The 57,671-nt window shown below is 44.7% G+C and carries 48 protein-coding genes (2 of these 48 cut by a window edge); 15 read left to right on the top strand and 33 right to left on the bottom strand.

Annotated elements, in window-relative coordinates:
* On the top strand, positions 1–571 hold the 3' end of the coding sequence (locus QME20_RS07335) for a hypothetical protein (RefSeq protein WP_110289365.1). It extends 2,870 nt beyond the left edge of the window; 571 of the gene's 3,441 nt are visible here — the last part of the coding sequence; its start codon lies off the left edge, out of view; it ends in the stop codon at positions 569–571.
* Between the two features lie 53 nt (positions 572–624).
* On the opposite strand, the gene QME20_RS07340 is transcribed toward QME20_RS07335, so the two are convergent.
* The 5 genes from QME20_RS07340 to QME20_RS07360 all read right to left on the bottom strand — a co-directional run bounded on the left by QME20_RS07340 (position 625) and on the right by QME20_RS07360 (position 5,828).
* The gene (locus tag QME20_RS07340; protein WP_281715704.1) at positions 625–1,632 is read right to left on the bottom strand and encodes a hypothetical protein; all 1,008 of its coding nucleotides are present in this window, start codon (positions 1,630–1,632) and stop codon (positions 625–627) included.
* A 110-nt stretch (positions 1,633–1,742) separates the two neighbouring features.
* Positions 1,743–1,949: a hypothetical protein gene (locus QME20_RS07345; protein ID WP_014977570.1), complete on the bottom strand. Its 207-nt coding sequence runs from the start codon at positions 1,947–1,949 to the stop codon at positions 1,743–1,745.
* 47 nt (positions 1,950–1,996) lie between these two features.
* A complete protein-coding gene (locus tag QME20_RS07350) occupies positions 1,997–2,308 on the bottom strand; it encodes a helix-turn-helix transcriptional regulator (RefSeq protein WP_014950963.1) in 312 nt (103 codons plus the stop codon).
* On the bottom strand, positions 2,305–4,572 hold the full coding sequence (locus QME20_RS07355) for a peptidase domain-containing ABC transporter (RefSeq protein WP_014977569.1): 2,268 nt from the start codon (positions 4,570–4,572) through the stop codon (positions 2,305–2,307). Before QME20_RS07355 ends, QME20_RS07350 begins: the two co-directional genes overlap by 4 nt.
* 2 nt (positions 4,573–4,574) lie before the next feature.
* Positions 4,575–5,828, bottom strand: coding sequence for an HlyD family efflux transporter periplasmic adaptor subunit (locus QME20_RS07360; protein ID WP_075177843.1), 1,254 nt, complete (start codon positions 5,826–5,828; stop codon positions 4,575–4,577).
* 418 nt (positions 5,829–6,246) lie between these two features.
* On the opposite strand from QME20_RS07360, the gene QME20_RS07365 reads away from it, so the two are divergent.
* Complete coding sequence (locus tag QME20_RS07365) at positions 6,247–7,791, top strand: hydroxymethylglutaryl-CoA reductase (RefSeq protein ID WP_014977567.1); 1,545 nt, start codon at positions 6,247–6,249, stop codon at positions 7,789–7,791.
* 38 nt (positions 7,792–7,829) lie between these two features.
* On the opposite strand, the gene QME20_RS07370 is transcribed toward QME20_RS07365, so the two are convergent.
* The 8 genes from QME20_RS07370 to QME20_RS07405 all read right to left on the bottom strand — a co-directional run bounded on the left by QME20_RS07370 (position 7,830) and on the right by QME20_RS07405 (position 19,667).
* Entirely contained in the window at positions 7,830–8,780 is a 951-nt protein-coding gene (locus QME20_RS07370; protein ID WP_014977566.1) for a VWA domain-containing protein, read from the bottom strand.
* Positions 8,780–9,838 carry a vWA domain-containing protein gene (locus tag QME20_RS07375; protein ID WP_014977565.1) on the bottom strand — a complete coding sequence of 353 codons (1,059 nt, stop codon included), beginning with the start codon at positions 9,836–9,838 and terminating at the stop codon, positions 8,780–8,782. Before QME20_RS07375 ends, QME20_RS07370 begins: the two co-directional genes overlap by 1 nt.
* Positions 9,839–9,853: 15 nt before the next feature.
* Positions 9,854–10,624, bottom strand: coding sequence for a MotA/TolQ/ExbB proton channel family protein (locus tag QME20_RS07380; RefSeq protein ID WP_014977564.1), 771 nt, complete (start codon positions 10,622–10,624; stop codon positions 9,854–9,856).
* 125 nt (positions 10,625–10,749) lie between these two features.
* On the bottom strand, positions 10,750–12,732 hold the full coding sequence (locus QME20_RS07385) for an SUMF1/EgtB/PvdO family nonheme iron enzyme (RefSeq protein WP_281715705.1): 1,983 nt from the start codon (positions 12,730–12,732) through the stop codon (positions 10,750–10,752).
* A gap of 11 nt (positions 12,733–12,743) precedes the next feature.
* Complete coding sequence (locus QME20_RS07390) at positions 12,744–14,192, bottom strand: hypothetical protein (RefSeq protein ID WP_281715706.1); 1,449 nt, start codon at positions 14,190–14,192, stop codon at positions 12,744–12,746.
* Positions 14,193–14,269: 77 nt separating this feature from the next.
* A complete protein-coding gene (locus QME20_RS07395; protein ID WP_014950954.1) occupies positions 14,270–15,526 on the bottom strand; it encodes a hypothetical protein in 1,257 nt (418 codons plus the stop codon).
* Positions 15,527–15,548: 22 nt separating this feature from the next.
* Positions 15,549–16,094, bottom strand: coding sequence for a hypothetical protein (locus QME20_RS07400; protein ID WP_014977561.1), 546 nt, complete (start codon positions 16,092–16,094; stop codon positions 15,549–15,551).
* Between the two features lie 237 nt (positions 16,095–16,331).
* Positions 16,332–19,667, bottom strand: a complete 3,336-nt coding sequence (locus QME20_RS07405; RefSeq protein ID WP_281715707.1) for an amidohydrolase family protein — start codon at positions 19,665–19,667, stop codon at positions 16,332–16,334.
* A gap of 170 nt (positions 19,668–19,837) precedes the next feature.
* Here QME20_RS07405 and QME20_RS07410 point away from each other — a divergent pair, with 170 nt between their 5' ends.
* From QME20_RS07410 to QME20_RS07420, 3 genes are all read left to right on the top strand, one after another.
* Positions 19,838–20,968: a PepSY-associated TM helix domain-containing protein gene (locus tag QME20_RS07410; protein ID WP_171337415.1), complete on the top strand. Its 1,131-nt coding sequence runs from the start codon at positions 19,838–19,840 to the stop codon at positions 20,966–20,968.
* An 89-nt stretch (positions 20,969–21,057) separates the two neighbouring features.
* The gene (locus tag QME20_RS07415; protein WP_171337414.1) at positions 21,058–23,175 is read left to right on the top strand and encodes a TonB-dependent receptor; all 2,118 of its coding nucleotides are present in this window, start codon (positions 21,058–21,060) and stop codon (positions 23,173–23,175) included.
* Positions 23,176–23,305: 130 nt separating this feature from the next.
* Positions 23,306–25,567, top strand: a complete 2,262-nt coding sequence (locus tag QME20_RS07420; protein WP_239247436.1) for a molybdopterin oxidoreductase family protein — start codon at positions 23,306–23,308, stop codon at positions 25,565–25,567.
* Positions 25,568–25,876: 309 nt separating this feature from the next.
* On the opposite strand, the gene QME20_RS07425 is transcribed toward QME20_RS07420, so the two are convergent.
* From QME20_RS07425 to QME20_RS07450, 6 genes are all read right to left on the bottom strand, one after another.
* On the bottom strand, positions 25,877–26,326 hold the full coding sequence (locus QME20_RS07425; protein WP_239247437.1) for a hypothetical protein: 450 nt from the start codon (positions 26,324–26,326) through the stop codon (positions 25,877–25,879).
* 128 nt (positions 26,327–26,454) lie between these two features.
* Positions 26,455–29,562: a CusA/CzcA family heavy metal efflux RND transporter gene (locus QME20_RS07430; protein WP_281715708.1), complete on the bottom strand. Its 3,108-nt coding sequence runs from the start codon at positions 29,560–29,562 to the stop codon at positions 26,455–26,457.
* Between the two features lie 60 nt (positions 29,563–29,622).
* A complete protein-coding gene (locus QME20_RS07435; RefSeq protein ID WP_105935295.1) occupies positions 29,623–30,558 on the bottom strand; it encodes an efflux RND transporter periplasmic adaptor subunit in 936 nt (311 codons plus the stop codon).
* Entirely contained in the window at positions 30,558–31,892 is a 1,335-nt protein-coding gene (locus tag QME20_RS07440; RefSeq protein ID WP_029937684.1) for a TolC family protein, read from the bottom strand. The genes QME20_RS07435 and QME20_RS07440 overlap by 1 nt, the downstream gene beginning before the upstream one ends.
* A 72-nt stretch (positions 31,893–31,964) precedes the next feature.
* Complete coding sequence (locus QME20_RS07445; RefSeq protein WP_004588585.1) at positions 31,965–32,360, bottom strand: hypothetical protein; 396 nt, start codon at positions 32,358–32,360, stop codon at positions 31,965–31,967.
* The gene (locus QME20_RS07450) at positions 32,347–32,964 is read right to left on the bottom strand and encodes a cation transporter (protein ID WP_015065928.1); all 618 of its coding nucleotides are present in this window, start codon (positions 32,962–32,964) and stop codon (positions 32,347–32,349) included. Before QME20_RS07450 ends, QME20_RS07445 begins: the two co-directional genes overlap by 14 nt.
* Positions 32,965–33,043: 79 nt before the next feature.
* Here QME20_RS07450 and cadR point away from each other — a divergent pair, with 79 nt between their 5' ends.
* Both cadR and QME20_RS07460 read left to right on the top strand, forming a co-directional pair.
* The gene (cadR, locus tag QME20_RS07455; RefSeq protein ID WP_015065929.1) at positions 33,044–33,433 is read left to right on the top strand and encodes a Cd(II)/Pb(II)-responsive transcriptional regulator; all 390 of its coding nucleotides are present in this window, start codon (positions 33,044–33,046) and stop codon (positions 33,431–33,433) included.
* A 128-nt stretch (positions 33,434–33,561) separates the two neighbouring features.
* The gene (locus tag QME20_RS07460; RefSeq protein ID WP_239247439.1) at positions 33,562–34,365 is read left to right on the top strand and encodes an AraC family transcriptional regulator; all 804 of its coding nucleotides are present in this window, start codon (positions 33,562–33,564) and stop codon (positions 34,363–34,365) included.
* Positions 34,366–34,709: 344 nt separating this feature from the next.
* On the opposite strand, the gene QME20_RS07465 is transcribed toward QME20_RS07460, so the two are convergent.
* The 9 genes from QME20_RS07465 to QME20_RS07505 all read right to left on the bottom strand — a co-directional run bounded on the left by QME20_RS07465 (position 34,710) and on the right by QME20_RS07505 (position 46,238).
* Positions 34,710–35,126 carry a hypothetical protein gene (locus QME20_RS07465; RefSeq protein ID WP_236547131.1) on the bottom strand — a complete coding sequence of 139 codons (417 nt, stop codon included), beginning with the start codon at positions 35,124–35,126 and terminating at the stop codon, positions 34,710–34,712.
* Positions 35,119–37,167: an integrase gene (locus QME20_RS07470; RefSeq protein ID WP_239247440.1), complete on the bottom strand. Its 2,049-nt coding sequence runs from the start codon at positions 37,165–37,167 to the stop codon at positions 35,119–35,121. Before QME20_RS07470 ends, QME20_RS07465 begins: the two co-directional genes overlap by 8 nt.
* Positions 37,168–37,208: 41 nt before the next feature.
* Positions 37,209–38,912 carry a hypothetical protein gene (locus tag QME20_RS07475; protein ID WP_239247441.1) on the bottom strand — a complete coding sequence of 568 codons (1,704 nt, stop codon included), beginning with the start codon at positions 38,910–38,912 and terminating at the stop codon, positions 37,209–37,211.
* A gap of 24 nt (positions 38,913–38,936) precedes the next feature.
* Complete coding sequence (locus QME20_RS07480; RefSeq protein ID WP_281715709.1) at positions 38,937–40,094, bottom strand: site-specific integrase; 1,158 nt, start codon at positions 40,092–40,094, stop codon at positions 38,937–38,939.
* An 89-nt stretch (positions 40,095–40,183) separates the two neighbouring features.
* Positions 40,184–41,530 carry a glutathione-disulfide reductase gene (gene gorA / locus QME20_RS07485; RefSeq protein ID WP_239247445.1) on the bottom strand — a complete coding sequence of 449 codons (1,347 nt, stop codon included), beginning with the start codon at positions 41,528–41,530 and terminating at the stop codon, positions 40,184–40,186.
* 243 nt (positions 41,531–41,773) lie between these two features.
* Entirely contained in the window at positions 41,774–43,081 is a 1,308-nt protein-coding gene (locus QME20_RS07490) for a response regulator (protein ID WP_239219287.1), read from the bottom strand.
* Between the two features lie 70 nt (positions 43,082–43,151).
* Entirely contained in the window at positions 43,152–44,819 is a 1,668-nt protein-coding gene (locus tag QME20_RS07495; RefSeq protein ID WP_239247449.1) for an ATP-binding protein, read from the bottom strand.
* Between the two features lie 10 nt (positions 44,820–44,829).
* Positions 44,830–45,654 carry a phosphate/phosphite/phosphonate ABC transporter substrate-binding protein gene (locus tag QME20_RS07500; RefSeq protein WP_281715710.1) on the bottom strand — a complete coding sequence of 275 codons (825 nt, stop codon included), beginning with the start codon at positions 45,652–45,654 and terminating at the stop codon, positions 44,830–44,832.
* A gap of 23 nt (positions 45,655–45,677) precedes the next feature.
* Positions 45,678–46,238, bottom strand: a complete 561-nt coding sequence (locus tag QME20_RS07505) for a response regulator (protein WP_014977552.1) — start codon at positions 46,236–46,238, stop codon at positions 45,678–45,680.
* Between the two features lie 316 nt (positions 46,239–46,554).
* Here QME20_RS07505 and prlC point away from each other — a divergent pair, with 316 nt between their 5' ends.
* The 6 genes from prlC to QME20_RS07535 all read left to right on the top strand — a co-directional run bounded on the left by prlC (position 46,555) and on the right by QME20_RS07535 (position 53,059).
* Complete coding sequence (gene prlC / locus QME20_RS07510) at positions 46,555–48,591, top strand: oligopeptidase A (RefSeq protein ID WP_101566077.1); 2,037 nt, start codon at positions 46,555–46,557, stop codon at positions 48,589–48,591.
* 6 nt (positions 48,592–48,597) lie between these two features.
* A complete protein-coding gene (locus QME20_RS07515; RefSeq protein ID WP_281715711.1) occupies positions 48,598–49,299 on the top strand; it encodes a DNA-3-methyladenine glycosylase I in 702 nt (233 codons plus the stop codon).
* Between the two features lie 172 nt (positions 49,300–49,471).
* Positions 49,472–50,269 carry a bifunctional demethylmenaquinone methyltransferase/2-methoxy-6-polyprenyl-1,4-benzoquinol methylase UbiE gene (gene ubiE / locus QME20_RS07520; RefSeq protein WP_061095989.1) on the top strand — a complete coding sequence of 266 codons (798 nt, stop codon included), beginning with the start codon at positions 49,472–49,474 and terminating at the stop codon, positions 50,267–50,269.
* Positions 50,269–50,904: an SCP2 sterol-binding domain-containing protein gene (locus tag QME20_RS07525; protein WP_168533334.1), complete on the top strand. Its 636-nt coding sequence runs from the start codon at positions 50,269–50,271 to the stop codon at positions 50,902–50,904. Before ubiE ends, QME20_RS07525 begins: the two co-directional genes overlap by 1 nt.
* A 23-nt stretch (positions 50,905–50,927) precedes the next feature.
* Positions 50,928–52,556 carry a ubiquinone biosynthesis regulatory protein kinase UbiB gene (gene ubiB, locus QME20_RS07530; RefSeq protein ID WP_239219271.1) on the top strand — a complete coding sequence of 543 codons (1,629 nt, stop codon included), beginning with the start codon at positions 50,928–50,930 and terminating at the stop codon, positions 52,554–52,556.
* Positions 52,557–52,849: 293 nt separating this feature from the next.
* Entirely contained in the window at positions 52,850–53,059 is a 210-nt protein-coding gene (locus tag QME20_RS07535; protein ID WP_012519905.1) for a cold-shock protein, read from the top strand.
* A 149-nt stretch (positions 53,060–53,208) separates the two neighbouring features.
* Here the strand turns inward: QME20_RS07535 and QME20_RS07540 are convergent, their stop codons facing one another.
* Positions 53,209–53,349, bottom strand: coding sequence for a hypothetical protein (locus tag QME20_RS07540; RefSeq protein ID WP_239219269.1), 141 nt, complete (start codon positions 53,347–53,349; stop codon positions 53,209–53,211).
* Between the two features lie 106 nt (positions 53,350–53,455).
* Here QME20_RS07540 and QME20_RS07545 point away from each other — a divergent pair, with 106 nt between their 5' ends.
* Positions 53,456–54,100 carry a hypothetical protein gene (locus QME20_RS07545; protein ID WP_239219267.1) on the top strand — a complete coding sequence of 215 codons (645 nt, stop codon included), beginning with the start codon at positions 53,456–53,458 and terminating at the stop codon, positions 54,098–54,100.
* 79 nt (positions 54,101–54,179) lie between these two features.
* Positions 54,180–54,662, top strand: coding sequence for an Lrp/AsnC family transcriptional regulator (locus tag QME20_RS07550; RefSeq protein ID WP_080752387.1), 483 nt, complete (start codon positions 54,180–54,182; stop codon positions 54,660–54,662).
* 41 nt (positions 54,663–54,703) lie between these two features.
* Here QME20_RS07550 and QME20_RS07555 read toward each other — a convergent pair whose 3' ends face one another.
* The 4 genes from QME20_RS07555 to QME20_RS07570 form a co-directional block, all read right to left on the bottom strand.
* Entirely contained in the window at positions 54,704–54,868 is a 165-nt protein-coding gene (locus tag QME20_RS07555) for a hypothetical protein (protein ID WP_014950935.1), read from the bottom strand.
* A gap of 392 nt (positions 54,869–55,260) precedes the next feature.
* On the bottom strand, positions 55,261–56,268 hold the full coding sequence (locus tag QME20_RS07560) for a cytochrome d ubiquinol oxidase subunit II (protein WP_014950934.1): 1,008 nt from the start codon (positions 56,266–56,268) through the stop codon (positions 55,261–55,263).
* An 11-nt stretch (positions 56,269–56,279) separates the two neighbouring features.
* Entirely contained in the window at positions 56,280–57,653 is a 1,374-nt protein-coding gene (locus QME20_RS07565) for a cytochrome ubiquinol oxidase subunit I (protein ID WP_014980453.1), read from the bottom strand.
* Between the two features lie 11 nt (positions 57,654–57,664).
* A protein-coding gene (locus QME20_RS07570; protein WP_014999724.1) for a MarR family transcriptional regulator crosses the window boundary here: on the bottom strand, positions 57,665–57,671 show its end. It continues 551 nt past the right edge of the window; 7 of the gene's 558 nt are visible here — the last part of the coding sequence; its start codon lies beyond the right edge, outside the window; it ends in the stop codon at positions 57,665–57,667.

Below are 57,671 nucleotides of genomic sequence, written 5' to 3' on the forward strand. Positions count from 1 at the left end.
AAGTGCAGACTCTCCGTCTTTTGAAATTACCAAACCCTACATAAACTTCTTAATTGGCGGTGGTTCCAACCCGTTTGACAGCGCTAATGCAACCGCTGTTGCATTGATGGTAAATGGAGAAGTCGTGCGTAGCCAATCAGGCGTTAATGCTGAAAAAACGGCGGATGATAAGTTTCGAATGGAATGGGCCACTTGGGATGTCAGTGATCTTATAGGACAAACCGCCGTTATCAGATTGATAGATCAACATTCAGATGACGGTACAGATACAGCGCTACCCTATCTTTTGGCCGACCAGTTTAGAGCCGCTGATTTACCTGCGGTCAGTGACGGTGAAGAAGTGAGTTCCGGAAGTTTAGATGCTCAAGTCGCAGTACCTATGGAACTAACCTCTGACGTTAAACTTGATGTGTGGTTAGACCCAGAAGCAGGGCTAGGAACGGTTTACATCAACGATTTCAGAGCGCTCAGCTTCAGACTATACGACCTTGATCAAAGGCCGATAGGGGTTTATACACGAGAGCACAATATTTCAATAGTGGATCTTCAGAGATTCACAAAGAATCCGTAACTATAAGCCATGAGCAGATCACAGAGATGTGGTCTGCTACTTTGATGAGGAGCTCAGCTAAACGTTGTATCTGACAGAAGTTCTATAAGCCTACTCGTAATATCCAAGCCAGTATCGTTTTCTATTTTCAAAAAATAAGGGCTGGGGTTGGCCTCTAAAAAAAAGTATTTTCCCTTTGCACTTTTACGCCAGTCTATCGCACACCAGTGCATACCTAATGCTTTGCATATTTTGACAGCTAGCTGCTGAACATCTCTGGGGACTAGGGTTACTGACACACTGGCGTTGTCGTCATTCCTGTAATCTAATTCACTTGAGTCGATTTGTACGCTGAGTACGTCATTGCCAAGCACATAGCTTCGTACATTCACGCCTGCAATATATTTTTGAAAGGTAACAGGGCGTTCACCTAAAAGCGCATTGAGTAACGGGCGCATGTTTGGTTGTTTATTCACAAACTGCGCAGTTCGACCGCCGCGTACGGGCTTGTAAATAACGTCTCGCATATTGTTACAAAACTGCGAAGCAACCTCGGGTGCATTGCCAACAAAGGTGTAGGGAATATGTGCTCCTAGTTTGCCAGCAATACGCGATTGATAAGGTTTACACTGGTGGCTTCGAACAGCGTCGATAGAGTTCACCCATTTAATGTCGCTATAGCTGAACCAGCAAAGTAGCGTACTTGCTCGCTCCTGCTCAACCCACCCTGCGTTTTCTAGCAAAGTAGATTCACCATCATGAGGTCTATCACCTTGTGTTTGAGCATCTGCACTGGCATCGTTTTTAGCATTATCACGAGGGGCTTTTAGCGGTATGCCAGGTAGGTACTCATGCCAATAAGCGGCCTGGGTATTCGAGAACGTAACTCTAGGTTGGTCGCAAAGTGAAGGCGAATTGAAATGAATTAGCCCGTCATCGAAGTCAGGGTCATAGCTGATCTTCCAAGTAGAACCAAAATGTTGCGTATTGGCGAAATAAAAGGGCGTGTTATTTTGGTGAAGTGCTTTGGCTATATGTTGAATTTGTGGGTCTTGCTCACTGCCTAGTAGTGCGACGTGCATTTGCGTTCCTTGCTAGCGTTTTAAGTGTTCATAGAATCTAGTAGCCCTTAAAGCAACACATGGGATACTGTCTAAACCGTATCCATGTGTTGACTTTGATAAGCGGTAAGTTACGACAAAATATCAGGTAGTTTGCCGCCGCCTTCACCAATAGCCATGGTTATGTAAACGGGCTCTTTAGGTGTTGGACCGACTACCGGCACACTTTCACTTAGGCGAGCTCGTAGTCCGCCGGATACCTCAAATAGCTGAGATTCAGCAACGGTAGCAAGCTTAGTATTTGCTGGTTGGTTCTGAGTTAATGGATGGTTTTTCATAATGTACGCTCCTTGTAGTGGCGTGGTGAGTAATGAAGTGGACACGCTTATAGCGAAGCCACTTCTTGGTAAAGGGTTCTAAAACAGCAGGCAATAAGCACAGAACGGTTGCTAATGTTGAGCTTTTTGTAAATGTTGGCGCAGTGAAATTTGACGGTCCTTTCACTGATGAATAGCTCTGAGGCAATAACCTTATTTGAGCGTCCTTCCATTATTTTGTGTGCAACTTGTAGTTCGCGTTTTGATAAACAGTCAATGGGGATAACGCTGTTCCGGGCGGTAATGCCGTTCGCATCTATTTGCATGCGTTCAGCTGCTGTCATCAATACTGCGGGTTCTCTGATTTCATGTGTTTTCATAGTGTTTCTCCGTGTTTACCTGATGTTGCGCTTCCTGTTACTTCAGTGGGAGGGCATAGATGTAAGTTGCCGTTTTCCAGACGATAAACCTTGTCTGCCATGGCAATTGATTGAGGCCGATGTGCCACAATAATTCGCGTCATATTTAGAGACTTAAGGTGATGATTTATCTGAGCCTCGTTTTCCATATCTAGGTGACTGCTTGCTTCGTCTAAAAATAAAATGTCTGGCTCTTGGTAAAGCGCTCTTGCTAGAAGCAGGCGCTGTTTTTGACCACCACTTAAGCTGCTACCCATATCACCGACCAAGGAGTGGTATTGCATAGGCATTTGCATGATTTCTTCATGGATACAGGCAAGCTGAGCGACGTAAACCATTTTCTTGAGGTCGGGAGCTTCTTCAAAACAACAGATATTTTGCGCGATGGTGCCGCTTAAACAGGTATCCTCCTGAAGCACTGACGCGATGACTGGGTTTGTAGAGCTTGGGTGTTCGATATTGCCTTCTGAAACAGGGTACAGTCCCATCAGGCACTTAAGCATTGTGCTTTTTCCACAGCCGCTATCGCCTGTGATTGCGACGATCTCTCCGCTATGTACCGAGAACATTAGATTTTTAAACACCCACGCATTGGTTTCACTGTAGCGATAACTGAGCGCCGTCGCTTTAAGCGCTACAGGGCGAGTTTTGGCATCAAGAAGCGAGGGCGTACTTGCGCCATCAGGTGTTAAAACGTTAGGTGCAAGTGAGTTGGACGTGGATGAGTTGGGGACGTCTGCATTGCTAAAATGAACGTTTTGTTTTTCAAATGTATCGTCCTTAGTTTTTAACGACAGAGGCTTCTGCTGTGATGGTGTAAGTAAAATGTCGCTTAAGCGGTTGAAGTGAACACCTAACATACTAAGCTCAATCAGCTTGTTAACTACGCCATCTAATGCGCTGACAAAGCGAGCTTTGTACGCCATAAATGCCAGCAGCATCCCTATCGAAAGGGTTCCTTCCATAACCAGGCTGGCACCAATATACACAACGACCAAATTTTCAGCGCCAAACAATAGCTGATTGGTCAGTGCGCTGCCTATGTTGATTTTTCCAAGAGTGATGTCTTTGTTTAGCGTGGCGACAAGCTTGTTTTGCCACTGCCCGTGGCGCTGTACTTCTTGGCTGTATACGCGAATAGGTAGGATAGCGCGTACGCTTTCCATAAAGTGACTTTGTTCTAATGCTGCAAGCGCAATGCGTTCAGTTGTAAGACGTTTAATAAACGGCAGCAGTCCAAGACGAACGGCGAGGTAGGCAAGCATGATCGCCACTACAACCAGAGTGAGTTTGGGCGAATATAAAATCATTACTGCTAGTGTGATCACTGCCATGAGCCCGTCTAACAGCGCAGTAACCAGGCCGGTGGTTAGGAACTCACGAATACTCGCCAGTGAGCCAAAGCGGGATACCACATCGCCAATATGTCGCTTGTCGAAGTAGTCCAAGGGAAGCGATAATAAGTGCTTAAATACCGACGCCGACATTTGAAGCTGAAGGCGAGACGACACCGACAGAATAACGAACTTTCTTATCCCGCTAGTAAAAGTTTCTATTATTAGTAGCAGGGCAAACCCTATTGCCAGCGCTTTCAGTAATGCATCGTTGTTGTAAATCAATACATCATCTACGACTGTTTGCATGTAATAGGGTGAAGCAAGTGCAAATAACTGCAACACAATCGATAACGCAAAAAGGGTTAGAAGATTGCGCTTAAACCCTGTTGTTCGAGTGAAGAATTGACTAAGACCCAAACGTGGCGCGGACTTCTTGGGACTAAATGTGTCGCTAGGCGTGACTTCAAGTGCAATACCGGTAATGTACTTCGACGCCTCAGAATAAGTGAGTTTTCTTTCTCCAAGCGCGGGGTCGTGAATGGTAAGGGTTTTTCCTTTCACTTTAGTTAACACAACAAAGTGATTCATGTTCCAATGTAGAATTGCAGGGCAAGATAATTGCGCTAAGTGCTCCATTTCTATCTTGATGGCGCGGGTTTGGAAACCCAAATCACTTGCAATGCGCATTACGTCTTTTAACGTAGTGCCTCGTAGCGACACAGACACAGTCTGACGTAGAGCATTTAGATCACGTTTATCAGAATAGTACTGCGCAATCATAGTCATACAAGCAAGTCCACACTCAGCTGCTTCGCTTTGCAGTACAACGGGCACACGCTTTTTTGTATAAAGGATTTGCGTTGAAAGTGGGTGTGTAATGTTCATCATGATTACAGCTTCCCAGTAATGCTATACAGTGGTTCCATTAACCACTCCATCAACGTACGTTGACTTAAATCTACGTCTGCAGAAAATGTCATCCCAGCTTTCAGTGAAATATTGTTTCCATAAGCCAATATTTCTTTTGTATTTAGCGTTGCAGTAACAAGATAAGCGGGTTCACTAATAGAAATAGGGATGTCGGTAAGCTCACCAGGTAGCACCAACGAAGGTGAAATGTTCACTATCTCGCCTGACTGCACACCAAATTTTTGATAAGGAAATGCGTCGTATCGAATATGCAGGGCTTGGCCTTTGCGTAAAAATCCAGCAGACCGCACGGGAACTGCAATACGCGCTTGAATGTCAGCATTTTTAGGCAGTAAGGTAAGAAGCGGGCGAGAGCTATCGATGGTATATCCCGCCTTTACTTGAAGGCCGGATATCACGCCATTGTGAGGCGCATAAATCGTTTCTTCTGCGTTACTCTTGTGACTTACTATTTGCTGCGTGAGATCGCTCAAGGTGTTCTCCACGTTTGCCATTTCATTGGCCTGCTGTTGAGGCAAAGTGGCAAGTTCATGGTGGAGAGCAGCGATATTCGCCTTTTCGTCATTTTGGTCTTTTTGGGCCAACGTAAGCTGTTGTTCGGCGGTCAATCTTTGTAGCGTATGGTTTTCATAGTCTGCTTGGCTAATGTGCCCTTGATTAAGTAAGGTTTGCGCTTTCTCCCACTGCTTTAGTGCTAGTGCCCACTGGGTTTGCGACAATTCAACGATGGCGTCTAAAGCCGTTAATGCCCGTTTGGCTTGGCTTAGTTGTTCTTCTAAGCCTTGTCGCTGCGCTCTATGCAACACATCAAGACGTTGAATACTTTGACGTGTTCGATGCTGCTTTGCTTCAAGCTCAGCGAGCAACTGCGTGCTAACTTTATTACCTGATGCATCATCGCTACTGTAGTTGATCTTAATTAGCGGCGCGCCCTTACTCACTAATTGACCTTCACTGACCAATACATCAAGCACTTTGCCGCGCCTTGCATCGGCATAGAGCTTAAAAACGCCATGATTGGGTTCCAGCCATCCACTCACTGATGCCTTTCGTGCGTAGCTTCCCGTATTTAGATAAATAATCACTGCCAAAATCCAGACCACAAGCAGGCCAGCTATTGCAGAATAAACAGGTTTTGGGGTCATTAAAAAACGTCCATCAACAGCATTTGATTGCTCATCAATGACTTCCTTTCTAAACAGTCCTGTTCTCATCTCCATTCCTTTTTTGTTTATGCATTTGCGTTGCAGTGCTTATCTAACTTTGTTTGGGTCACGTTAAAGGTATCTGGCCGCCACTTCCGTTTAGGCTTTTTCTCCTTGGCATCACAGTCCTTGACGCCTCCGTTTTGTTACTACCAGATACCTTGTGGTCAACATTACTGCGGTGACGGTGTTCACTTTAGGTGGGTTGGGAACTTGATGAATTACTGCTAAGGTCTATATTTCAGTAGCACACGGTTTCACTGGTGTTGGCGCATTTTTGAAAGCGGCTGGCTCAAATTTAGAAGTGATTCAGACACAAATAATTGCCAGTAAAATACAAAGAAGTCATAGAGCTGTATAAAGAATGTGCTATAAAAAACAAAGGAATATGAAAATAACACGGTAAAAACACACAGAAGGAAGCCTCATGTTTGTGCCCAGCATACTTTTAAAGCAACTCTATACACGCGCAAGTCTTACGAAGACAGATAAAGGCTTATCTTTTTCTCTGAAAAACAGATTGAAAGACGCAACCATTAAAGAAGTAAAGTGGATATCTCTTGATGGCGAAAAAATTCCAGAGCATAAAATTTCACTCCAGTTAACTCCCGACTCCAGTATTTCCATAGAAGCATTAAATAAATCAGACGGAGAGCCCTTTGGCTTGCGTCAAACCATTACCGTGCATTTAGATATTGATGAAGCGCCGTGCCCAGAAAAGCGAAAACTGGGTATTTGCTTTTCTGCTTCGCCTTTTGGAAAGCTTAAATTTGAAGTGGAAGACAATATTACTGCGCCAGGACAACGCAGCGCTTTTATTCCTCGTGACGACATGGATGACTACGGCGAAAGTATTATAAAAACACGCCAAGAATATTTCGAAAGCGCCACCGGAAAGAAAATTGATCACGTAGGTAAGTACTCAATCGACCCACAAGCGCTTAAGGGGAATATTGAGCATTTTATTGGCGTGGCGCAGGTTCCTATTGGTATTGCAGGGCCGTTGAAGATAAACGGAGAGCATGCACAAGGGGAGTTTGTCGTGCCGTTAGCGACTACCGAAGGTACGCTGGTGGCATCGTACAACCGAGGCATGAAGCTGCTTAACATGAGCGGTGGCGTAACGGCAACGGTCGTCGACGATGCTATGCAGCGAGCCCCTGTATTTATTTTTGAAAATGCACGAGGTGCCAGAGATTTCGTTAAATGGATTAAAGCAAACTTTGAAAAGATTAAGGAAGAAGCAGAAGCGACCTCAAGTATTGCTAAGCTGACGTATATCGACCATTTCCTATCGAACAAATTTGCGTTTTTGCGTTTTAACTTTAAGACCGGTGACGCAGCGGGTCAAAACATGGTTGGCCGTGCTACCTTCGCAGCATGCGGGTGGATACTTGATCATTATGAGGGGATAGAGAATTTCTACCTTGAGTCTAACTTTGCTACAGACAAAAAGGCCTCTCAAATAAATATTATGCGTACCCGTGGTAAACGGGTGACAGCTGAAGCCACTATTAAACGCGAACATTTATTAGAAGTAATGCGCGTAGACCCCAAACAGATAGATTATCACGGCCGTGTAGCTGGCGTAGGATCTTTCTTGTCTGGTGTGAATAACACGGGTCTGCATTCACCAAACGGTATTACTGCTATGTTTATCGCCACAGGGCAGGATGTTGCAAACGTATCTGAATCGTCGGCGGCAATGATGTATTCAGAATTAACAGACGACGGTGACCTGTACGTGTCTATTACCATTCCATCGCTCATCGTAGCGACGTATGGCGGTGGTACAGGAATAGGTACACAGCGCGAGTGCTTAGAGTTGCTGGATTGCTACGGGCGAGATCGCGTGTATAAATTTGCAGAAATTGTGGCGTCTGTGGTGTTGGCTGGAGAGATATCACTAGCATCAGCCATTAGTTCGTCAGACTGGGTGTCGTCACACGAACAGTATGGCCGAAACAGATAAAACCTTGGCCAACGAGGCGATTCATCGGCCAATAGAGACTAAAAATATTGGCCGATGAAAGCGCCGCGGTTTCGCTTCGCCACCGCCTGCATAAATGCACTGAAGCGCTGTGCGTTTCCATTACTTCGGCTAAAGCCTACGCCGTGTATACGAATAACAGGCTGTCCATTGGCACCCTGGTTAGCTTGGGTAATCTGACTTACAATCTGATCTAAATTCGGCCTTTGATAATCATCACCAAACACGTAAAGACTCACGCGCCCCTTGGTGTTTTTATACAGCTTGATGGCTTTAAGGATCCCCGCTTCAGGCTGACTCGCCCCTCCTTTAAAGCTCTTCATTTGGCTCATTGCGGTATCTCTCATTGTTTGTCTGTCATCTAGCCATTGCCCAGCTCTACTGGAAAACATAAAGCTTCCGTCAGCAGACATAATCTGAAAACCTTTCATTTTAGGATGGTTTTTTAAAATGTCGTTTACGATGGTGATCACGCGATTCCAACCACTGCCAGAGGACATGGAACCCGAGTTATCGATAGCAAAAATAACGTACTCAGCATCGGTGGGAATTCCACCAACATCATCGTCAGGGGTATCTGTCGGATTCGGCGTATTTAACATAGCGGTTGCTTGGCGTATTTCGTTACGCAGCGACGAAGCTTTGTCTTTCAGTTGATTAATGGTTTGTTGTGCGCGTGGTATCGATGAGTCTAAATTGTCTTTCTGTTCCGTGACGGAAGCCGTTTTGCTTTGTGCTGCTTTCAGTTCTTGTTGCTTATCTGACAGTGCGCCTTTGAGCGTTTCCACATCAACTTGAGCCTGTAATACCTGGTCAATAAGAACGCTTACGTTACTAGGGCCGCGCTCGGTGTCTTCAGTACCGTTTTTGGCCAGAAGCACCAGCATAACTACGGCGCCGAAAGCACAGGAAATTATGTCGAGAAAGGCAATGTTGAATACCTCAACGGGGGCTCGTTGAATTTTGCGCATTAAGGCCACTCCGGAGCAGGTGATAGGAAAGTGCCGCTTGTTGCGCGGGTCCATTCCCAGTACATAGGTGAAGCAAAAGGATCGCCCTCAATGGGCAGCAAAATCACATTATAATGCACGCCTTTCTTAGCGCGCTTAACGGTTTCAACAAATAAGGTCTTACGGCAATCTGATGAAATTGACTTTTTACTACTAATGAAGCTTTTGCAGCTCATAGGTAGTCCGTCACCCAAGGTAGGAAGGCCATCGGTGACAATATACACATCGGTGATGTTTGGGTTAGCTTTAAATAAAATGCTTAAACCTTCTTGAAGATTTGTTCCTCCATTGGGGACGACAGCACCGAGGTCTTTAACTATTGCGTTCATCGAACCGCTGACTTTGGCACTATTTACATCACGAAGGCCTAGTGTGGTAGCGGTGTCTGAAAAAGTCACTACGGTGACTCTTGATTCTAAAGGGACTCGCGCGAGCATCCATTGGGCTACCCGTTTGGTGCGTATCCACTTCGGCGTAGAGACCTTCTGGCTATCACTCAACGCTAACTTGCCTAAAATATCCACCAAGTTGTCGCCCATCATTGACGCACTTTTGTCAATTAGCAGACCTATTTCCGGGCCCTCTATTTTCATGCCAGTGATGTAGTTCTGTTCGCCGGTACCTTGCATTTGAATGTTGGCTGACTTTTCTACTTCTTTAGACAATGCGGCTAGCTGGTTTTCAAGATCAGCCACTACTGCCATTTCTGTAGAGATATCTTGCAGTAGTTTTGACTGGTCTTGCGTTGTATCTGCTTGCGCTTGCTGAGCATCGTCTTGCTTCGCTGACTCAAGGGCAATTTTATCGTTTAATTCGTCAATCGACTTTTTGAGTTTTTGTTGTTCTTGCTCTGCGGCGGCGAGTTCCTGCTCTAATTTTTCTTTCTCTTCAGTTGGTGTAGGTGTAAACGCTTTAAAGTCGACCAGAATGAAAATAAGAATAACCGCGCCAAGGCCACAGGCCATAACGTCTAAAAACGCCAGGTTAAATCCGTCTTCGGCTTTACGCACTTTAGGCATTACTGTCTCGCCTAATTAGTTGTGAAGGTGTGACAGAAGGTGGTGTTCACAAGACTCTTGTGTGCGAATTACCATAGTGTCTTGGCGACCATTTAACAGGTGCATTAACAACATTAATATAAGCGATATAAAAAGCGCGACGAGCGTAGAGTTGAACGCAACGCCCAGCGAAGCCGTCATTCCCGCGATATCACCATCTAGGGCTGCGTCTGCTTGCGCAAGGGCTGCGCCAATACCGCGAACAGTGCCAACGAAACCAATCGAAGGAATAGCCCAGATTATGTAGCGAATCACGTTATTACCACTTTCAAGCTGGGCAGCAATATTTTCTACCGAAGCGTGGATTGCATCGGCAGCATGCTGCACGTTCTGTGTGTTTTTAAAGCGTCTAATGCAGTTTATCCACGTGCTGTATGCGGGGGTGTCGCTATAAGATGAAGACGAAAGCTCATCTAACGCTTTATCTACATTTAGTGGCGTATCTTTGTTGTGCTCAGGCAGTAAGTCTCGTGAGTAAATCTCTTCTTCATCCAGCAGCTTCCAAAGTTTGTAAACCATTAGGAAAATGCAAAACAGCATCAGCGAGATACAAACCTGTTGCTCGATATCTTTAAGAATAACCCAGAAAGAGGATAGGGACGCTGTGCCAGCCGTTGCCATGACTTTTTCGGCCGCGGGGCGAATGACACCGGCAAATAGGAAATGTACCAAGGCAAATATAAATAGAAAGACCCCGCCACTTACAAGAAAGCTGGGGTTCATTGACAACGTATTCTCTTTATTCATCATCATTCCTTGATAGTTAAATGTTAGTTGGAAAGTCTTGCGGCGAATCTAACGATACAAAGTACGCACTTGCGGTGCCCGCAATGGCCAACAATACTGCAGCAATGATCAGTTTCTTTTTCATATTAATTCTCGTATCTCGCTATGCGAAAGCCTATATCGTCAGCAGGTTCAGTCTCACCGCTGCGCGCGCTTGCGCGAATATTTTTAAGCCGACCCGTTTGAAACGACGCGCCTTTTACTACGTGTTTACCTTGTCCAACAGGGCCTAGGTAGTCGTCAAAAGTACCAGACTGGTTTGATGGTGAATTCTGGTAAACATCGTGGACCCACTCACGCACATTGCCATCTAAATCGTAGAATCCACCGCGTTCAGCTTTGAACGAACCAACAGGGGCTTTGTCGACAAATCCGTCATCGTAGTCTTTTAAAATGAAGGTCTGTTTCCCACTTAGCGATGCATCAGCGAAGTTACCTTGTTTATCGCGAAGCCTAAACTGATTACCCCAAACAAAGATTGTTGGTGATGCTCGGCGATTCATTTTTGCAACGAATTCCCACTCGGCTTCCGTAGGTAAACGATAGCCTTTCGAGGTTTTATCAATACCCGTTACTCTGCCATTTTGAACAACATAAAACGGTGTTAGTCCTTCCTTCTCGCTTAGCCAATTTGTAAACGCAACCGCATCACTCCACGAAACATTCGTGATCGGTAGCTTGCTGCTAGGCCCTTTCCCTGCGAACGCGGCGAACTGCGCCTGAGTAACCTCGTGATTAGACATCCAGAATTTACGCGAAAAAGATACGTCTCTTTGCGTTTCATTGCGCTGGCGATCCTTTTCGTTTGCAGGAGAGCCCATAGTGAAGGCTTTGGGTGTAACAAGCGAAAGTTGAATACCCAGTGTATTTGCAAAAAGCGGCTTACCTTCACGCCGTCTTGCTTCAAACTCTGTAAGCATATCAGCGTGTACTTTCACCGGCTTGTTTGCACTAGGTGTAATAGTCTTGGTAACACTGCGATATCCTTCACGTTCGAATGTTACTGTGTGCGGTAAAGCTTGAAGCGTTAAATTAAGCGGCGTTTGACCTTTAGGTGAACCGTCGATGAAAACTTTTGCACTTAACGACGCGCTTATATTCACTTGTCCTCGCTCTTCTTGAAGGTTGAAGGTAAGCGCTTTGTTCTCGCCGGGAGCTAGCGTGATCCGCTGGCTTTGTGAAATAAATCCGGTTTTTTCATACTTGACGATATGTGGCGTATTCGCATCCACACGAGATCTTGTATCAGTCGGTTTATTATTTACTGTAAGTACGCCGCCTTGAGGGTCTGTCGAAACTGTTATCTGTGCTTGAAGGGGTTGAAGGTTATAGTTTCTTGTCGGGTTAGGGCGTTGGCTAGTGACTTCAACGGTGTCTTCCAATGGCTCTAGCCCTGACTTCGTCACGACAATTTCGTACTTACCGCCATTCATATTAATAGAAAGTGGCGTGACACCCATATCTTTACCGTCAAGGGAGACATTAGCACCAGAAGGGCTTGAGTTTATGCTAATTGCGCCCTTAACTGGAGAAAGTGAAATAACTTGTTCAATTTCCTGCGCGATATCTGCATCAAATTGGATCTCACCCGTTTCATAATGCGGATGACTGGCGCTTGCTCTGTAGCTGCCCTTTTTTAATTTCGTTACGTAGGTTCTTGATACCGCTACTTTCTCAGCGTTTAAATGCCAGGTTATTTCACTCAACGAAGGGGAGGTTGATAGGGTGACTTTTGCCGGTAAAGGAACGAGCGTAACTTTAATAGTGCTTGGCGAGTTGTCGTTAATAACAACCGTGGCGTCTTGATATTTTGGGGCCGAAACCTGGACTTTGGCATGGCTACCAAACACGTAAAGCTTGTCACTGATGAACATCGCACTACCACCTAAAACAGCAAATTGCGGATTTTGTGCTGCACGTTCTGGAGAAACTGCAAAGGCATAACCTTTGGTTAGAAACAGCCAGCCAAAATAAACAACGAGAACGGCGGCCAGTCCTATTAATGAAGCTATAGCAACGCCTTTTCTTCGCTTCTTTCCTTTGGCTATGGCGTCATCAATACTGCTCACTAGATAGGTCCTTATACTTTTTCAGTACATACAACATGTACTGATAGGTTGGTGTCTGACGGTGAAACAACAATCTCTTGAATGGTTGAGCGATAACCTTCGCGGCTCCCTTCAATGCGATATGTACCAGGTTTCAGCTGAATGGTTTTTGTTTTTACTTCCCCCACGAGACCTACTCCAAGTACTTTAATGTAGGTATCGTTATCCGACGTTATTGTTACGGAGCGGGGCTGATTGATATTGTCGATCACTTGCTCAAGTGAAGATATTTGGGCACGCAGTTTTGCGCTCTTTTCTGCATGTGAACCTGCTCGCGCAATGTCTTTAAGGGCTAGATTTCTGACATTGTTATCCGATAAACGTTCTGGCCGCCTTTGGTAAGCGCTCAAGCTTTTTTCTGCATCGAGTATGGCTTCGGCATTTTGTTTTGCCTCAAGTAAAGCAGGGCTGGCTGGAAAGCTAGCGAGGCCTTTATTAGCTAGCAGCTTTACGGTTTGCCATTCATCTGCGCTGACAAACAAGGCGACTTGATTTTCAATTTTCTGCTGCTCTTGTGAAGCAATTAAAGACGCGAGCTTTTTACTAATGGTGGCAAGCTCACTGCTTGAAGCTTTTAGACTTTTGGCGTCATTGAGGAATTCTGCGGCAGCAGGGTAGTCACCTTGCTCGATAGCTCGATTTGCCTGAGCTAGCAGCGTATCAAATCGGCTGTCTTGCAATTGCCGGTTAATAGCATCAAGTGCTTGCTGTGCGTCTTTACGGGCAGGATCTAACTGTACTATTTTTGCGTACGCTTCGCGCTGTTTGCTGATGTTGTTCTCGACCTTACCAATGCGTGCCTGCTCGTAGGCGTCTTGCACCTCGTCAAATACATCAATGCGTTGCTGCAAAATGTTAGCTTTTTCGAAATCAGGGTTTATCGTTAACGACGTTTTGTTTAGGTTAAACGCGCTTGAAACATTCCCGTTATTGAAGGCAAGGAGGGCGTCTTCATAAGGTTGAGTATAGGCGTTTTCGTAGTCAGTATTTATTGTGTCAACTGAGCTCTTTATATCATCCAGTGCATTTATAACTGCGCTGTAGTTGGACGCGCCATATTCATTAAACGCAGTATTCAACTTGCGCTCAACTTCACTCGCTTTTTCTAAGAACATCTGGGAGTGTGAAACGCGACTAACCAAGTCGTTTACACTTTGTTTTGACTCGCTAAGCGCCATTTGAAGGGTTTTTCGTTCTTCTGCATTAACTTCCACAGCGGGTGTAGCTTTTGCGGTTTGGGGTACTGCCGTCGTGTCATCCGTGGCGTCCGTAACGTTCGATGTGACAGTAGGCATATATGAGATAAGGAGCACGCCTGCGACGCCTATCAACATGACCAGTGAAAAACCGAGCAGTGACTTTTTTATGAGTGCCTTTTTCTTTGCTCTGCTTTGCTCTATTTGTTGCTCAACGCTTGGCATGCGTAACCCTTTACTCTCTAACTTAACAATAGAATAGATATCTTATTTAATGGTTTTGATAACACCAACGACTGGGCTTATAGCGCAGTCATTGGTGTGGATTCCATGTCATAGATATCTTTAAGGCGAGCGCGAAGCTGGTAGTATTGTTCGCTTGCTGTGCCTTGAAGCTCAATTCGTTGATTGTCTATTTCAACAATTTGATCGGCTACCTGAATATCAAGGTTTTGACCCATTTCATCGAATAGATCCCGTTGGGCGTGAAGCTCTTTGTTAGTTTTGATTGCTTCGCTCAGTGTACCAATTGCGGCAATACCAGCACCTGCAGCGGCTACTTGACCAGCCGTTGAGCTAGAGTTAGAGCCTAAAAGCACTGACGCGACTGCGAATAACCCTGCCGTGACTTGTTGTGTGGTGCGCTCTGCTTCAAGTTCTCTGATTTTCTTGGCTTCAGGAAGTGTCTCTTTCTGGTACTTGCGGTATGGCTCTTCAGTGGTTACCCAGAAAGAATCATAGGTTTCTTGAAGGCTATCAATAAATTGTTCGTCTTTTGCCTGTATGGCGCGCACGCGACGAAGCATTGGATCGCTATCTGAAGGCGCACTTACTAGCTCAATCTCACCTCTTCTGCCTTGAGTAAGGTATTGGCTAAACGACTCAGGGCTATACATTTGTGCGTAGCGCAGGTCTGACACCATTTGCACTTCTTGCTTGTAAGCATCGGATTTCTTTATAAGCAAATCATAAACGAATTTTGCAATTTGCTCGAACACTGGGCCGTTAGGGTTTTCGCCGCGAGACATGGCATCGCGATACCAGCCTTCACTTACGCGGTATTCAAATTCTTCTTCACCCCATACTGTGTTTTTAGCGTCCATCACTTTCACGCCAATTTCTACAGTTTCAGTATCTGAGTAATTAATTTTGCCCAGCACGTAAACATCGGCAAGTGCAGAAGCATCTGGCGTTACGTTAATGCTGCCGAAAGATTTGGTTTCACCTAGGGCTTCTTTGGTTGCTATCGCAAAGCGGTTAGCTTCTAAGCGACGCACTTGAGGCCAAATCCCTTCCTCTTCTATTTCATCGTAATCGATAGTGCCATCACGTTCTGTAGGAAAGCCCGGGTCAAACACAGGTATGGCAACATCCATATAAATTTCGGAGTTGTAGTTGTAGGTATTTTTTTGCGCGCCTAACGCCTGACCGCCCCCTGGGCCTACCATAGATGGTCCTACACTGGTGACATTAGTCTGCGTTGAGCCACATCCGCTCAAGAGTATAAACGATGCTGTTGCGACCACGGTAAACAGGGCCTTGGGTTTAAATGAAGACATATCCTTTCCTTCCTCTGATTTTTTATTTACAACCGTATTGCTCTTTTAATGCTTGGAAATGCGCCTTTTCAGACTCAGTTGTTGCTCCTTGCAAGCCGGCAATTACGGCGTCACATACCGCTGAACTTCCACCTTTCGCTTGTCCTCCAACAGACTGTTTTGAAGGATCAGAACTTGAAGTGGTTGTTTGTGTATTCGTCGATGATTCTTGAGACGCAGTGCTGCTTTGTGAGCTAGACTGCCCAGCGCCTGCCCCCGAAGATGATGTGCTCGAGGTATTACCCGCACCAGCGCCTTGCCCTGTACCTTGACCCGCCGCGCTAGCTACGCTTTGTGCGCTCGATTGCGCCGCTGAGTTCATGCATTCTTCGCTTTGGTTTAGCGCGCCAAATAAGGAGTCGTCTAACGCTTGTATTTTCTCCGCTTCTGTCATCGTAGATAGATCTTGTTCGCCAAAATCGAGAACGGCGCAATCTTGATAATAGGTAGGGGCTTCGCTCGTTTGAGCGCCAGCTGAAGCAAAAATGAGTGCGTTAAGCAGTAATGCTAGTGGCAAATAATACTGCATGGCGAATAAGTCCTTTTAATCTGATTTGGGGTGGTTCATATATTACCCTCCATCCTTAAAGCAGTTATACCACTCTTTTACTTAAGACTAAACTCAGTTTTAAACATGCACAGGTAAGTTTTCATATTCAGAAAATAAAAAGCCGACGAAACAGGAAGCTTTCGTCGGCTTTAGCGTTGGGTTAATTAAGGCCTACTAGTTTATGTTATTTATTGCTACAGGCCTTTGGACGCAGAATTAATGCTCCCAATGATAGTGGTGCGCTTTCGCTTCCACATCATCTGCCGTTTGTTGCGGCATAAAGGTGGCATTGTCTTGTTCAAAGAAGAACGGTTTGCGTTTTTTCTTACTGCCCACTTCGTTCATGGTGGCCGACTCGTATACGCGTCCATTTAGTACAGTGTATTCTACGAATTCACTCTTTCTAATGTCGCTTAATACGTCGCCATCAATCACCACTAGGTCAGCAAGTTTACCTTTTTCGATACTGCCAAGATCTTTGCCCATACCTAGGTGTTTCGCGCCATCAATAGTACCGCCGCGTAGCGCTTCCCAAGGCGTAAAGCCGCCTTGTTCCATGATCCACAGCTCCCAGTGAGCAGCTAAGCCTTCACGCTGTCCGTGAGCACCAATATGTACACTGACCCCATTATCTCGGAGCTCTTTGGCGTAGCTTGCTACGTTTTGGTGGTTGTACTGATTTTCTGGCGCAGTAGGTCTGCGGATCGCACGGCTGTCTAGAATCGTCGACGGGATATAGCGAAGAAGACGCGGGTTCTTCCACACTTCAGTTTTGTCGTACCAGTACTCTTCACCCATCATGCCGCCGTACGATACAACAAAGGTTGGCGTATAGCCGAACTCCGTGGCTTTCCATAGTTGAGTGACGTCGCTGTAGCCTTTTTCCACAGGAATGCTGTGCTCAAGACCCGTATGGCCATCTACCAACATAGTCAGATTCTGCTGAAGCTTACCGCCTCCTTCAGGCACTACCATCATCTCTTGATTTTTTGCTGCCCACAGCACTTGCTGACGCTGGTCACGACGCGGCTGATTGTAGCTTTTCACTGAAATAGCACCGGCTTCTTTCAAGCGCTCTACGTGGAAATAGGCATCTTCATAATTGTTGATAATCGCTTTGTAACCTAGTCCTTCTGCACCGTATAAAATCGTGCCGGTGGAGTAGATACGTGGCGCAACAATATCGCCTTTACGCTGTAATTCTGCCGCAGCAAAAATTTCTGTCGTGTCGTTTGAAGGATCATGAATGGTTGTTACGCCGAACGACACATTCGAGTACTGACTCCAGTTTTGCTGAGGAATAATCTCATTGCGGCCCTGCGAGCCGTGAGCGTGCGCATCAACAAGCCCTGGGATAATGGTTTTACCCGTTGTGTCTATTTTCATTGCATCATCAGGAATGGTCACATCGCCACGTTTACCCACTGCTTCAATGCGGTTGTCTTTAATCAGCACAACGCCATCTTCAATCACCTCTTGGGTGTTGTCGGCATCGCGCATGGTTACCACTTTACCGCCAACCAAAGCTTTGTAACCAGATGGCTTGTCAGCTTTAGTGGTAAACGACAAATCCATACCTTCAGCTACCGGCTCAGGCAGCGTTTCCGCTGCGCCATCAACAAAGGCAAAGGCTTCATCGAGTGAACGGCTAAATAGCGTAGGGCCGTTAAACCAGCTAAGGGTTCTATTGTCAGGCGACCACGTTAAGTATTCACCTGCACGGCTTGAGAGCTGCGTTACCGGCAGTGAGGTCATGTTCGGGCCTATGGTGATGCGCTTGCCATTTTCGACAAACGGCGCCACGTACGTTTTGAATTGGTAAACAAACGCAACCCATTTCTTATCGTGTGAAAGTTTGTACTCACTTACTTTATCTGCACCGTAAAGGTGAGTTCGCTTGTCGTTACCCTTAAGGTTAACGCTTGAAAGCTGGGTTTCGTAGTAAGCTTCGCCGCCCGCTGATTCGGTGAAATACACTCGGTCGTCGTTACCCGCGAAATGCGCGTTGTAGCCGCCATCAGAGACTTTTTCTACGGTGTCTTCTTCAAGATCTGCTACGTAAATTCCTGGCTCAACCGAGTATTTGGGGTCTAATAAGTAGCCGCCCGTAAACTTGCGGAAGACGACTTTCTCGCCATCGGCAGAGAACGACGGCTCAATGTAGTGACCTGGCTGCTGGGTAATAACCTTTCCTTTCCCGCCACGAGCAGAAACCACGCGAACGGTGCCTAGGTCTTGGTCATTCCATGTCGTATAAACAATCGACTTTCCGTCGTTAGAAAAGCGCGGATAGTATTCGTCATGGTCGTTTTGTTTCGTTAAACGCTTAATTTTGCCAGATTTAACGTCGCGCACATAAAGTTTACCTAACGCTTGGAAGAGTACGGATTTACCGTTGGGCGACATTTGAGACCAGCGGATCATGCGAACGTCAAATTCATCAGGCGCGACATCTACGTCAAAGCGTAACGCATCGGCAAATTTCACCGTGCCTTCAACGGTCACGTCCATGGTGCTGGTGGATTTATCTTTCACGTTGATAGTGTGGAACTTACCGCCTGTCCAATATACGATTTCGCTGCTGTCTGGCATCCAGTCGAAGTAGGCAAAGTAACCTTCCGAACCAAAGCCTTCCTGCATATCTCGCTCTAGTTCTAACGTCAGTGGTGTTTCTACACCTGTCTTGATGTCTTTAATGAAAAGCGCGGTTCTATCTTTAACGCGACGCACAAAAGCGATGTATTTACCGTCAGGTGAAGGCGTAGGAACCACAGCGCCGCCCGTACCGCTAATATAGCGGCTCTCTTCGCCGGTTTCGCGGTCGTAGCGAGTGATAGCAAAAATGCCTTCTAACGGGTCGCGGTTATATTCAAAGCGGGCGCCCGGAACCGTATTTTCGGTAAAGTAAATATACTTGCCGTCATGAGAGAATACAGGGTCAGCAATGTTTTGTTGGTCGCGCTTTCCGCTGTTACGAGCTTTAATTTGTAGGCCGTCACCACCTGATTTGTGGTACATCCAAATCTCGCCCGCAGGAATACTACGGCTAGACATGATGCCTTTGGTTACCACTAGGTATTCGCCGTCTGGGCTCCATTTAGGAGAGTGGATAAGATTGCTTTTCTCTTTGGTTACCTGACGAAGATTACTACCGTCAATGTCCATAACCCATACGTTACTTAACCCATCTTTATCCGAGATAAATGCGATCTGTTTACCGTCTGGAGAAATTGAAGGGTGAATATTCCATGCGAAGTCTTGGGTCAGCGGGGTCGCATCGCCACCACTCATGCTCACTTTGTACAAGTCACCCAGCATGTCAAAAACCATAAACTCGCCGTTTGGTGCAACGTCTAAGCTAGACCACGTGGTTTCGTTTGTTTTGATAGTGACTTCGTTTAATGCATAAGGTGGGTTGCTGACTTCCCACGTTTCAAGCTCGGATTCTGTTTTTTCTTCACTGTCGTTTTGGGCGTATAAAGTAGGTGCGACGCCCAAGCCCAGGGCGCTTACTAGCGTGATGGCCAGTAAACTTTTCTTTGTCGTTATCATAATTGTGTTTCCAACCGCTTGTTATTTATTTTCTGTCTACATCAGAGTACATGACTTAACATGAAGATACGTACTCTTGAATTGTAAAACTAAGGTTAATCTTACTGCAAAGTAGGATAGATTCATTTAGCTTATGCGATTGTAAGCACGATTTTAGCGTTTAACTTTCATTGACCAATTTTCGAGAATCGTTACTATTCGCGTTTATTTCGCAATTTGTGAGCGCTGTTTTGAAACTTTGGGTACGACGACTGCACCTTCTATTAGCGCTGGTATGTGGGTTATTTATTATTTGCCTTAGCATCACCGGTGCATTGCTAATTTATGCAAAAGATATCCAAACCTTTGTCCAACCAGAGAAGTGGACCATAGAATCTCACGAATCGCCCTTACCCCTTTCTTACATAGTGAATGCGCTGGAAGACGAGACGGGTCAGAAAGTCGAGCTTTTAATGCCCGAGTCAGACCCTGAGCTCGCTTGGCAAGGGAAGCTCAACAATGGCGAATACGTAAGCGTAAACCCCAACTCTACCGAAATACTTCATAGATACGATTATTACAGCACGTTTTATGGGTTCACCATGGCTATCCATCGATGGCTGTTGTATCAAGATGGTGACAACGAAAGGCCACTTAGAAATTGGGTGTCTGTTAGTGCCTTAGTTCTACTTCTTGAAGTAATTGTGGGTTTTTACCTTTGGGTAAAGCCAAAAAATAGAATAAAACGCCTTGCGATTAAACGCCGCGCCAAGTTTCGAATTCTCATGTATCAACTTCATACAGTGCTGGGCGTTTATTTGGCTATACCACTAATACTCATCGCTTTTAGTGGCATGGCGTTTAATTGGAAAAGCGCTACGCAGCAGGTGGTGGAAACCGTTACTTTTTCAAAAGTTGAGAAAAGGCCAGTACCTGAACCGTTATCCCACGATGCTAGTAGTGCTTCAGTGGCTATCGATACATCTTATCAAAACGCCATAGCGGTGTTTCCCAATGCGTCACTATTTCGCATTTACTTCCCAAAAAATTCAGGCGAACACATAGGTTTCAGAATGCAAAACCCCGGCGAGTCTCACGCCTACAGCTGGGTTTGGACAAACCCTCAAAATGGAGAAATAACGGGTTATTACGATGCATCAAAAGCGAATGTAGCGACGCAGGTTTGGAACTTCAAATACAAGTTTCACATTGGTGATTTCGCGGGCCCATTGCTTGAATTTATCTGGTTATTAATCGCATTACTCCCTGCGTTTTTTACGATAACAGGGTTTTACTTTTGGTATAAACGCCACTTTAGATAATGAGAATAATTTTCATTATCTTTACATTGTTCTTCTACACCTTTAGTATAACGCGCCTTTCGTAACCTTATTTTCTTAAAAGAGTTTTCATGTTTAGACCATCGCTTACGCTCATTGCCTTAGCCGTTAGTGCGCCTTCTTTTGCTAATGATGCCCAAAAGGATATGGAACGTATTATCGTTTCTGGAAGTCGTGTTATTGAAAGTATTGATGAAGTACCAGCGTCAATCACCGTTATTTCAAGAAAGCAGATTGAAGATCACCTAAAGGTAAATCCCGAGTTACAGAGCTTGTTAGCGCAGATGGTGCCGGGCTTAGCTCCAGATACAGGTAGTTCGAGCAATACTGGCCAGTCTTTGCGCGGACGAGCTCCGCTTGTGATGATTGACGGTGTGCCTCAGTCCACGCCGCTTAGAAATGGCTCGTTAGGTGTGAAAACGATTGACCCTAGCGCGCTTGCTAGAATTGAGGTAATTAAGGGCGCTACGTCTGTTTATGGCAATGGAGCGTCAGGCGGTATTATCAACTACATTACCAAACAAGCAACAGCGCAAGACACGCATGAGGGCCAAGTGAGTTTGTCTTCACGTTTTAGCGCAGTGAAGCTTGAAGAGTCAGCCGGTGCGCGTATTTCAGCTGCGATTAACGGCAAGGTGGAGAATTTCGATTACCTTGTTACCGCCAGTTACGAGGAAAACGGCGTTCAGCGCGATGCAGAAGGCGACATCTTAGGTTTGCAGTACGGCCTGTCAGACGCTGAAACACAGAACTACTTTACCAAATTTGGTTACGATTTCGATCAAGAGAAACGCCTTCAATTTAGCTACAACTACTTTAGCTCTCAACAAAAAACTGATTTGGGAGATGTTCCCGGAGACATCAACGAAGGCGTGAAAACCTACGCTATTCACGTACCTGAAGCTCTGCAAAAACGCGGTAAACCTCAGGGGCCTGACGGAAATGAGAACATCACCTTGAAATACACAGACAGCAATATCTTTGCAAACAGTGAAATGACGCTTGATGTGTACTCGCAAGATATTGAGAACGTATTCTTCTTTTCGCCTAACTTAGCTAACCCCGATGAAGGCTACGACGGCGGCCAGTCTATTATTCGCTCTGAAAAGCGCGGCGCTCGCGCGACGTTTAATACTGCCATTGATTTCGATGGCGTAGAAGCCACGTTTATCTATGGTATCGACGCACTGAAAGACACTACCTCACAACCGCTGGTTGATGGGCGCGTGTGGGTTCCTGAAATGGAAATGGACAGCTTAGCTGGCTTTTTACAAACAAAATGGGTAATTCACGACGACGTTATTGTAAAGGCAGGTGTGAGAAGGGAGAGTATCGATTTATCGGTTGATGACTACGAAACACTGAAGCTGTGTCGCTCTGAAACTCAATGCTCTGTTCCTCTTCAAGTTAAGGGGGACACTATAGATTACGACGCAACCACTTATAACATTGCAATTAAGTATAACTGGAGCGACAGCTTTAGCCCGTTTTTCAATTACTCGCAAGGTTCAGATATCGCTGACATTGGCCGCCTACTGCGCGCTGCAACGGTAGATGATATTGGTCTTATTCAAACGGAAGCTTCTATCATCGATAACTACGAAGTGGGTTTCACTTCTCTTTTCGACCAGGTACGCCTTGAAGTTGCGGCTTACAGAAGTACATCTGAACTTGGTACGACCAATAGTTTCAACGAAGTGACAGGTGTGTATGAGCCTGTACGCGCACCACAGGAAATTTGGGGTTATGAAGGCTTAGTAGACTATCGAATCTCTGAAACGCTCAATGTGATAGCCACATATAGTTACGTTGAAGGGAAAAATACCGAAGCTGATGTGTACCTTGGCTCTCGCCAAATTAGTCCACCCAAAGCAACGGCAAACGTAAACTGGAAGCCATCAGACACTTTATCGTTAACAGTTAGCTATCTGTATGTGGGTGATCGTAAACGCTTCTCGCCAAATGCTGACGGCGACTATGTGGGCGATCAAGGACCTATATCGAGCTATAATATTGTTAACCTAAGTGGACAGTACCAGTTCGCTGAAAACTGGAACGCGTTTATGGGTGTCGAAAACCTGTTTAACAGCGACTACTATCCTGCGCGCGCTCAGTCATACACCTACGGTGGCTACAATATTAAAGGATTAGGCACCACAGCAACCCTTGGTGTGACTTACTCTTTCTAACCAATAGCACCTCGTCTAATTGTGGCGAGGTGCCTTCTCTCTACCATCACTTTCAGTGATGCTTGTCTATTACAGCAATAATCGCTAATTTCGTAACAACTCATTAACAATGAATTGTGTAGGAATTACCGTGAGCAACGCTGAACAACAATTGCATTATTCTACTTGTACGCTTTGTGAAGCAATGTGTGGTATTGAGGTAGCGACGAAAGGCCGTCAAATACTGTCAATAAAAGGGGATAAAGAAAACCCATTTAGCCAAGGTCATATCTGCCCGAAAGCGAGTGCGTTAAAAGACTTGTACGACGATCCTGACCGCTTGAAGCGCCCGGTAAAAAGGGTACGAATTGACGGCGAGGCGAGTGCATCGGAAGACAGTGCATTGGAAGACTGCACCTGGGAAGACAGCGCATGGGAAGAGATAGGGTGGGATGAAGCCTTTGATTTAGTCGCAAGCAAGTTACACCACATCCAGCAGGCACACGGCAATAATGCGGTAGGTGTGTATTTAGGAAATCCCAATGCGCACAATATGGGCTCAATATTATTCGGACCGTATTTCTATCGTGCCCTCAAGTCGCACAACCGCTATTCCGCTACCTCCGTTGACCAGTTGCCCCATCATATTGTTAGTCGACGACTGTTTGGTCATATCTCCCAAATTCCCATTCCTGACATTGATCACACGCAGCACTTTATGATCATCGGCGGGAATCCGCTGGCCTCTAATGGCAGCATTATGACCGTGCCAAACGTGAAAAAGCGTTTAAAGGGCATTCAAAAACGTGGAGGGAAGGTCGTCGTTATCGACCCTAAACGCAGCGAAACTGCCGATATCAGCTGTGAACATCACTTTATTCGTCCAGGCAGTGACGCGCTGTTACTGCTAGCTATGCTGCATGTATTGTTTGAAAAGCAGTTATACAAGGCGGATGAAATTTTACCTTATGCCGAGGATATAAAAGCGGTCGAAAAATACGTTCGCGATTATTCACCACAAAAGGTGAGCGAGCTTACCGGTATTACAGCTTCACAAATCACTCAGCTTGTTTTGGACTTCTGCAATGCTGAGTCTGCAGTTTGTTATGGAAGGATGGGGGCTAGCGTACAAGCGTTTGGTACGCTCACTCAGTATCTCATCATGCTGTTTAATATGCTCACCGGAAACCTAGATAAGCGGGGTGGCATGATGTTTACTCAGCCAGCCGCCGACGTATTACCTGTATCAGGCAAGGGCAGCATGGGCGGATTTACCTCTCGCGTAAGAGGGCTTCCGGCGTTTGCTGGTGAGTATCCGGTGGCGTGTTTAGCCGAGGAAATCTTAACCCCGGGAGAAGGACAAATTAAGGCCATGGTAATTGGTGCAGGTAATCCCGTGGTCACTACACCAAATGCAGAACAGCTTGATAAAGCATTTCCTCAACTCGATTTTATGGTTGCGGTGGATTTTTACGTTACCGAAACCTCCCGACATGCAGATGTGATCCTTCCTCCGGTAACCGCGCTAGAACGCGACCACTACGACATTGTTTTTCACAACTTTGCCGTGCGAAATTTTGCTAAGTATTCGGAAGCGGTGGTGGACATTGACGAAGACCAGCTTAGCGACTGGCAAATATACCTTTCGTTAGCAGAAAGGCTCGATGCGCTAAACGGAAAAAACACCGCACACTATGCTGCGCTTTGGGACAAGCAGCCTAAAGGTGTGGTCGATGATTTGTTGCAAGCAGGTCTTTATGGTCGAGCAGCAAGTAAAAAAGAGGGCGCTGATGCTAACTTAAGCGAAACTTCAACCGCTATCCCGGAAGGCGGGTTGTCGATTGATACGCTTAAAGCACACCCACACGGTATCGACTTGGGGCCGCTACAGCCGTCTTTGCCTCATGCCTTGTTCCATGAAGATAAGAAGATTCACTTAGATTTTGATTACTTCATGGCTGATTTAGACAGGGTTAACACGCATTTTTTTGGAAAAGCGAACCATGGTACGCCGCAAAATCAGCCCGTTGTTTTGATAGGGCGCCGGCATATTAAAACTAATAATTCGTGGCTGCATAACAGCCCTCGTATGGTGAAAGGTAATAACCGCTGTACGCTGCAGCTTCACCCTGATGACGGGGCTAAATATGGCATTACAGATGGCGATGAGGTAAGTGTGAAATCGCGGGTTGGCCGGCTAACCATAGAGGCTGAAATCACAGATGCAATTATGCCTGGCGTGGTATCTATTCCCCATGGATGGGGGCACAACAAAAAAGGCATAAAGTTGTCTGTGGCAAGTCAGCACCCTGGGGTAAACACCAATATTCTTACTGACGATTTACAGGTAGACGAATTATCGGGAAATGCGGTGCTAAATGGCGTGCCCGTGGAGCTAGAAAAAGTAAGTTAAACACATAAAAAAGCCGGCATTAACTAAAAAGCTAATGCCGGCTTTTGTGAGAAAGTGCTCAATTGAGCGCGTCTCTCTAGGTCATCGTACATATTTACTATTTAGTTGTTAATATGGAAAATGTCTGGAAATTGTTTATACACTTGCTCTCTAAGCTTTTTCCATACTTTCCAATTTTAAGACACACATGACGTTTCTTATTGAGGAAATCATTATGCATTTTCCAGAGAAAGTATAACAGGGAAGGTATGGATGAATTGACTATTTGTATTCTCTGCTTGGATTAAGGCATTCATAGTGTTTTGGCATTTATGGTGTTTTGCAAAAAAATATTTTCAGTAGTAGCGGTGACAACAAATGGAGAATGTACTTATTGAACGAACGAGACTTTGCGTAAATCCCGTGGGTAATAAGTGCAGTCGTTTCTTGCTGGTCAACGCCAATACGCCATGAATCTCCCATTTGAATTTGAGACAACAAAGTTACAGCAATTCCGCAGGCGCCAATCAAGGAGCCGAGAAGCTGAAATGGAATTGAAGGAACAAATAGTAGGGGCGCACGTCCTAAGTAACCAAAAAGAACTAGACCAAATGCAAAGCAAAACGTAACCACGAATATAGCCCCTGGTACAATTTCTATTAATGGTGCGTTTATAGATGCTGCTCTTATACCAAAATCACCATTTCTCTTATATTGAACAAAGCTTCTACCGAGGACGGCTAGCGCCAAAAAACTACTAATTAAAATAAGCGAAACCATATCTATCCTTATCGTACATGACGTTAAGAATATGATTGTAAAGTCTATACTTAATAAAGAGTCAATAGGTACCTAAAAATCGTTCAGGTAAAACTTGGGCATTTACGAATAAATGCCCAAGAACACTACTAATCCCCTTTACTATGCACGAGTCGATAGAGTACAGGCAGCACTACCAGTGTTAGCAAGGTTGACGATATTATCCCGCCGATGACCACCGTGGCCAAAGGCCGTTGCACCTCTGCACCTATGCCCGTATTGAGCGCCATGGGCACAAATCCAAGGCTTGCCACTAGTGCTGTCATTAATACCGGACGCAAGCGAATAAGTGCCCCTTCAACAATGCTATTCACTAATTCTCCGGTTTCTAGCAAACGTTGCTTGATGAAGGACAGCATTACCAATCCGTTTAATACGGCAATCCCAGACAACGCGATAAATCCTACCGACGCGGATATGGATAAAGGCATATCCCTTAACCAAAGAGACATTACACCGCCTGTTAATGCCAAAGGGATACCTGTGAAGATAATCAACGCATCGCGTATAGAACCAAACGCAATTACCAGCATTGTCAAAATCACAAACAACGTAACCGGTACCACAATAGTCAATCGTTGACTCGCACTCTCGAGCTGCTCAAAGGTTCCACCATAGTCGAGCCAATAACCAGCAGGTAAATCTACTTCATCATTGATTCTCGCCTGAGCTTCTTCAACAAAAGTGCCAATATCTCTGTCACGCACATTTGCTGTGACAACAATACTACGTTTGCCATTTTCCCGGCTTATTTGGCTAGGTACTTCTTTAAATGCCAGTGTGGCTAATTCGCTTATCGGTACATGCTCACCAGAGGGCGTGACGATGGGAACGCTCTCAAGCTGAGTGAGTTCATTTCGAATGTCGTCGCCATATCGCACGACAATCTCAAAGCGTCTGTCGCCCTCAAAAATCATTCCAGCGGTTTCTCCACCTGTCGCAGCATTGAGCCATAACTGCAAGTCGGCTATATCCAAACCAAAGCGTGCCAATTGATCAGGCTTTGGTGTGACGGTGAAGATTGGAATGCCTTCTACCTGCTCAAGCCTCGCGTCATCAGCTCCTTCAATCGTTGAAATAACGGTCAAAATGTCAGAAGCAGATGCAAAGAGCGTATCTAAGTCATCCCCAAATAGCCTTATCCCCAAATCTGCCCTTACGCCACTAATCAATTCGTTAAAACGCATTTGTATAGGTTGCGTAAATTCATAATTATTGCCGGGCAAAGTAAACAAGTCCTCTTCAAACGTTTTCACTAACTCAGCTTTTGTCATTGATGGATCGGGCCATTGCTCCCTAGGCTTTAAAATAACAAACGTATCAGTAATGTTTGGTGGCATAGGGTCGGTGGCGACCTCACCCGTACCCGTGCGACCGAATACCGTCTGTACTTGCTCATACTGCATAAGTTTCGCTTCAAGAGTTTTTTGCATTTCAACTGCTTGTTCTACCCCTGTCCCAGGGATCCTAATGGCTTGTACTAAGATATCACCTTCATTGAGCTGGGGAATAAACTCGGAGCCTAATTTACTGCCCATCCATAAACTGCCGACAACCAAAGCACTCGCTGCTACTACCACTAGCCATCTAAAACGCAGCGCTCCGGTTAAAACAGGACGATAGACTGCCTTTGCACCTTTAATAATTGGGCTTTCTTTTTCGCTAATTTTACCTCTCATGAAAATTGCTATCGCCGCAGGCACTACGGTAAAACAAAATACCATTGCGGCAAGCAAAGCCATTATCACGGTCGCTGCCATGGGGTGGAACATTTTACCTTCGACGCCAGTGAGCGTGAACAAGGGGATATAAACAATGGTAATGATCAATACACCAAACAAACTGGGACGTATGACTTCATTAGTGGCTTCATAAACAACATTCAGCCTTTCTTTGAGCGGTAGAGTAGCGCCGTTTTGTTTCTGGGATTCGGATAATCGTCTGATACAGTTTTCAACAATGATAACTGCGCCATCGACAATCAAGCCAAAATCCAGTGCGCCTAAACTCATTAAGTTAGCAGACACATCGGTTTTGACCATACCCGATATCGTGGCAAGCATTGCCATGGGTATTACAGCGGCTGTAATAAGTGCAGCTCGCACATTCCCAAGCAAAACGAATAGCACAACGATGACAAGTAAAGCGCCCTCGACGAGGTTTTTCTGTACTGTGTCGATGGTTTTGTCAACGAGGCTTGTTCTATCGTAAACCGCTTCAAGGATAACGCCCTCGGGTAAGCTTGTTTTAATGGTTTCGAGCTTACTGTCCACAGCTTTGGCGACCGTACGAGAGTTTTCTCCCACTAACATCATTGTCGTGCCAATCACTGTTTCTTGGCCATTTAACGTGCCGGCTCCAGAGCGCAGCTCTTTACCGAGGTTGATTTGGGCGATGTCTTGAATTTTTACCGGTACGCCATCAATGATCTTAACAACCACTTGGCCGATATCGTCGATGCCCTTCAGTTGGGCTTCCGATCTGATCAGTACTTGTTGCCCATTTTGTTCTACAAAACCAGCGCCTTGATTCGCATTGTTGCGTTCTAGCGCACTGAGAAGGTCACCTGTACTTATCCCAAAGTTTATCATTGCGACTGGATTAGGATTCACATGATATTGCTTTTCAAATCCGCCTATCGCATAAACCTCGGTCACCCCCTCAACAAGCGACAATTGGGGCTTAACTACCCAATCATGGATCTCCCTTAATGCCATAGCATCATAGGGTTGACCGTTGTCCTGTCGCGCCTGAGGCTCAGCACTTAACGAGTACATGTAAATTTCACCCAAGCCTGTGGCGATAGGGCCCATTTCAGGGGTTAACCCTGTTGGCAATTGCGCCGCGATGGCGGTGAGACGCTCGTTGACGAGATTTCGTGCGAAATATAAATCGGTGCCCTCTTTAAACACGACTGTGACTTGCGACAAGCCATAGCGTGATATCGAGCGGGTATACGATAAATTAGGCAAACCGGCCAGCGAGGTTTCAACTATAAACGTTATGCGTTGCTCAGTCTCCAAAGGCGAGTAACCTGGGGTTGCGGTATTTATCTGCACTTGCACGTTGGTGATATCAGGCACAGCATCAATCGGCAGTTGTTTGTAACTGTACATACCAAAAAAGGCGACAAACAAGGCGAACAACATCATGACACCACGGCGCTCAATCGACAGACGGAGTATTCGTGCAATCATGCTCTCACCTCACCGTTTTTATGGACTTGGCTTTGCTTTTGACAATAAATGCGCAGGTAATTAGTCATCATCGCCCGCCTCCATTTTTAATAAATCAGCTTTTAGTAGATAGCTATTTTCTACAACGACTTGCTGGCCTATTTGAACGCCCTTCACAATCTCTACTAAACGGTTGTCCGTGTTCCCAAGTTTTACTTGGCGGGGGTAAAATCGTTCCCCTTCTTTGACAAAAACAATGGTTTGCCCATCTAACTCTTGTATTGAACTTTTGGGGAGTGCCAGATTGACTTCTTGGAAACCAATCTGAATATAACCCTCTACCATAGCGCCTAAAGGCCAATAACCACTGCCATTATCAACGTTCACAAACGCGATAGAATAGGGTTTGTCATCCGGTGAGGACGTAATGTGGCTTATACTTGATTGTTGCTGCAATTCCTCAAGCCTTAAAGTGACTTCCATATCAGCGGCAATACGAGTACGTTGTTTGGGGAAAATAGCCAATTGAGCAATTGCGCGAGAGTAATTAGCAACAGAAAGCAGCACTTGACCGTTGGTGAGCTCACCATCATTGGCGTGTCTAGCTATGATTTTTCCAGACATCGGTGAGGTGATTGAGTATTGATTTAAACTCTCGTTTGACTCAATGATTGCCAGTGTGTCACCTTTTTCTACTTTATCTCCAATATTCACCATGATACGTTTTACAACACCGTCGAAGCGGGCACGAATATGACTCAGTGACGCAGGATCATGAACTATCCGCCCAAATGTTCTGGTTGTGAGCGATAATGATCCTGACGCGGCTGAAGCAGTCACGATATCGTGTTCAAGCATCCGTTCTTGAGATAACACTACGTACTCGGGTCTTTCTTCGGCTTCCTCATCGTCATCATCAGCCAGGGCGACAGTAGCAAACAGTAAAGTAAGTAGCATGGCTAACACGCCAAGCAAGTCACGTGCGCTAGTGAGTAATGTAAATTGTGATGTATTCATTATTTTTTCTCTAGTAATTCTGATGATTGAGCAGACGTCGAGGGAGAGTCAGAAAACACGGGAATTCCCGTAAGTGCCTCTAGATCTGCGCTTCGAAGGTGGACTAAGCCTGCGGCTTTTATCAGTGTTCGTTGCATATCTATGAGTTGCTGTTGCGTTGTCACCCACTCTATATAGTTGTAGCGACCACTTTCATAGCCATCCCGCGCCAATTTCAATGCAGATTCCAATGTGGGAACGACATTGTCTTGAAGGGTCGTAACAGTGAGCAAGGCTTGGTCTTTTGCGCTAATGACTTGATTTAATTGGCGAGTGAGTTCACGAATTTTCGCTTGTTTTTGATAGTCGATACTGTCAAGCAATGCGCGCTGTTGTTCGTATTCTCCTAGATTCCGCTGCTTGGTATTTAACGGCACCGAAATACTGGCGACTAACGCTGTGTCATTAATTCCCTGCATTCTTCGGATACCGGCTTCCCACGCAATGTCGAACTGCTGACTGGCCTGAACCACTCTCAATCTGGCCTCTTGTACCCGATAGTTATCAGCATAAAGCAGAACGTGTGGATTGCTTTGAAGCTGTGAAAGCATATGTTCAAGTGATAGTGAATTTGGAAACGATAACAGTGTCCCTTCAACTTCCGCAAACGCAGCGTTAGTGTCACCCCACATGATGGCCAGGTCGCGTTTATACTCATTGAGTTTTTGTTCACTTATCAATAACGACAAACGCGCCTGCGACAACGCTGACTCTGCACGTTTTTTCTCAAGTGGTGAAGAAGCCCCCGCTTCAACCCGTGTAGAGACTGTCTGAAGCATTGTGCGAGCCAGCATTTCAGCTCGTTGCTCAGTCTTGTGCAACGCTTGTTGGACAATGACATTGATATATCGTCGAGTTGTTTCACCCAAGATGTCCAGCGTACGAATGCGCCGTTGTGTAAGCAGTTGTGCTTTTTTTGAACTCACCACATTCATTCGGCCGCTGACTTTATCGCCCAGTTCGATGACCGACGATAAGGTCAGTGTCAATTCGGCATCTTTGATACCAGACACTTCGCCTGTTCCCAACACATTTTCAACTTCAACCCCAACAGACATTTCAGGTCGTAAGCTGGCCATTTTTGATTCACCATCCAAAGCCGAAGATTTAAATTCGAACACAACTAAATCTGGGTTGTTTGATAATGTGCGTTTGAGCGCATTTTCAAGCGTGATTGAAGACTTTTGCGCATTGGCAGATTGAACAGATATGCTCATGGTTACCAGTGCAGCAGATATCAATTTCAGATACGCTGAGCTAGCTTTTTTTATGCCCAATGGGCGTGAAGAACTCATAAAAGAACCTTTTGTTCATAAGATAACGACATACATGGAAAGCACCCATGCAAACATATAGGAGGGAATGGATTAATGTTGAGGTGGGCGCAAAAGGCCTTCGACTAGGCCGTCAGTGACGTTGCGGGAATAACTGTATTGATTGGTATATAACGGTTTAGATACGTCATTTATTGGGTGTTGTGCCAGAAACTTAATCTGTCCACATTGACACAGCACACAATGGAAACACTTAGACTCTTCACTCGACGTATTATCACCAGCATTTACATTTTTTTCGGGAACATCATAAGTGCCTATCGACTTTGATTGTTCAGGGACTGACGATACCTCCGCAGGGTAGTCATCGCATTGAGCGGCGAACGAAAAGCCCGATTGACACATGAGCAAAGTAATAAGTAGCCATGCCAACCTACGCAGTTTTGATGTGCAATTAAAAATTGGCATTTTCTTATCAACTTTGCGCATTAAGCGCTCGCTGTCTTTCATTTCCAGCATCTTCGAGGATCATTTTTGCCCCGCGCAACACAACGCACGAAACTATCACACCGATAACCAGATCAGGCCATCGAGAATCGAGCCAAAACACCAAAACGCCAGCAAAGATAACACCTAAGTTGGCAATCACATCGTTGGCTGAAAATATCCAGCTTGCCCGCATATGCACTTCTTCATTTCTTTGTTTGCGTATGATCACAAGACAAATGACATTAGCAACCAGTGCAACTGCCCCCATAGCCATCATTAGTCCCGATACAGGTTCGCTACCGTAAATTGACCGTCTTACAATATCAATGATAATCAACACACCCAGTGCCATCTGAAAAAAGCCGCTAATTCTAGCCGCATTGGCTTTGTGCAATAGCGATTTACCAATAGCATAAAGGGCAACACCATAGACAACTGCGTCGGCGAGCATATCAAGTGAATCGGCTATTAATGCGGTTGAATCAGCAAGCAACCCGATCCCCATTTCTATAACAAACATTGTCGCGTTTATTCCCAAAAGCCAATACAAAACCTGTCGTTGAGACTGGTCTTTTATTTCAACTTCGCACCCACATCCGCTCATTAGAAACACACTCTTTACTGATGAATAGTATGAGTATAAAGTCTATACTTGGTATAGAGTCAACGGTTAGGAGAAAAAAATGAAAATTGGTGATGTCGCAAAGACGACAGGTTGTAGTATTCAGACCATTCGTTTTTATGAAAAGAAGGGGCTCTTGCCTGAGCTTAAGCGCTCAAGTGGAAATTATCGTGTCTACGACAAGGGGACTATTGAACAACTCCTGTTTATCAAACAGTGTCGTTCATTAGATATGTCTATCATGGAAGTAAAAACGCTAATGGACAGTCGTTCGAGGCCAGATCAGAGCTGTTCAAATATCAATACGTTAATAGCTAAGCATTTATCAGACGTCATTATTCGCATTGAAGAGCTAAACGCATTAAAGTCATCACTCGAAAATATGGCGTCATCGTGTGACCAAGACAAAACCATTAGGGACTGTGGTATTTTAAATTATTTACACACTTAAAATTGTAAGAAGAACACAATTTCACTGTGCGCGCTCACCTTAACTTGTATCTATCGGCTAACATTCTTCATGCGTATAGATTTATAAGGCAAAAATCAATAGCCTGAACTTTTGATACTGAGTCAGCCATGCATATTCATTTGTGGCCCTACAAAGCGATTTACATCGGAATCAGTCCTGATAATGATGTTCATGCACATCATGCTGTCCAAATTTGCATTGGTTTAGACAAAGACATCTCGGTTCAAGATTACAAGGCACAAAGTATTCACACCGGACAATGTATTGTGATTTTCGAAGATGTCCCTCACAAGATTTTGGCACAGGACAATCAGATTGTAGTCATCTATTTAGAGCCTGAAGATAGGCAAAACCAACAATTTCTCAAAGCCTTACGTCAAGCCAAGAGTGATGGAATTAATACTCTGCCGCTTACTAGCAAAGAATTGGGATCCATTTCTCAGCATCTATTTACTGACGTCGATATCGACAAAGTGTGGAAAACAGTAAATAAAGCGGTAGGGCTAGTCTATAGTCCTGCGCTTTCATCGCGCCCTGAGGATAAACGGGTACGAGCGGTCATCGACATTATTGCTTCGCAGAGAGGTTGTGCAATCGATATGGCGTTTTTATCATCGAAGGTTTTCTTGTCCCCAAGTCGTCTAACACATCTTTTTAAGCAAGAAGTGGGTATACCTATTAGTCGTTTTATTGTCTGGTGGCGTGTGCGCGCCGCAATAGAACAACTGAGTAAGTCAGCAACATTGACTGAGGCTGCCCATGCTTCGGGTTTTTCTGACTTACCTCATATGAGTAAAACGTTTAAACAGCTGTTTGGATTTGCACCTTCTCGTTATTCAAACCGCACACCATTAAAATTCACAGTAATTAGCCGTTTGATACAAGCCGAATTAAGTTTGACTAGGGAATAATATACGCATCAATAAAAACGCGAATGTGTAAATACTATGAGAACGTTGGTCCAATGGATGTTCAGCCCATTATTTTTTTTAAGCTTTATCTTTGCTGCATCCAGTATCTCCCAAAACACAGGATCTGCAACCAATTAACCTAGTATGCTTTTACAGACAAGTTCTTACGCACTAATGGATGCCAATGAGCTTCAATGAGAGTGCGAGCGCAGTATGTGCAATGAGAAACTGTCAGATTTGCGCAAGCTTTCTAGCAATTTTGTTAAATCAAATGTTGCCTACTCCACACAAGCGTGTGAACACCAAGTGATTTCGATGTGACGATACAAGATAAATTAGACATGCTATTCATTTGTTAACTGGTACTCTAATTCTGCCACTCTCTGTTTGTACTCTTCGATGGTTAATGCAAAAGAATTGTGCTGGCTAGCCATATTGGATAGCCTTTCACGAAGCTCAGCTACTTCGCTCTTGTACTTTCTTTTCAATTTAATTTCTTTTTTGAGTCGTAACCTCAGTTTTGAAAGAGCGTCTGAGGAGTGTTCGGGTATCATACTCACTGAATAGCTTTGTTTTTTTAAAGCCCAAATTTTTTCGACAATATCTTCGTAATAGTATATTGAACCGCTGCCTAGGCCTGCTTCCTCCTCAACCGCTTTAACCGAGAGCTTTTGGGAGTACGGGACAATTGTTGTGGCTTTATTCAGTATTCTGTCTAGAGCCTCTTCAATCCTCGCTCTCGTAACTTCTGATTTAGTCATCACTTCCCCCGTCTTGTTTGTACTCAGAAAATGGAATGTTAAAGAAGTGCATGACTCGCTCGGCTGCTTTAATTTGTGAAAGGTAATGGCTTTCAATAGAACTAGAAAAAGAATCTATACTCTTAAGGTATTTTATCTGCTGGATACATTGTTGGTGTCTTATTGACCAGCCCTTCGCTTGTTCTTCATCTATTAACTGATTTTCACATTTAAAACAATTTGCTGGTGAGGCGACCTTGCTCATTTGGCATTGATATCCTGCTAAGCAATAGGAGTGTAACGTTCCTACAAAGTCTATTCTGCCAGCTTTAACGTGATTGTGAATTTCTTGCCAACTTTTATGCTCTGTTGGAATTGACCCTCTATCTTTCATTATTTCAAGGCCGCGCTTGCCAAATAATTTATCTTTTCGGTTGTACCACTTAAAAACAGTTTCAGTAATAACTTCATTACGAACATTTTTTATCAATTCTGACAGCTCGCTATCGGTATTAATCCCTCTAAGTACTGCTGCCGCACCGCCTTCTTCGTACCACTCACTGGTTGGTATATCCAAATGTTTAAACTGTTCTTTAACGGCTATCGTGGAACAGAGGTTGTGGCGTCTTACAAATACGGCAAAAGTTCTTCGAAATTGATGAGAAGTAATGGGCCATATATATCCAAGTGCAATTTTTTTATTAGATAAAACAGAGTTTTGGTTTGGGTTGATCAAGTAAAATTCTTCAAGGGCCTCGTCATCTACAATTGCTCCTGCCTCTTTAGCTATCTCATTAAATTTGTTGCGAAAATGCCCTTCATAGATGATCTTTGGAGCTTCACTTTTCTTTGTTTGAGTAAGCCATAAACAACTCGCCTCGTGGTTTTTCATCGGGTCTGGATGATTGAACAGTTGTTCTCGCATATATTGCGTCAATGCCTCAGCGAGTGAGATGGCGTCTCCTACGATAGTTGTTGTTACCCACTCAGATAGTTGTCCTCGTCCTTGTGTCATCTTGTGGTGGTATGATTGTACAGTGTGAATGATTTTACCGTTGTACGTTCTAGTCTTAAAACTATCGGGATGCAAAGAGTACAGTTCGCTGCGTCGCATTCCTGTAAATGCTGCGCAAACGATATAACAAGCGGCCTGGATTTTTGATAACCACGACTCAAATTGTCGCCAGGGTAAAATATGTTTTTCTAATGGCGTCCCTTGAAGATACAACTCAATAATGGATGAGTAGCTCTGAGGCTTAGCTTTATTTACCTCTACCCTATAGTCTGCGGAATTTGGGGTTAACCACTTCCAACTCCCGTCATTTATTTTGCGATCAACAACCTTTTTGCCTACTTCGTAATTTATGCGCAACTCTCGTATCAGTTCACTTAGCAAAACTCTATACGGATAGAGTTTTTCAATATAATCGATTGCTCTCGAATAAATTTTCTCCATGATACTTGTAGGCATAGCGTAAAACTGATTTGGTTTAGTCTTTTCAACCGCGCAGCATTCAATTGCTAAGGCTTTCGTGCTTTGATCGGTAGGGATTACTAGGCCTATGGGAAGAATGTGATCCGCCCTTTGTACTTTATTCAACATGCTGAATATCTGGACGGTGTTGCCATAACTGTATTGCAAAGATGTTAAGTATGTACAAAATTCATAAAACAAAACGGCATGCGACAGTTTGGAAATGCTAGCCCATTTCATTTTTTCCAAAAACTTATAGACTTGTAGCAACTTACTGTGCTGAAAGATAATTGTTGATGGCTTCAGTGGGTAAGAGTTCCCTCTGCCTGCATTAGTGTAAAGCCAAGAAAAACAAATCATTTTCAACTCTGTAGCAAGTTCAAAAGAACTGATCTCTGAAAAAGTGATTTTATCCTTGTTGGTTATCTTTCTATCTATGTAAGCAGATAAAATCCACTCTTCATCGCCAAAGTAGCTAACTGTAGTCCCCGCATGGTCTTTAGTCACTGGCACGTTATCTAGATACTTGAAGTCCAACTTACTATAGGATTCAAGTACTTTTTGAAAACCATCGAGGTTTTCATTCACTACATTTCCAGGAAGACTAAGAAGTATTTGCATCGTGCTCTCTAAAAGTTGTAATTTATACCTTCAGGCCAAATGGGGTGACGACCTTCCTGTTTGAGCTTTTTAGTTGCTTTACGGCGTACCTTCGGGTCAACGCTAAAAATACACAAGTCTATTTTTTCAACCAGTGAAGCAAAGTTTCTAACGAACTGAGAATGACTTTTATGGTCGATAATTGACTCCTCAATTACTTCCCGAAAACTCATTAAGCACCAAATATCCTCAACTTCTTCGATAATTACCTGATTGGGGCAATCGAAGCAATTCAAGATATCGGCACAAGCCAAGTGATCAACATCAAAGTGCATTGGACTTAAATTCATTTTTCGTTTGTAAACACTAGCTTGTTTACCGAAAGGAGAAATACATCCAGAACCAAGAGCTGTCTTTTGAGAGTGCTTATTTAAGTCACCATACTTAGCAAGAAATTGCTCATAGGGAAGTACTTCAACATCCAGTTTCGATTTTGCATAGCTTTTCGCCTGGGCAAGGTCAGAACATCGTGCAACAGCTTCCAATGTATGAGTGGCAGCTTGTAATTGCCTTTTATTTTCTATCGGATTACCCGTAGTATAGTGCTGACGGAGAGTCTTTGGTGTATTGCCTAATAAAATAGAAGCGCCAGCATAGTCGCCTGTTAAATCTAAGTATCGAGCACTGCCAGTCGCCCTGAATCTCTTTGCCATAGGCCTGAGCGGTAGGTTGTCATCCGTAACTAAATTAAAGGTGGATTGGAGCCAAATACTAGTATGTTTTAGATGACTTGGTTCAAGAGGCTTTAACTTGCCCCTACAAGCCATAAAAAACAAATGCTCGTTATTCGGCGCGATAGTGTGACTTAACTTTAAGAGCTTCTTTATGAATCGCAGTGAATGTTTTGGTACATTTTGACGATTGTTTTCTCCAATTGATATTGTTACGTACTTATTCGCTCTGGCTTTTAAAACGCTTTGTGAGTAAATGTGTTCTTCGTTGAAGTTACTTTCCTTAAACTTTTTCATAGATAATAAGGACGTCATGTTTCCCCAGGTAAAATAAGACATGAGGAAATAACCAAGTGAAAAACATTTTGTGATGGCCCCCGCAACTTCTATTCTCCGGGGCCCGAAAGCAATTTCTGCAGTTGCAACTCTTGGCTCTGTGTACAAGTGCAGTTCTGGAGTGCTGAGTATTTGTTCAAAGAGCTTATTAAACGTTGAGTAGATTGGTTTTAAAAGGGACTTGAGTTCAAAGTCTGAATAGCCCTCAGTAGGGTTCAGCTCGCGTCTGAAAAGACCTCTCGGAGAAAACCAATCCTTGCAAGGTAACCCTAGTATAGTAAGCATGCACTTTATAGAACTTGTTCTTTTTCGAGCTGTATTGACGTTCAAGGAGCCAAGCCTCACTTTTTCGACCTGATGCCTTTCCCACGCAACTATGGACTCGCGTGTTTCCAAGTCGAGATTCGATGAATCTACAAATTTTACATATCTTACAAGATCATTGACGTACCCAAATTTCGTCCTGTCTGAGTAGGTTTGATCATCATAAAGAGCTGTAAACCAGCGTCGAACAAGTTCGTCTCTATTTGCATATTTACCACCAGTTAGTTCCTTTTTTTTTGGCACATTGAAGTATCGAAATCTATTGAAGTCGAATTGCTGATACCGAGCTATCCCTACTTTCAAACTAATGATGAGGCTTTTATCTTGCTCAGATTGACTCATATAGCGACTCTTCAAGAATGGTATCTAGAAAGCTTGCTGCTTCTCTAACGTTTTTTTACGCTCCAAGAAGTCGACGTACTTCCAAGTTGTTGCTTCACTACTGTGTCCCATCCATGCCATCATTTGTGTTACTGCGTCTTTTTGCATCCCTATCTCTAAAAGCGATGCAAGGCGGTACGTACAGTACGTGGCTCTGAGGTCATGAGTGGTATGAGAAAATAGCGAAGACGTTTCACGCTCAACAGCGTTTCTTAATCTTCTAAACGATTGCTGAACGTTGTTAGGACTAAATGGAGCACCTGATTTCGAGACTAGCAAAAATGAACTATTGTTCTTTTTGAGCCTTAGCCTGCGCCTTTTTGATTTTGCATAGCCAACAAGTAGAGCTCTGAGGCTGGGAGAGATTTCGACTTTTCTTTCTTTTCCATACTTTGTAGCTACACCATTCATCGGACCAATTTTCACTTCTGATTTATCGGAAAACTCAAGTTCCCACGCTAAACATAATGGGAAAGTACATGCTTCCTGTAATCTCAAACCTGATTGTACTTGCAAGAGTTGATGGATTATAAACTCTATGTTGAACGTGGAGAGTGCTTTCGCAAAGGGCTCTAGCTCATTTTTTGATAGCGGATTGAGTGATTGCACTCGCTCTTTTAAAGGAACTTTTACGCGAAGGTCCGTGCTACTGACAATGTAATGAGGGTTAAGATGATTCATCATTCTGGTGTTTCTGATTTTCACCATCTCGTAGTCAAATGGTTTACCGGATTCGTTAACGTTAAGAAATTTTTGGTGAATACACCACTCGTAAAACTTTACGACATGCCTCATGTAAAGAGATGCCGTAGAGAACTGGATTTGTCCTAGCCTTGCGTTTGTTAGTAAATTATCGTTTCTAAACCTATAGGTAGGTCTTAAATATTTAGCAGTCGGAAATTTATCCCAAGATAATGAGTTTTCTTCCAAGAAATTAAAGTAGCGCTTTAAAGCACGAACCGTGGAGTTTAAATCTTTCGCCTTCCTGTAGTTGACTAGATGATTTATCCAAAGATTTACAGGTGTAATATATTCGTGGTTTGAATAGTAAAAAGTTGGGATACCTTCCAGCTTAATATGCCCACTATTGGGTACCGAAAGGGGAAGCACAGAGAAGGGATTTGATTGAATCACGTAAGTCATGTACTACCCCGAATGAATCTAAGAATTTCTAAAGGGTAGTACATTTTCCAGAAAGTGCTCAGCTACAGTCTAACATTCCAGAACGCGATCTACATAGTAACAAACTCTTCTGCACTGGTAGGGTGAATAGCTACACACGCATCAAAGTCAGCTTTAGTCGCGCCCATTTTTATGGCAACGGCGAAGCCTTGCAGAATTTCATCCATGCCGTGCCCAATACCGTGAAGACCTACCACTTTTTGGTCTTTACCCGCGCATACCAGCTTCATCTTTGTCATTTGGCGGTGGCGGGTTACCGCGGTGTACATAGACGCAAAACTAGAGGTGTACACTTTAACGTTGTCTTCACCGTATTCTTCAATAGCTTCTGGCTCGGTTAAGCCAATAGTGCCAATGGGTGGATGACTAAAGACCACGGTTGGAATCATTGAATAATCCATGTGAGCGTCTTTTTGGCCGTTGAATAAGCGTTCGCTTAGCAAGCGACCTGCTTTAACTGCCACTGGAGTAAGCTCTGCTTCACCGGTAATATCACCGACCGCGTAGACATTCTTTGCCGTGGTGTTTTGATATTTGTCGACCTTAACCGTGCCGTTGTCGTTCAGTTCAACGTCGGTATTTTCAATATCAATTTTGTCGGTAGAGGGTTTACGGCCAATCGCCCAAATCAAGCAGTCAGCTTTTAACACTTCGCCATTGGTTAAGTGTACTGATAGCTCGCCATCGTCAGCTTTTTCCACTTTCTCTACGCTAGCATGGTCGTGCAATTTGCAACCTTCAGCGTGGATCATGTCAACCAAAGTTTCGTGAATAATAGGGTCGAAATTTCTAAGCGGAGCGTGTTTGCGAACTACCAGATGCGATTCTGTGCCAAGGGCGTGAAGAACGCCGGCTAATTCCACTCCAATGTAGCCTGCGCCAACCACGACAGCGCGCTTCGGCTGCTCTTTTAAGGCAAAGAAACCATCAGAATCAATACCGTACTCAGCACCTTTAATATCTGGGATGATTGGGCGGCCGCCTACAGCAATCGTAATATGATCAGCCGTGTACTTTTCGCCGTTGACTTCTACCGTGTTGTTATCGATAAACTTCGCGAAACCGCGAATTAAGGTAACGTCATTTGCGGTAAGAGCGCGGTCGTAAGAAGCATGAATACGCTCAATATAAGCCTGGCGGCTGGCAATCAGGCTGTCCCAGCTAAAGTGATTTACCGACAAATCGAACCCGTATTCAGGTGCATAGCGATGTATGGCTTCAGCCACCTGTGCTCCGTACCACATGGCTTTTTTAGGCACGCAGCCAACGTTCACGCAAGTACCGCCAATATCTTTCGCTTCAATGATGGCGGCCTTCTTTCCGTGTTTAGCTGCACGGTTTGCAGATGCGATACCACCGCTGCCACCGCCAATACATATATAATCAAAATGTGTCATTCAAAAAGCCTTCTTTGTCGGTTAGGCGAACATAAACGATAAGCATAGATGCCTTCGGTAGGTTCGCACAGCAAATCATTCTCTATCGGTCTTGTCATAAAGAGTGATTAAAAGACCGAGATTTGCTTTAGGGAATTTCATTTAGTTTATCAATGGGGACAGTGCAGCCTAATTAAAAGGCTAAGACAAAGCGAAGCATATTATGCATCGCTCATCCTGCTTTCAGCACGAAACTTTTAAAGCTTATTCACTTATAGTAGCAGAAAGCTCTTCTGGTTCTATTTGAATACTAAACGCTTTTCCACGTTCTTCTTCAAAGTGTACGAGTTTTTGAATGGTGGCATCACTAAACACATGTCCCTCAGGAAGGATAAGGATGTGACTATCGTTATACAAATTTTGGGCTAGTACCATGCCTGCTTTGAGCTGCGAGGCTTTCAATGATGTAGAAAGCAGTTTAGATGTCGTTACATCTTCTGCTTCGAGCAACAGGTCCAAAAATTCACCGTCATAGCGGGTGTTTCTGTGCTTTTTCATTTCTAGTTTGGCATCGCGAGGGCTCATTTCGATACCGCTCATTCTGCCGGTTACTAAGCGCCAGTAATCTCGGGCTATGGCCAAGATACGCGCGCCAGCAGGAATTTCTTTTGCAACTTTGTTATACAAGCCTGAGCCATTATAGTGCTCGAACTGAAATTCAATAATGTCAGAAACTTGATGTAGTTCGTGCGCCGGAGCAAGTATTAACGCAGCCTGCTTGGTTTGCGATAGATAGTTTTGCTGCTGTTGATATTTAAGCTTTGAAAATGGCGCCTTAAAATCTTCGCTTTCAAGCCCTAGTAACCCAAGCTCGCAGATAAGGCCCGCATAACGCACCTGTTTGATTTCTTCTTTCTCTAACCGAGCAATACGCGCTAGTTTTGATGCCAACTCGCTAACCTCAATGGCAAACTTACCATTAATGTCAGGGTTAATGCTTATCACGTTGAACAGCACCTGCTCCATTGCAAGGTTGTGTTTTTCGATTTTATTTAGCGCCGCTTTTATTTGGCGCGTGCGCTTTTTAACCACTTGTTCTAGTGAAGCATTTACGTCGCGTAGCTTTTTATTTTGCAGTCGTGTTAGTTTTTGAAGACGAAGGTTTTCCGCCTTTAACTTAACGCGTTCTAAGCCTTCTTCTACAACAGCGATAAGCTCTTGGTTGTCCCATGGCTTTTGCAGGTAACGGTGTATCTTGCCTTGGTTTACAGCCTTAATGGTCGATTCAATGTCGGCATAGCCCGTTAGTACAACTCTAAAGGTTTCAGGATAATTGGTAGCGACCTGTTCGAGTAATTCCGCACCTGACATCTGCGGCATTTTCATGTCAGAAATAACAACGTGAACATCGTGTTTACTCATTAAATCTAACGCTTTGGCACCACTATCAGTAAGCAGTAAGGTGATATCCATAGTGAACAGAGCACGCTTAATAGCGCGAAGGATATTCGGTTCGTCGTCGACAAATAGAACCGTGTAGGTCGTGGCTTGTTCCGTAGTACGCTCTGTCATGAATTATTATCCTTATAAGCGACGTTACAACTATTACACGCAATGCTGCTTGATAACACTATTACTTGCTTCATCCTTCGCTCTCTGACTTTTTATCTGAATCTGAATTAATGGGGAGCGCTAAGGTGAATACGCTTCCTTCCCCCTCTTTGCTGGTGGCTGAGAGCGTGCCGCCATGCTCCTGAGCAATGCCAAACGAAATTGAAAGACCTAAGCCAGTGCCTTGCCCTTCAGGTTTAGTTGTAAAAAATGGATTGAAGAGTTTGTCTAAATGACTTGATGGAATACCGCAGCCAGTGTCTTCTACACGAAGCTCGACAAACTTGCCCGCAGTACAGGTGGTAATAGTTATCTTACCGTTCTTACCCGTGCTCTCTATCGCTTGACCCGCGTTAATGAGTAAGTTGGTAACAACCTGAGAAACCTTGCCTACATTCATGGCAACGTCAGGGACTTTGCCTAAATGCGTTTCGACAGTACAAATATACTTTAATTGGTTGTTCACCATGGCAAGGGTAGTGCGTACACAATCATTAATGTTGTGCTGCTGCATGTGGTCACTGTCTACACGAGAGAATAGCTTTAACCCTTTTACAATTTCAGCAACCCGACTTAAACCGTCTCTCGAATCGCTGAGGAGGTCGGTGATATCTTCATTGATAAACGCCATATCCTGATTAGCTAACATTTTTTCTAGTTCTGATAAGGCAGAAGCACGCTTACCCTCGTCTTGCTCATTAAGCACCGCGTTAATTTGTGAGAATGTCATTTGGTAGGTAGCAACGTACTCGCTTAAGGTGGATATGTTGCTGCTGACAAAACCGACAGGATTGTTAATTTCATGGGCGACCCCCGCTGCTAGCTGGCCAACTGACGCCATTTTCTCAGCTTGAAGTAGTTGTACCTGGGTCTCTTTTAGATCTTTATTGGCCTCTTGGAGTTGATAGTTTTTCTGATGCAGCAATGCGGTTCTATCCTGAACCTTTTCTTCAAGTAGCGTGTTAAGCTCTTTAAGCTCATCTTGCGCGTATTGACGCTGCGCATGTTCTTCTTTTAAACGCTCAACCAGTTGATTAAATGCCTCTGCCAGTTCGCTTAACTCATCAGTGCCGCGCACGGGAACAAAAACATCTTGATAGCTGTTGTTTTTCACTGCATCACCTAAACGTTTAGCGCCTTCGTGTAATTGATGAAGCTGCGACATCAGGTAAGAACCAAGTAAGTAAGAGCACAATCCGACCAAAATAAATTCTAGAAAAGCCAGTGTAACTGTCCAGTTTCTCACCCTTGATACAGATTCAGTTACTGAAGCAATGTTAAGCCCAATCTCTACATATCCGTACAAAGTCCTGTTCACCATGATGGGGGCTCGGGTGTTGTAAATACCATCATCAGCGTCCGAAACACTTGTGTCGGCAGTAAAAGGGCGGTTTAGTGCGTTGGTGTTACCCTTTTCTACGAAAACTCTGCCTAATTTGTCTTTAACTTTGACGTAAGCAATATTGGGGTTGGTAAGAATTTCTGAGACGTCGGCATCTAGAGCTGCAAGGTCATAACTTAAAAAGGCATTTTTTGTCGTCGAAACAAAAAGGGCAACTGTGGTGTCGGCTGACTTCTTTATATTACTGTCGACAAGGTCATTAAGTAGCTGAAACACCGTCACAATGAGCACTAGCAGCAAAAGCGCTGCTATTGATGCGATGCCTGTTATTGTTTTTATACGCAACGAAAGTTTCATACGAGTCTACTCATAAATACGGCCTCGATAGCGATGCTATTCCCAATGCTCTCACGTCGTCCCAATCACTGTCGTTTGACGCTATAAAGCCGTTAAATCCAATACCTTTTAAAATCCAAGACTTACTTGTGTCATTCGACAAAGCAAGTAATGCATTAAGAATAGCTTGTCTGTCAGCGAGTGCCATATTTGGATGGGTTGCGATAGCATGAGGCGTATAACCTTTGCTCTTCCAAAGGACACGTAATTCTTGTTTAACGTCGTCAGGTGAACTGTTAAGCGTACGGACAATGCCACCCCCAGCATTGAAAAAGCCCCTTTGTACTGCGAGGTACACAGAGTCATGAGAATTGACGTAGCGCGGTACAAAAGCAATGCTTTTCATCCGCAAGTGAGCGCTTGTGATAATTGTGGCAGCAAACGCAGCTAGCGCTGGGAAGGCTACTTCGGTACCGCTTAAGTCATCCAGAGAGCGTATGGGGCTGTCTTTATGTACAACAAGTAAGCCGCGAATTTCTTTATCGCGTTGGCGCGCAAGCGCGCGGTATCCCGCAGATTCATTAAAGACCACAAAGTGGTAGGGGTTCATGTAGGCAATATCATATTTGCCGTCGGCGAGATTAGCCTCGAAGGTGGGAATGTCTTTTGCAGTTTTAAAATCAATCTTAAAACCGGTGTAATTGCTCACATAGTCGATTAAGGGTTGCCATGTTTCAGCCATTTTCTTGGCAGACTGCTGAGGTACAACAGCAAAAGTAAGGGGTTTAGCATTTGTCGGTAATGCGCAAACACCTACAAGCAAACTTAAAAGAGCGAATCGCGATAACCAAGCCATAATGTCACTCCCTTTAAATCGATTTACATCGACATAAACTGCTCAAGGACCATTGTTAAGTCATGATTTGAGAACGGCTTTTGTAAGGTGGCATCAGCCCCTATCTCAAGCGCGCGCTCCAGGCTAATTTCATCGAGTGCCGATATGACCACAATTTTGAGATCTTTATATTTACTTTGATCTCGCGTGAATTCGATAACGCTGTAACCGTCCATGCCTGGCATACTTAAATCGAGGGTCATGACTTTGGGCTCGTATTGGCTCAGCATAATCCCCGCTTGGAAGCCGCCTGTAGCGATATACGACTCATAACCCGCCCGTCTGGCCACGCGCTGAATAGACTTGGCAACTGGCATTTCATCGTCAACAATTAATATTGAGGGCGTGGCAATGCCTTTCAATGAATCGGGAATTGGCATGTCGTGTCGTTCAAGAAAGGCGACAAAATCTTCTACTAATACTCTGTTGTTTCCACGCCCAGGAAGTTTGAAGCCTTTCAGCTTGCCGCTTTCGATCCATCGAATTACGGTGCGCAGATTTACATCGCAATATGAGGCTATTTCGCCTGAGGTCAACGTTTTCATATCTATGCCTTGTAGATTTATTAATCGAAATTATAGACGCTGAACAGCGAAGGGACAAAGTAGACAAAAGGATGAAATGTGACATTTGTGACAGAGCTTGGCGGAGCTGACTGTGTTGTTCAGTTTTTATGAGGGGCATTAAGAAAAACGGTGCAGCGGCATTCATTGAATTCGTAAATATAGGCAATAATCATGATCCATGCACGTTGACGGCAAGTAAGTTCAAAATAGGTCAACAGTGGCTAAAACAATAGCTTGCTTTTAATCAGCGAAGCCCCATCATTATTCTATCAACGTGTTAAGAGTGAAAAAGATTATGACAACCCCTGCAATTGAAATGGTAGATGGTCTACCAATTTTTTCTGCTATTGAACCTGCCTCTATTAAGCCTGCAATTGAAAAAGCCATTGCGGCGTGCAAAAGCGAAATAGAAGAGGTCGTGGCGTCGAAAGATTACTCTTACCAGAATTTAGTGCTGCGCCTTGAAGAGGCCGATGATCGTTTAAGTAAAATATTTTCACCCGTTTCGCATATGAATAGTGTAGTGAGCAGCGATGAATTGCGTGAAGCTCACGATGCGTGTTTGCCATTACTATCTGAATATGGAACTTGGGTAGGCCAGCACGAAGGCCTTTACAATGCTTACGCTTCCCTTAAAGCGTCTGACGAATTTGCGACCTTAAGCGAAGAGCAGCAGAAAGTGATTGAAAACGCCGTTCGCGATTTCACATTGTCAGGCGTAGCGCTTCCCGCAGAGCAAAAGAAGCGTTTTGCAGAGATCCAGGCAAAGCTTAGCGAGCTATCGTCAACCTTTTCCAATAATGTGATGGACGCCACTATGGGCTGGACTAAACACATTACCGATGAGGCTGAACTTGCCGGTATGCCAGAGTCAGCCCTTGAAGCAGCGGCGCAAGCTGCGCACCAAAAAGACTTACAGGGCTGGTTGTTTACATTAGACATTCCGTCTTATTTGCCAGTCATGCTTTACGCCGATAATCGCGAACTTCGCGAAGAAATGTATCGCGCCTATGCAACAAAAGCGTCCGATCAAGGCCCTAATGCGGGTAAGTGGGATAACACCGATATAATCAAAGAGACCTTAACGCTGCGTACTGAACTGGCTGAATTGTTAGGCTTTTCAAGTTATGCAGAGCGTTCACTAGCGACTAAAATGGCGGATTCTACCGATCAGGTCATCGGTTTCTTACGTGATTTGGCGGCTAAGTCTAAGCCTCAGGCAGAGAAAGAGCTTGAAGAAGTACGAGCGTACGCGAAAGACAAGCATGGTGTCAGCGAGCTAGCGGCATGGGATTTACCGTATTACAGCGAGAAACTGAAACAGGAAAAGTACACGATTTCTGATGAAATGCTTCGGCCTTATTTCCCTGAAGATAAAGTGCTGTCTGGTTTATTCGAAGTTGTACATCGCCTGTACGGCTTAAAAATTATTGAGCAGCCTGGCATTGATACATGGCATAAAGATGTACGTTACTTCACCATTACTGACGATGCTGATGTGATGCGCGGCAGCTTTTACCTAGACTTATACGCACGAGCTAAAAAGCGTGGCGGCGCGTGGATGGATGAATGTCGAGTTCGTCGTGAAAAAATGAATGGCGAATTGCAGCTACCCGTTGCGTACCTTACCTGTAATTTCAACGCACCTGTAGGGGATAAGCCAGCGCTATTTACCCACGATGAAGTGGTGACCATGTTCCATGAGTTTGGTCATGGGATCCATCACATGCTTACTAAAATGCGCGTAGCTGGTGTGTCCGGTATTAACGGTGTGCCATGGGATGCGGTTGAACTGCCAAGTCAGTTTTTAGAAAACTGGTGCTGGGAAGAAGACGCGCTTAACTTTATCTCTGGTCACTATGAAACTGGCGAACCGCTTCCTGCTGATTTACTGGAGCGTATGCTTGCTGCACGGGATTACCAGTCAGCGATGCAGATGGTACGCCAGCTTGAATTCAGTCTTTTCGACTTCTTACTGCATAGCGAAAAAGGCAGTGAGGTAGACGTACAGGGCACATTGGATAAAGTGCGTGAAGAGGTGGCCGTGGTCATTCCTCCATCGTTTAACCGTTTCCAAAACGGCTTTGGTCACATATTTGCTGGTGGATACGCAGCGGGCTATTACAGCTATAAGTGGGCCGAGGTGCTTTCTGCCGACGCGTACAGCAAGTTTGAAGAGGATGGCATCTTTAACCGCGATACGGGCAAAGCGTTCTTAGAAAACATTTTAGAAATGGGCGGTAGTAAGCCTCCTATGGACTTGTTTGTTGCTTTTAGAGGGCGCGAGCCCCAAGTTGACGCTTTGCTTCGTCACAGCGGTATTAAAGGCTAGGCACACATGAAAGAGTCTAAGTTAGAGTCTTTTCAATCTATCTACCGCCGAGCGTGCGAGCGCAAAGGCGGTGAAAGGGTGCTTGAAGCCATGCTCCAAGCGCCACTTTCTAAAGCGCAAATTGAAGCAATTCCTGACGACCGCTTTTTAGCGGCGATGACCAAAAAAGTGTTCCAGTCGGGCTTCGTGTGGCGAGTTATCGAGCAAAAATGGCCCGACTTTGAAACCGTATTTTTCGGGTTCGACATTGATAAAGTGTTGTTGATGCCCGATGAAATGCTAGAGCAAAAAGCGTCAGATAAGCGCATTGTTCGCAACTATAAAAAAGTGATGACAGTGCGTGACAATGCCATGATGATCAAAGACGTAGCCCTGGAGCGCGGTAGCTTCGGTAAGTTCGTAGCAGGCTTTGAAAAAGACAATATCACTGAGCTTTGGGCGTTTTTGAAAAAACGCGGTGCGCGATTAGGTGGCAACACCGGCCCCTACATGCTTCGTGCGCTAGGTATAGACACGTTTTTATTCTCTCGTGACGTGGAAGATTACTTGCGAAAGAATGAAATTATCGACGGTGGCTTAACCTCGAAAAAGTCGCTGTCGGCGGCCAATGCGGCATTTGCGCAGTGGCATGAAGAAAGCGGCCGTTCTTTGCAAGAGATCAGTGCCATTGTTGCCTATAGTTGGGGCACAAACAATCAGGTAGCGTAGAGCAAGCTGCTCTAGTCTTCTAAACAAGCGAGCTTGTGCCTTGCAGGCTCCGCTTTTGTAAAGGCCAAAGGCTTGATTTACATCAGGAGACAGTCAGGCATAAAGCTTTTGCTTGAGCACACAATCCTATACACTTCGGCATTAATAAAAATATTCAAATTACAGGACTGTCATGAGCGACAATCAAACTCCCGCTACGCAAGCAGACTCTGCAATCGACAATGCTACTGAGCACACAACGCACTTTGGTTTCAAACAGGTGGATAAAGGGCAAAAAGCCTCTTTAGTTGCTAATGTTTTTGACTCTGTTGCAGCAAAGTACGACGTAATGAACGACCTTATGTCGATGGGAGTGCATCGTTTATGGAAGCGTTTCACAATAGACTGCAGCGGTGTTCGCGCGGGTAATAGAGTATTGGATATTGCCGGTGGTACTGGCGATTTAACCGCTAAGTTTTCACGTTTGGTAGGCCCGACTGGGCGTGTAACCCTTGCCGATATCAACTTGTCTATGCTGAAAGTAGGCCGAGATAAGCTGCGCGATCGCGGCTTGGTAAGCAATATCGATTATGTGCAAGCTGACGCGGAAGCATTGCCTTTCCCCGACAATCATTTTGATGTGGTGACCATGGCATTCGGCCTTCGCAACGTAACGGAAAAGCAAAACGCGCTTAATTCTATTTTTCGCGTGTTAAAACCAGGCGGCCGTTTACTGGTATTGGAATTTTCTAAGCCTACGTCAGAGCAGCTCAGCAAACTTTACGATATGTACTCGTTTCACATTTTGCCAAAAATGGGTCAGCTAGTGGCGAACGATGCAGAAAGCTACCAATACCTTGCGGAAAGCATACGTATGCACCCAGATCAAGAAACCTTGAAGGGGATGTTCGAGCAGGCTGGCTTTGAGCAATGTGATTACCAAAACCTGACTGGCGGTATTGTAGCGCTACATAGAGGTTATAAGTTTTAATGCCTACTTCTGCGCTGGTTACCGCAACGGCTGAATCGGTTTTAAACAAGTTGCTGTCTTTAGACGAAGACAGCGAAGTAAGGCTAAAAGCGCTTGCTGGCGCCAGGCTTACCGCGTTCATTTCGCCGCTTCCTTATGGTATTACGCTGTCGTTTTCTGACCGTATTGACGTACTCAGCGAACAAGGCTCGTTTGAAGACGCCGTCGCGTCCCTTGGGCCGAAAGACTGTTGTATTAAAACGTCGCTACAAACCTTGCCAGAGTTAAAAGAAACCAGCCAGTTGACTCGTCTTATTCAGCAAAAGGCCCTCTTTTTGGAAGGAGAGCTCTATGTTGCTCAGCAGGTCAGTGCCTTGTTTCAGCAGCTCGATATCGACATTGAAGAGTTGCTGGCACAAAAGACCAACGATGTTATTGCCCATCAGACCGTGAAAACGGTGAAAACCGTGCATGAGAAGTCGATGTCAGCGCTAGCGTCCATGGCGAAGGTATTCGGCAACGCCGTAGTAGAAGAAAAGCAGCTTGCTGCACACAAGCTGGCGGTTATGCACTTTAGTGACGAAGTTAATGCGCTTCGCGATCGAGCAGAAAGTGCTGATGCGAGACTGCGCCGCCTAGAAGAAAAATTTAAGTAAGATTGAGAGAAACAGGCTCATAAATGCGTATTGTTAGGTTATACCGAATTAACAAGGTATTGTTGGAACACGGCTTAGACGAACTTATTCCAGCAAAGTGGTTACCCTGGTACGCGCGGGCTATGCGTCATACCATTTTTTGGGTGCGAAACAAGCACAAGGGCAAGTCAGCCGGCGAGCGTATTACCCTTGCACTACAAAATCTTGGGCCTGTTTTTATTAAATTCGGCCAGATGCTCTCTACCCGCCGAGACTTGCTTCCCCCTGCCATTGCTAACGAACTTGCCCGTTTACAAGACAAAGTTCCGCCGTTTTCATCTGACGCTGCACAAGACATTATCAAGCAAGCGTTGGGACTTTCTGACTTAAGTGAATTATTCAGTGAATTTGAAAAGGCGCCGCTGGCGTCTGCCTCTATCGCCCAAGTTCACGCGGCAAAGTTAAAGCTTAACAATGAAGACGTTGTGGTAAAGGTGTTGCGCCCAGATATTCGCGATACCATCGTGGCGGACATGGAGCTATTGTTTAGCTTGGCTAACGTGCTTCAACGCTGGCTTCCTGATGGCAAACGACTGCGTCCTGTAGAAGTGGTTGTGGAATACCGCAAGACCATTGTTGATGAGCTGGATTTACTGCGTGAATCTGCAAACGGTATTCAGTTAGGGCGTAATTTTGAAGGTTCAGACGCGCTTTATGTACCTAAAATTTACAGTGACTATTGCCGCAATAATGTGTTGGTTATGGAGCGTATTTACGGTCTGCCAATCTCAAATATAGACGCATTACTTACCCAAAATACCAATATGAAAAAATTGGCCGAGCGCGGTGTGGAAGTATTCTTCACTCAGGTATTTCGCGACAGTTTTTTCCATGCAGACATGCACCCGGGCAATATCTTTGTATCTACCGAACACCCTGAAAACCCCAAATATATCGCCATCGATTTTGGCATTGTGGGTACGCTCAACCGTGAAGACAAGCGCTATCTGGCTGAGAACTTTATTGCCTTCTTCAACCGCGACTATCGCAAAGTCGCGCAGCTTCACGCCGACTCAGGCTGGGTACCGCAAGATACCAATATCGATGAGTTCGAGATGGCCATTCGAACCGTATGTGAGCCGATATTTCAAAAGCCATTAGCAGAAATATCCTTTGGTAACGTGTTGCTACAGCTTTTTAATACAGCACGACGTTTCAATATGGTGGTTCAGCCACAGCTTGTGCTACTGCAAAAAACATTGCTGTATATCGAAGGATTAGGCCGTCAGTTGTATCCTCAGCTCGACCTTTGGAAAACCGCTAAGCCGTTTCTTGAAAACTGGATGAAAGAGCAGATTGGCTTTACCGCCATGATGGGGAAGGTGAAAGACAACTTACCTTTCTGGTCTGAAAAACTACCTGAAATGCCAGATCTGCTGTACGACAGTTTACAGCAGATGAAGCGCTTGCCATTGCAACAACAAAGGGCACATTTGGCACTGCTCCAAGAGCAAAAGAAAACAACTCAGACCACTCATTTAAGCGTAGTGGGCGCCACTTTTGTGTTAATGACAGCAATACTGCCAATGTACGATTTATCATGGTATTTCCCTGCAAGTACAGGTGTAATTGGCGCAATTTGCTGGTATTTGGCCTGGCGGAAAGGGCATTAATTTTTGTTACGCTGCGGTGAAATATTTATGAAATCCGTAGTTTATCAATTAATTTGTATAGTAATCGTCCCGAAGAGTGTTATAGTGGCTATGGCTCTAAGCCAAAGTCTTTAAATAGACGCGATTTTGTATTATTTGCTATATGTTAAACCACTCGAGTTACCCGGTAATTTGTTGTAAGTTGTTTGTCCATTCGTAAGTAAGACCCAATACTCCGCCAATTTAAAGACTCTAAAGAACTTAGTTACACGCGCTTATGCGCAATTTAATACGATATTTGAGGTCTATACGACATGTCTAAAGTTACAGGCACAGTTAAGTGGTTCAACGCTGATAAAGGTTACGGTTTTCTAACTCAAGATAACGGCGGTAAGGACGTATTCGTTCATTTCCGTGCGATCATCTCTGACGGTTACAAAACGCTTCCAGAAGGTCAGCGAGTAGAATTTGAAGTTGAAGAAGGTCAAAAAGGTCTTCAAGCTGCTAACGTGCAAGCTATCTAAGAATTCAAAAACGGCGGTCATTTGACCGCTGTTTTTCTTTCTAATGTCTGTATTTCTACACCCACACTTAATGCGCGACAAAGCTTTTAGTCCATACCGCTTCGGTATATTTCATGTTCAACGAATAACGCTTTTCATCAATAGCTAGTCTACTGCGTAGCTATCGCTTTTCTCTCTCGGCTACACCACATAAGCACTCGTTCACCCCAATAAATTTGAAGCTCGCAGCATATTCCTAATATCAATACGCCACGGTATTGCGTAGTCATAGCGTTTAATGCTTTACTCATTACAACGCCCATTTGGGTAATACCAGTCCGCACAGTTAATTACCCACTCGGCGAGACTCAAAGTGTTCGTAATCGCGGCGATAAATACGTCTACAGGGAGTGCTTAATGCGCAAGACATCAACTATTCGATCTTCATTGGCCACCGCGCTACTTATTCTTAGTTCAAACCTTGCTTATGCTGCTCAGGCAAATGGACAAGTTGATGAGCAGGGTGTTTTAGCAATGGTGCTTAATACCGAAATCCGAATGGCAGATGTCGTGCCTAGTGAAGAAGAACGTAAAAACTTGAAGCAGCAAGCGAAAGACAATTACGCAGGTATGCTTGATTATGTGGTCCGTGTAAATGCGTCTAACAGAATTTATGAGCTTGTTTTAGAGGACTATGCAAAACAAAAAGGCATAACTGTTAATCAAACACTGGTAAGCAAGTTTATCGAGAAGTTTGAAGGTCAGGTTTCAAGTGAAACGACCACGAAACCTATTAAAGAGATAGCGACCAAGCAGGTTATGCAGTTTCAAACAGAAAAAGCGATGTATGAAGAATTTGGAGGGCGTGTTATCTTTCGCCAGTCTAACCCGCAAATGCCGATTGACGCTTACAATACACTGCTATCTCGCTATCGCGATGCAGGTAAACTTAGCATAATAGACGAGGACTTGCGGGATGCATTTTGGGATGTATTCACGCCTCCCTTTCAGTACGAAATTACACCAGAAAATGTTGACTTTAATCAGCCTTGGTGGCTTTAAATAGCCTCCATAAAAGTAAAGCGCCTGACGTAATTCGCTGAAAAACTAAGAACATGGAAATAAAGGGCAACATCTCACTATGCGTAGTGAAAAAATAAGCGGTATAGACACAATAGATAAAGCCATTTTGGCCATGCTACAGAATAACGCTGACACGCCTGTCGCAGAAATCGCTGAGCAAGTTGGGCTTACGGTAACGCCCTGCTGGCGACGTATTCAAAAGCTAGAAGAGAAGGGCATAATCTCTAGGCGAGTAGCGCTGTTGCAAGCAAAACACCTGGGGCTGGCCATGACCGTTTTCGTGCAAGTAAAAGCGGGCAGACATGATGGAAAGTGGCTGGCAAGTTTCGCTAAACACGCCGCATCATTTGATGAAGTTGTTGAATGTTATCGTATGTCTGGCGAATACGATTACCTGCTAAAAGTCCTCGTTACCGATATGGATTGCTTTGATCATTTTTATAAGCGATTGGTTAACGGTATAGAATTTTCCGACGTCACTTCAAGCTTTGCAATGGAGCAGATTAAGTACACAACCTCGGTACCGTTAAACCACATTTAAAATCCAAAAAAAAGGGGCCGGTTTGATGGGCCCCATATAAATTAATGATTTTGGTCTTCAACGTGCTGGTCGGCGAATATCTTGGATTTCTTTTTGATTTTACATCCTAAGATACGCTGCGCATTTTTACGGCCGATATAGTGAGCGACTGTGTAGGGGTGCGCGCGCTTGAAGAACCGTGAGAACGAATGGAATACATTTTCCATGGTATTGGCTCCTTCTATTAAAAATTGCCCCAAATAAAATATAGTAATATTACAGTTTGATGTCAACAAAATATTTAACGGTAAGTAACGTTTAAATTTTGATCACACCTTAAGGGGAGACTAGCTAACGCTAAACATCCTCTAGTCATTGGTATACATTGTTCGAGGGAAAGGATCATATTTTGATCGCAGGTTTTCAGATCGAGTTCGTGGGTAGGTGATACTGGTCACCGCAAATGCCCCAAGCACAGGAAAGGCCGCGGGAACCGCAAGAAACTCGCAATGTAAAGCGTTTAGTATAGCGCTGAATAGAAAGTGAACACCATTGAATTTCAATGATGTTCACTATTGTTTTAAGTAATTGGGATCTGTTGCGATCCCATCAACAAAGGCTAGTAGTAAGAAAGCTTCTCTGATTTACCGGAGAATATTTTATATACCATGGCCGTATAAGCCAAAATAATAGGTACAACAATAACTACGCCAACAAGCAAGAAGCGCAGAGAGCTTGCATCACTAAGCGCATCCATCACCGTCATCTGTCCAGGGATGATAAACGGATAGTAGCTTATGCCAAATGCGGTGAAACAAAGTAAAAATACTAGAAGGGCAATAAAGAACGGAAGCCATTCGCCTTTCCCTTGTGCATCAGGCAGTTTTTTAAGCAACACACCACATAGTGCTAAGAGCGCAAAACACGCTACTGGAATAGCGAAAAGCACATAGCCCCAAGGAGCAGACAACCATAAGTCTCGCACGTCATCGTGTAAGGTTAGGTTTGCGATACTTACCGCGACAATCCCTACTGCCAGTACCCCTAAACCTCTTCTGGCCCAGTAATACGCTTTTTGTTGAAGCTCACCTTCGCCTTTAAGTATTAACCAGCACGAGCCAATAAACGCATAAGCAGCCGTAACACCAAATGCAGCGAGAAGTGCAAAGCCTTGCGCCCAAATATCTGTGCGAAGCCCCGTCACGTATATACCTAACATATACCCTTGAGCTAATGTGGTTAAAAGCGAACCGTATTTGAATACCATGTCCCACTTACGCTTTTTCACCTGTACAACCTTGGCGCGAAAATCGAACGCTACGCCGCGCAAAATAAGCCCTAATAACATGAAGGTTGCAGGCAAGTACAAGGTTTGTAAAAACTCACTATGGGCTTCAGGGAAAGCAATAAGCAGTAGACCTATGGCGAGCACAAGCCACGTCTCATTAGCATCCCAGTAAGGCCCTATGGAGGCTATCATGTCATCGCGAAACGCTTCTGTTCTTGGCGGGATAAGTACACCCACACCCAAGTCGTAGCCATCTAAAATGGCGTACAGCAATACAGATAGACCAAGTAAACCCACATAAATATTTCCGAGCATTTCTGCTGATACATTTTCAAACATGTTTGCTCTCCTTAAACCGTGCTTGGGTCTGGGTCAGTAGGTTGCATTTTTGCCTTGGCAACTTCGCGCTCTTCCGTCGTTATCTCTTCAATTTCAACGGCTCTTCTGCACATCAACATAAGTGTTCCCATGTATGCGATTAGAAGCACCGTATAGATAACAAGATAGAGCGTGAACGACAGAGCAATATTCGCCGGTGGTAACTGGGTAACGGCATCAGCGGTTCTTAATACACCACTTACCAAATAGGGCTGACGGCCTATTTCCGTTACGTACCAGCCTGCTAACGTAGCAATCCAGCCGCTAAACGCCATGCCTGCAAACGTGCGTTTAAGCCAAATTGGGAAGTCTTTGTTACGCATAAGATAAAGACTGCCAAGCCATGACACAGCGAGCATCAACATGCCCATACCCACCATAACCCTAAAACCGAAGAAAACAGGAGCAACGGGCGGATGCTCTCCTTCAAACTCATTTAACCCCTTAATCTCGCCCTTAAGTTCGTGAGTAAGAATTAAACTTGCACCATAGGGAATGGGAATTTCAAAATGATTCTCTTTGCTTTCTTCGTCAGGAATTGCAAAAAGCAACAAAGGTGCGCCTTCAGTGGTTTCCCAAAGTCCTTCCATCGCCGCTACTTTCTGAGGCTGATGCTCAAGCGTATTTAAACCATGCATGTCACCAGCAAAAATTTGTAGCGGGATTAACACTGCCGCCGTATAGGTGGCGGTTTTAAGCGCGAGCTTAGGTGCAAGCTTGTCGTCGCCTTTAAGCATGCGGTAGGCCGAAAGCCCAGCTATCAGGAAGCTGGCCGTCAGTCCAGACGCTAACATCATATGTACAAAGCGGTAAGGGAAAGACGGGTTAAAGATAATTTCTTTCCAGTTTGTGGCATACACCACACCGTCGACCACTTCAAAACCCTGCGGGGTTTGCATCCAGCTATTTAAGGCTAATATCCAGAACGCAGAAGTAGTGGTGCCAAGTGCAACAATAAGGGTTGAAGCCGTATGCAGCCAGTTCGGAACACGGCGTATGCCAAACAGCATGATGCCTAAAAACGTGGCTTCTAAGAAAAAGGCGGTAAGTACCTCATAACCGAGTAGTGGCCCCGCCACATTACCTACTTTCTCCATAAATCCAGGCCAGTTAGTACCAAACTGAAATGACATGGTGACGCCGCTTACTACACCCAAGGCGAAGCTTAGGGCAAAGACACGTACCCAAAAGCGATACATACGCATCCACACAGGGTGACCTGAAATATTAGAGCGCAGCTTAAAGTAAAATAGAAACCAGCCCATCGCCATGGTGATGGTTGGAAACAAAATATGAAAACTAATATTTAACGCAAATTGTAAACGAGACAGCAAGAATGCATCCACAGAAGGCCCCCTTAGTTA

The sequence above is a fragment of the Alteromonas sp. CyTr2 genome, assembly GCF_947311905.1.
Taxonomy (GTDB): Bacteria; Pseudomonadota; Gammaproteobacteria; order Enterobacterales; family Alteromonadaceae; genus Alteromonas; species Alteromonas macleodii.

Coding starts and splice junctions, on each gene's coding strand:
- QME20_RS07535 (WP_012519905.1), top strand. CDS start 52,850: ATGTCTAAAGTTACAGGCACAGTTAAGTGGTTCAACGCTGATAAAGGT.
- QME20_RS07415 (WP_171337414.1), top strand. CDS start 21,058: ATGTTTAGACCATCGCTTACGCTCATTGCCTTAGCCGTTAGTGCGCCT.
- QME20_RS07440 (WP_029937684.1), bottom strand. CDS start 31,892: ATGAGTTCTTCACGCCCATTGGGCATAAAAAAAGCTAGCTCAGCGTAT.
- QME20_RS07465 (WP_236547131.1), bottom strand. CDS start 35,126: ATGACTAAATCAGAAGTTACGAGAGCGAGGATTGAAGAGGCTCTAGAC.
- QME20_RS07370 (WP_014977566.1), bottom strand. CDS start 8,780: ATGCGCAAAATTCAACGAGCCCCCGTTGAGGTATTCAACATTGCCTTT.
- QME20_RS07345 (WP_014977570.1), bottom strand. CDS start 1,949: ATGAAAAACCATCCATTAACTCAGAACCAACCAGCAAATACTAAGCTT.
- QME20_RS07480 (WP_281715709.1), bottom strand. CDS start 40,094: ATGACTTACGTGATTCAATCAAATCCCTTCTCTGTGCTTCCCCTTTCG.
- QME20_RS07350 (WP_014950963.1), bottom strand. CDS start 2,308: ATGAAAACACATGAAATCAGAGAACCCGCAGTATTGATGACAGCAGCT.
- QME20_RS07375 (WP_014977565.1), bottom strand. CDS start 9,838: ATGCCTAAAGTGCGTAAAGCCGAAGACGGATTTAACCTGGCGTTTTTA.
- QME20_RS07405 (WP_281715707.1), bottom strand. CDS start 19,667: ATGATAACGACAAAGAAAAGTTTACTGGCCATCACGCTAGTAAGCGCC.
- QME20_RS07400 (WP_014977561.1), bottom strand. CDS start 16,094: ATGCAGTATTATTTGCCACTAGCATTACTGCTTAACGCACTCATTTTT.
- QME20_RS07430 (WP_281715708.1), bottom strand. CDS start 29,562: ATGATTGCACGAATACTCCGTCTGTCGATTGAGCGCCGTGGTGTCATG.
- QME20_RS07475 (WP_239247441.1), bottom strand. CDS start 38,912: ATGAGTCAATCTGAGCAAGATAAAAGCCTCATCATTAGTTTGAAAGTA.
- QME20_RS07355 (WP_014977569.1), bottom strand. CDS start 4,572: ATGATGAACATTACACACCCACTTTCAACGCAAATCCTTTATACAAAA.
- cadR (WP_015065929.1), top strand. CDS start 33,044: ATGAAAATTGGTGATGTCGCAAAGACGACAGGTTGTAGTATTCAGACC.
- QME20_RS07340 (WP_281715704.1), bottom strand. CDS start 1,632: ATGCACGTCGCACTACTAGGCAGTGAGCAAGACCCACAAATTCAACAT.
- QME20_RS07495 (WP_239247449.1), bottom strand. CDS start 44,819: ATGAAACTTTCGTTGCGTATAAAAACAATAACAGGCATCGCATCAATA.
- QME20_RS07435 (WP_105935295.1), bottom strand. CDS start 30,558: ATGAATACATCACAATTTACATTACTCACTAGCGCACGTGACTTGCTT.
- QME20_RS07360 (WP_075177843.1), bottom strand. CDS start 5,828: ATGAGAACAGGACTGTTTAGAAAGGAAGTCATTGATGAGCAATCAAAT.
- gorA (WP_239247445.1), bottom strand. CDS start 41,530: ATGACACATTTTGATTATATATGTATTGGCGGTGGCAGCGGTGGTATC.
- QME20_RS07505 (WP_014977552.1), bottom strand. CDS start 46,238: ATGAAAACGTTGACCTCAGGCGAAATAGCCTCATATTGCGATGTAAAT.
- QME20_RS07560 (WP_014950934.1), bottom strand. CDS start 56,268: ATGTTTGAAAATGTATCAGCAGAAATGCTCGGAAATATTTATGTGGGT.
- QME20_RS07380 (WP_014977564.1), bottom strand. CDS start 10,624: ATGAATAAAGAGAATACGTTGTCAATGAACCCCAGCTTTCTTGTAAGT.
- QME20_RS07390 (WP_281715706.1), bottom strand. CDS start 14,192: ATGCCAAGCGTTGAGCAACAAATAGAGCAAAGCAGAGCAAAGAAAAAG.
- QME20_RS07425 (WP_239247437.1), bottom strand. CDS start 26,326: ATGGTTTCGCTTATTTTAATTAGTAGTTTTTTGGCGCTAGCCGTCCTC.
- ubiB (WP_239219271.1), top strand. CDS start 50,928: ATGCGTATTGTTAGGTTATACCGAATTAACAAGGTATTGTTGGAACAC.
- QME20_RS07395 (WP_014950954.1), bottom strand. CDS start 15,526: ATGTCTTCATTTAAACCCAAGGCCCTGTTTACCGTGGTCGCAACAGCA.
- QME20_RS07515 (WP_281715711.1), top strand. CDS start 48,598: ATGAAAGAGTCTAAGTTAGAGTCTTTTCAATCTATCTACCGCCGAGCG.
- QME20_RS07500 (WP_281715710.1), bottom strand. CDS start 45,654: ATGGCTTGGTTATCGCGATTCGCTCTTTTAAGTTTGCTTGTAGGTGTT.
- QME20_RS07490 (WP_239219287.1), bottom strand. CDS start 43,081: ATGACAGAGCGTACTACGGAACAAGCCACGACCTACACGGTTCTATTT.
- QME20_RS07550 (WP_080752387.1), top strand. CDS start 54,180: ATGCGTAGTGAAAAAATAAGCGGTATAGACACAATAGATAAAGCCATT.
- QME20_RS07365 (WP_014977567.1), top strand. CDS start 6,247: ATGTTTGTGCCCAGCATACTTTTAAAGCAACTCTATACACGCGCAAGT.
- QME20_RS07545 (WP_239219267.1), top strand. CDS start 53,456: ATGCGCAAGACATCAACTATTCGATCTTCATTGGCCACCGCGCTACTT.
- ubiE (WP_061095989.1), top strand. CDS start 49,472: ATGAGCGACAATCAAACTCCCGCTACGCAAGCAGACTCTGCAATCGAC.
- prlC (WP_101566077.1), top strand. CDS start 46,555: ATGACAACCCCTGCAATTGAAATGGTAGATGGTCTACCAATTTTTTCT.
- QME20_RS07555 (WP_014950935.1), bottom strand. CDS start 54,868: ATGGAAAATGTATTCCATTCGTTCTCACGGTTCTTCAAGCGCGCGCAC.
- QME20_RS07450 (WP_015065928.1), bottom strand. CDS start 32,964: ATGAGCGGATGTGGGTGCGAAGTTGAAATAAAAGACCAGTCTCAACGA.
- QME20_RS07460 (WP_239247439.1), top strand. CDS start 33,562: ATGCATATTCATTTGTGGCCCTACAAAGCGATTTACATCGGAATCAGT.
- QME20_RS07540 (WP_239219269.1), bottom strand. CDS start 53,349: ATGAGTAAAGCATTAAACGCTATGACTACGCAATACCGTGGCGTATTG.
- QME20_RS07525 (WP_168533334.1), top strand. CDS start 50,269: ATGCCTACTTCTGCGCTGGTTACCGCAACGGCTGAATCGGTTTTAAAC.
- QME20_RS07445 (WP_004588585.1), bottom strand. CDS start 32,360: ATGCGCAAAGTTGATAAGAAAATGCCAATTTTTAATTGCACATCAAAA.